The sequence below is a fragment of the uncultured Tateyamaria sp. genome, from assembly GCF_947503385.1.
Classification (GTDB): domain Bacteria; phylum Pseudomonadota; class Alphaproteobacteria; order Rhodobacterales; family Rhodobacteraceae; genus Tateyamaria.
This window is the reverse complement of sequence record NZ_CANNDO010000005.1, coordinates 223,689-279,702: the sequence shown is the minus strand read 5'-3', so window position 1 is coordinate 279,702 and position 56,014 is coordinate 223,689. Positions and strand designations below refer to the sequence as shown.

At 58.7% G+C, this 56,014-nt stretch carries 57 protein-coding genes and 1 pseudogene (2 of these 58 only partly in view); 27 read left to right on the top strand and 31 right to left on the bottom strand.

The annotated features are described in order from the left end of the window. Window positions 1-621, bottom strand: partial view of a hypothetical protein gene (locus tag Q1A85_RS17230; RefSeq protein ID WP_299692247.1) — the 5' portion only. It extends 318 nt beyond the left edge of the window; 621 of the gene's 939 nt are visible here — the first part of the coding sequence; it begins with the start codon at window positions 619-621; its stop codon lies off the left edge, out of view. Further along, entirely contained in the window at window positions 618-1,664 is a 1,047-nt protein-coding gene (locus tag Q1A85_RS17225) for a DUF4123 domain-containing protein (RefSeq protein WP_299692244.1), read from the bottom strand. The genes Q1A85_RS17230 and Q1A85_RS17225 overlap by 4 nt, the downstream gene beginning before the upstream one ends. A 460-nt stretch (window positions 1,665-2,124) precedes the next feature. Here Q1A85_RS17225 and Q1A85_RS17220 point away from each other — a divergent pair. The 5 genes and pseudogenes from Q1A85_RS17220 to Q1A85_RS17200 form a co-directional block, all read left to right on the top strand. Continuing rightward, a pseudogene (locus tag Q1A85_RS17220) lies at window positions 2,125-2,271 on the top strand (DDE-type integrase/transposase/recombinase); the annotation flags it as partial. 10 nt (window positions 2,272-2,281) lie between these two features. Further along, window positions 2,282-2,530, top strand: a complete 249-nt coding sequence (locus Q1A85_RS17215) for a DDE-type integrase/transposase/recombinase (protein ID WP_299692241.1) — start codon at window positions 2,282-2,284, stop codon at window positions 2,528-2,530. 186 nt (window positions 2,531-2,716) lie between these two features. Then, window positions 2,717-3,178, top strand: a complete 462-nt coding sequence (locus tag Q1A85_RS17210; protein ID WP_299692238.1) for a hypothetical protein — start codon at window positions 2,717-2,719, stop codon at window positions 3,176-3,178. A gap of 53 nt (window positions 3,179-3,231) precedes the next feature. Then, entirely contained in the window at window positions 3,232-3,525 is a 294-nt protein-coding gene (locus Q1A85_RS17205) for a PAAR domain-containing protein (protein ID WP_299692235.1), read from the top strand. A 20-nt stretch (window positions 3,526-3,545) separates the two neighbouring features. Beyond that, the gene (locus Q1A85_RS17200; protein WP_299692232.1) at window positions 3,546-4,088 is read left to right on the top strand and encodes a hypothetical protein; all 543 of its coding nucleotides are present in this window, start codon (window positions 3,546-3,548) and stop codon (window positions 4,086-4,088) included. Between the two features lie 1,134 nt (window positions 4,089-5,222). Here the strand turns inward: Q1A85_RS17200 and Q1A85_RS17195 are convergent. From Q1A85_RS17195 to Q1A85_RS17150, 10 genes are all read right to left on the bottom strand, one after another. Next, on the bottom strand, window positions 5,223-7,598 hold the full coding sequence (locus tag Q1A85_RS17195; protein ID WP_299692229.1) for a transketolase: 2,376 nt from the start codon (window positions 7,596-7,598) through the stop codon (window positions 5,223-5,225). Continuing rightward, window positions 7,595-7,996, bottom strand: a complete 402-nt coding sequence (locus Q1A85_RS17190; protein ID WP_299692226.1) for a hypothetical protein — start codon at window positions 7,994-7,996, stop codon at window positions 7,595-7,597. Before Q1A85_RS17190 ends, Q1A85_RS17195 begins: the two co-directional genes overlap by 4 nt. 14 nt (window positions 7,997-8,010) lie before the next feature. Beyond that, window positions 8,011-8,739, bottom strand: coding sequence for a TetR/AcrR family transcriptional regulator (locus Q1A85_RS17185; RefSeq protein ID WP_299692223.1), 729 nt, complete (start codon window positions 8,737-8,739; stop codon window positions 8,011-8,013). After that, window positions 8,736-9,662, bottom strand: coding sequence for a 3-keto-5-aminohexanoate cleavage protein (locus Q1A85_RS17180; RefSeq protein ID WP_299692220.1), 927 nt, complete (start codon window positions 9,660-9,662; stop codon window positions 8,736-8,738). The genes Q1A85_RS17185 and Q1A85_RS17180 overlap by 4 nt, the downstream gene beginning before the upstream one ends. Before the next feature lie 18 nt (window positions 9,663-9,680). Next, a complete protein-coding gene (locus Q1A85_RS17175; RefSeq protein ID WP_299692217.1) occupies window positions 9,681-12,161 on the bottom strand; it encodes a xanthine dehydrogenase family protein molybdopterin-binding subunit in 2,481 nt (826 codons plus the stop codon). 21 nt (window positions 12,162-12,182) lie between these two features. Beyond that, on the bottom strand, window positions 12,183-12,686 hold the full coding sequence (locus Q1A85_RS17170) for a (2Fe-2S)-binding protein (protein WP_299692214.1): 504 nt from the start codon (window positions 12,684-12,686) through the stop codon (window positions 12,183-12,185). Window positions 12,687-12,698: 12 nt separating this feature from the next. Beyond that, on the bottom strand, window positions 12,699-13,562 hold the full coding sequence (locus Q1A85_RS17165; protein WP_299692211.1) for a xanthine dehydrogenase family protein subunit M: 864 nt from the start codon (window positions 13,560-13,562) through the stop codon (window positions 12,699-12,701). 17 nt (window positions 13,563-13,579) lie between these two features. Next, window positions 13,580-14,500, bottom strand: a complete 921-nt coding sequence (locus Q1A85_RS17160; RefSeq protein WP_299692208.1) for an SMP-30/gluconolactonase/LRE family protein — start codon at window positions 14,498-14,500, stop codon at window positions 13,580-13,582. A gap of 634 nt (window positions 14,501-15,134) precedes the next feature. Then, the gene (locus tag Q1A85_RS17155) at window positions 15,135-15,503 is read right to left on the bottom strand and encodes a hypothetical protein (protein WP_299692206.1); all 369 of its coding nucleotides are present in this window, start codon (window positions 15,501-15,503) and stop codon (window positions 15,135-15,137) included. 109 nt (window positions 15,504-15,612) lie between these two features. Next, entirely contained in the window at window positions 15,613-16,569 is a 957-nt protein-coding gene (locus Q1A85_RS17150; RefSeq protein WP_299692203.1) for an AraC family transcriptional regulator, read from the bottom strand. Between the two features lie 137 nt (window positions 16,570-16,706). Here Q1A85_RS17150 and Q1A85_RS17145 point away from each other — a divergent pair, with 137 nt between their 5' ends. Both Q1A85_RS17145 and Q1A85_RS17140 read left to right on the top strand, forming a co-directional pair. Beyond that, window positions 16,707-17,231: a DUF4142 domain-containing protein gene (locus Q1A85_RS17145; RefSeq protein ID WP_299692200.1), complete on the top strand. Its 525-nt coding sequence runs from the start codon at window positions 16,707-16,709 to the stop codon at window positions 17,229-17,231. Next, entirely contained in the window at window positions 17,231-17,575 is a 345-nt protein-coding gene (locus Q1A85_RS17140) for a copper-binding protein (protein ID WP_299692197.1), read from the top strand. The genes Q1A85_RS17145 and Q1A85_RS17140 overlap by 1 nt, the downstream gene beginning before the upstream one ends. A 281-nt stretch (window positions 17,576-17,856) precedes the next feature. On the opposite strand, the gene Q1A85_RS17135 is transcribed toward Q1A85_RS17140, so the two are convergent. After that, on the bottom strand, window positions 17,857-19,119 hold the full coding sequence (locus tag Q1A85_RS17135; protein WP_299692194.1) for a glycosyltransferase: 1,263 nt from the start codon (window positions 19,117-19,119) through the stop codon (window positions 17,857-17,859). 446 nt (window positions 19,120-19,565) lie between these two features. Between Q1A85_RS17135 and Q1A85_RS17130 the strand changes: the two genes are divergently transcribed. Both Q1A85_RS17130 and Q1A85_RS17125 read left to right on the top strand, forming a co-directional pair. After that, window positions 19,566-20,768: an AraC family transcriptional regulator gene (locus tag Q1A85_RS17130; protein ID WP_299692191.1), complete on the top strand. Its 1,203-nt coding sequence runs from the start codon at window positions 19,566-19,568 to the stop codon at window positions 20,766-20,768. Window positions 20,769-21,466: 698 nt separating this feature from the next. Continuing rightward, window positions 21,467-22,153, top strand: coding sequence for a transglutaminase-like domain-containing protein (locus Q1A85_RS17125; protein WP_299692188.1), 687 nt, complete (start codon window positions 21,467-21,469; stop codon window positions 22,151-22,153). Between the two features lie 64 nt (window positions 22,154-22,217). Here Q1A85_RS17125 and Q1A85_RS17120 read toward each other — a convergent pair whose 3' ends face one another. Continuing rightward, window positions 22,218-23,213, bottom strand: a complete 996-nt coding sequence (locus Q1A85_RS17120; RefSeq protein WP_299692185.1) for a Tat pathway signal protein — start codon at window positions 23,211-23,213, stop codon at window positions 22,218-22,220. A gap of 344 nt (window positions 23,214-23,557) precedes the next feature. Here Q1A85_RS17120 and Q1A85_RS17115 point away from each other — a divergent pair, with 344 nt between their 5' ends. Further along, the gene (locus Q1A85_RS17115) at window positions 23,558-23,986 is read left to right on the top strand and encodes a c-type cytochrome (protein ID WP_299692182.1); all 429 of its coding nucleotides are present in this window, start codon (window positions 23,558-23,560) and stop codon (window positions 23,984-23,986) included. 152 nt (window positions 23,987-24,138) lie between these two features. Here Q1A85_RS17115 and Q1A85_RS17110 read toward each other — a convergent pair whose 3' ends face one another. The 5 genes from Q1A85_RS17110 to Q1A85_RS17090 form a co-directional block, all read right to left on the bottom strand. Beyond that, a complete protein-coding gene (locus Q1A85_RS17110) occupies window positions 24,139-24,462 on the bottom strand; it encodes a TraR/DksA family transcriptional regulator (RefSeq protein WP_299692179.1) in 324 nt (107 codons plus the stop codon). Window positions 24,463-24,661: 199 nt separating this feature from the next. Then, a complete protein-coding gene (locus tag Q1A85_RS17105) occupies window positions 24,662-25,099 on the bottom strand; it encodes a DUF6691 family protein (RefSeq protein WP_299692176.1) in 438 nt (145 codons plus the stop codon). A gap of 3 nt (window positions 25,100-25,102) precedes the next feature. Then, window positions 25,103-25,534, bottom strand: coding sequence for a YeeE/YedE thiosulfate transporter family protein (locus Q1A85_RS17100; RefSeq protein WP_299692173.1), 432 nt, complete (start codon window positions 25,532-25,534; stop codon window positions 25,103-25,105). 3 nt (window positions 25,535-25,537) lie between these two features. Beyond that, entirely contained in the window at window positions 25,538-25,750 is a 213-nt protein-coding gene (locus Q1A85_RS17095; RefSeq protein WP_299692170.1) for a DUF2892 domain-containing protein, read from the bottom strand. A gap of 86 nt (window positions 25,751-25,836) precedes the next feature. Continuing rightward, a complete protein-coding gene (locus tag Q1A85_RS17090; protein ID WP_299692167.1) occupies window positions 25,837-26,505 on the bottom strand; it encodes a Crp/Fnr family transcriptional regulator in 669 nt (222 codons plus the stop codon). A 266-nt stretch (window positions 26,506-26,771) separates the two neighbouring features. Between Q1A85_RS17090 and Q1A85_RS17085 the strand changes: the two genes are divergently transcribed. The 4 genes from Q1A85_RS17085 to Q1A85_RS17070 are packed head-to-tail and all read left to right on the top strand — an operon-like array spanning window position 26,772 to window position 32,707. Beyond that, window positions 26,772-27,479, top strand: coding sequence for an ABC transporter ATP-binding protein (locus Q1A85_RS17085; protein WP_299692164.1), 708 nt, complete (start codon window positions 26,772-26,774; stop codon window positions 27,477-27,479). Between the two features lie 5 nt (window positions 27,480-27,484). Continuing rightward, window positions 27,485-29,848: an FtsX-like permease family protein gene (locus Q1A85_RS17080; protein ID WP_299692302.1), complete on the top strand. Its 2,364-nt coding sequence runs from the start codon at window positions 27,485-27,487 to the stop codon at window positions 29,846-29,848. A gap of 4 nt (window positions 29,849-29,852) precedes the next feature. After that, window positions 29,853-31,064, top strand: a complete 1,212-nt coding sequence (locus tag Q1A85_RS17075) for an HlyD family efflux transporter periplasmic adaptor subunit (protein WP_299692161.1) — start codon at window positions 29,853-29,855, stop codon at window positions 31,062-31,064. Further along, complete coding sequence (locus Q1A85_RS17070; RefSeq protein WP_299692158.1) at window positions 31,061-32,707, top strand: alpha/beta fold hydrolase; 1,647 nt, start codon at window positions 31,061-31,063, stop codon at window positions 32,705-32,707. Before Q1A85_RS17075 ends, Q1A85_RS17070 begins: the two co-directional genes overlap by 4 nt. A 9-nt stretch (window positions 32,708-32,716) precedes the next feature. Here the strand turns inward: Q1A85_RS17070 and Q1A85_RS17065 are convergent, their stop codons facing one another. Further along, on the bottom strand, window positions 32,717-33,055 hold the full coding sequence (locus tag Q1A85_RS17065; protein WP_299692155.1) for a phasin family protein: 339 nt from the start codon (window positions 33,053-33,055) through the stop codon (window positions 32,717-32,719). 130 nt (window positions 33,056-33,185) lie between these two features. Between Q1A85_RS17065 and Q1A85_RS17060 the strand changes: the two genes are divergently transcribed. After that, the gene (locus Q1A85_RS17060; protein ID WP_299692152.1) at window positions 33,186-35,786 is read left to right on the top strand and encodes a cation-transporting P-type ATPase; all 2,601 of its coding nucleotides are present in this window, start codon (window positions 33,186-33,188) and stop codon (window positions 35,784-35,786) included. Here Q1A85_RS17060 and Q1A85_RS17055 read toward each other — a convergent pair. After that, a complete protein-coding gene (locus Q1A85_RS17055) occupies window positions 35,751-36,788 on the bottom strand; it encodes a hypothetical protein (RefSeq protein WP_299692149.1) in 1,038 nt (345 codons plus the stop codon). The two genes, Q1A85_RS17060 and Q1A85_RS17055, sit on opposite strands and share 36 nt — an antisense overlap. A gap of 80 nt (window positions 36,789-36,868) precedes the next feature. Here Q1A85_RS17055 and Q1A85_RS17050 point away from each other — a divergent pair, with 80 nt between their 5' ends. Further along, window positions 36,869-37,585, top strand: coding sequence for a VIT1/CCC1 transporter family protein (locus Q1A85_RS17050; RefSeq protein WP_299692146.1), 717 nt, complete (start codon window positions 36,869-36,871; stop codon window positions 37,583-37,585). An 88-nt stretch (window positions 37,586-37,673) separates the two neighbouring features. Here Q1A85_RS17050 and Q1A85_RS17045 read toward each other — a convergent pair whose 3' ends face one another. Next, complete coding sequence (locus Q1A85_RS17045; protein WP_299692143.1) at window positions 37,674-38,120, bottom strand: universal stress protein; 447 nt, start codon at window positions 38,118-38,120, stop codon at window positions 37,674-37,676. Between the two features lie 35 nt (window positions 38,121-38,155). Continuing rightward, complete coding sequence (locus Q1A85_RS17040) at window positions 38,156-38,593, bottom strand: host attachment protein (RefSeq protein WP_299692140.1); 438 nt, start codon at window positions 38,591-38,593, stop codon at window positions 38,156-38,158. A 127-nt stretch (window positions 38,594-38,720) separates the two neighbouring features. On the opposite strand from Q1A85_RS17040, the gene Q1A85_RS17035 reads away from it, so the two are divergent. Then, window positions 38,721-40,271 (top strand): PAS domain S-box protein, encoded by a 1,551-nt coding sequence (locus tag Q1A85_RS17035; RefSeq protein WP_299692137.1) that lies wholly within the window; start codon window positions 38,721-38,723, stop codon window positions 40,269-40,271. Here Q1A85_RS17035 and Q1A85_RS17030 read toward each other — a convergent pair. Beyond that, the gene (locus tag Q1A85_RS17030; protein WP_299692134.1) at window positions 40,238-40,993 is read right to left on the bottom strand and encodes a response regulator; all 756 of its coding nucleotides are present in this window, start codon (window positions 40,991-40,993) and stop codon (window positions 40,238-40,240) included. The two genes, Q1A85_RS17035 and Q1A85_RS17030, sit on opposite strands and share 34 nt — an antisense overlap. A gap of 169 nt (window positions 40,994-41,162) precedes the next feature. Between Q1A85_RS17030 and Q1A85_RS17025 the strand changes: the two genes are divergently transcribed. After that, on the top strand, window positions 41,163-41,837 hold the full coding sequence (locus Q1A85_RS17025; RefSeq protein WP_299692131.1) for a helix-turn-helix domain-containing protein: 675 nt from the start codon (window positions 41,163-41,165) through the stop codon (window positions 41,835-41,837). Between the two features lie 62 nt (window positions 41,838-41,899). On the opposite strand, the gene Q1A85_RS17020 is transcribed toward Q1A85_RS17025, so the two are convergent. After that, the gene (locus tag Q1A85_RS17020; RefSeq protein ID WP_299692128.1) at window positions 41,900-42,331 is read right to left on the bottom strand and encodes a DUF2267 domain-containing protein; all 432 of its coding nucleotides are present in this window, start codon (window positions 42,329-42,331) and stop codon (window positions 41,900-41,902) included. 21 nt (window positions 42,332-42,352) lie between these two features. Next, window positions 42,353-43,534 carry a hypothetical protein gene (locus tag Q1A85_RS17015; protein ID WP_299692125.1) on the bottom strand — a complete coding sequence of 394 codons (1,182 nt, stop codon included), beginning with the start codon at window positions 43,532-43,534 and terminating at the stop codon, window positions 42,353-42,355. A 223-nt stretch (window positions 43,535-43,757) separates the two neighbouring features. Here Q1A85_RS17015 and Q1A85_RS17010 point away from each other — a divergent pair, with 223 nt between their 5' ends. Both Q1A85_RS17010 and Q1A85_RS17005 read left to right on the top strand, forming a co-directional pair. Continuing rightward, on the top strand, window positions 43,758-44,168 hold the full coding sequence (locus Q1A85_RS17010) for an Hsp20/alpha crystallin family protein (RefSeq protein WP_299692122.1): 411 nt from the start codon (window positions 43,758-43,760) through the stop codon (window positions 44,166-44,168). A 58-nt stretch (window positions 44,169-44,226) separates the two neighbouring features. Continuing rightward, window positions 44,227-45,066 (top strand): universal stress protein, encoded by an 840-nt coding sequence (locus Q1A85_RS17005; RefSeq protein ID WP_299692119.1) that lies wholly within the window; start codon window positions 44,227-44,229, stop codon window positions 45,064-45,066. On the opposite strand, the gene Q1A85_RS17000 is transcribed toward Q1A85_RS17005, so the two are convergent. Beyond that, a complete protein-coding gene (locus tag Q1A85_RS17000; RefSeq protein WP_299692116.1) occupies window positions 45,056-45,724 on the bottom strand; it encodes an endonuclease/exonuclease/phosphatase family protein in 669 nt (222 codons plus the stop codon). The genes Q1A85_RS17005 and Q1A85_RS17000 overlap by 11 nt on opposite strands. Before the next feature lie 92 nt (window positions 45,725-45,816). On the opposite strand from Q1A85_RS17000, the gene Q1A85_RS16995 reads away from it, so the two are divergent. Genes Q1A85_RS16995 through Q1A85_RS16975 form a run of 5 tightly spaced genes read left to right on the top strand, consistent with a single transcriptional unit; the run spans window position 45,817 to window position 51,133 of the window. Then, window positions 45,817-46,470: a hypothetical protein gene (locus Q1A85_RS16995; protein ID WP_299692113.1), complete on the top strand. Its 654-nt coding sequence runs from the start codon at window positions 45,817-45,819 to the stop codon at window positions 46,468-46,470. 55 nt (window positions 46,471-46,525) lie between these two features. Beyond that, complete coding sequence (locus tag Q1A85_RS16990; protein WP_299692110.1) at window positions 46,526-48,010, top strand: YfcC family protein; 1,485 nt, start codon at window positions 46,526-46,528, stop codon at window positions 48,008-48,010. After that, on the top strand, window positions 48,007-49,230 hold the full coding sequence (gene arcA / locus Q1A85_RS16985) for an arginine deiminase (RefSeq protein ID WP_299692107.1): 1,224 nt from the start codon (window positions 48,007-48,009) through the stop codon (window positions 49,228-49,230). Before Q1A85_RS16990 ends, arcA begins: the two co-directional genes overlap by 4 nt. A 4-nt stretch (window positions 49,231-49,234) precedes the next feature. Next, window positions 49,235-50,236, top strand: coding sequence for an ornithine carbamoyltransferase (argF, locus tag Q1A85_RS16980; protein WP_299692105.1), 1,002 nt, complete (start codon window positions 49,235-49,237; stop codon window positions 50,234-50,236). Next, window positions 50,237-51,133: a carbamate kinase gene (locus tag Q1A85_RS16975; RefSeq protein WP_299692102.1), complete on the top strand. Its 897-nt coding sequence runs from the start codon at window positions 50,237-50,239 to the stop codon at window positions 51,131-51,133. A 5-nt stretch (window positions 51,134-51,138) separates the two neighbouring features. Here the strand turns inward: Q1A85_RS16975 and Q1A85_RS16970 are convergent, their stop codons facing one another. Then, entirely contained in the window at window positions 51,139-51,438 is a 300-nt protein-coding gene (locus tag Q1A85_RS16970) for a chaperone modulator CbpM (protein WP_299692099.1), read from the bottom strand. Window positions 51,439-51,441: 3 nt separating this feature from the next. Further along, window positions 51,442-52,368, bottom strand: a complete 927-nt coding sequence (locus Q1A85_RS16965; protein WP_299692096.1) for a DnaJ C-terminal domain-containing protein — start codon at window positions 52,366-52,368, stop codon at window positions 51,442-51,444. 155 nt (window positions 52,369-52,523) lie between these two features. Here Q1A85_RS16965 and Q1A85_RS16960 point away from each other — a divergent pair, with 155 nt between their 5' ends. Both Q1A85_RS16960 and Q1A85_RS16955 read left to right on the top strand, forming a co-directional pair. Next, window positions 52,524-53,369 carry a universal stress protein gene (locus tag Q1A85_RS16960; RefSeq protein ID WP_299692093.1) on the top strand — a complete coding sequence of 282 codons (846 nt, stop codon included), beginning with the start codon at window positions 52,524-52,526 and terminating at the stop codon, window positions 53,367-53,369. 10 nt (window positions 53,370-53,379) lie between these two features. After that, window positions 53,380-53,871, top strand: a complete 492-nt coding sequence (locus Q1A85_RS16955; protein ID WP_299692091.1) for a ClbS/DfsB family four-helix bundle protein — start codon at window positions 53,380-53,382, stop codon at window positions 53,869-53,871. Here the strand turns inward: Q1A85_RS16955 and sulP are convergent. Further along, window positions 53,827-55,602, bottom strand: coding sequence for a sulfate permease (gene sulP, locus Q1A85_RS16950; RefSeq protein WP_299692299.1), 1,776 nt, complete (start codon window positions 55,600-55,602; stop codon window positions 53,827-53,829). The genes Q1A85_RS16955 and sulP overlap by 45 nt on opposite strands. Window positions 55,603-55,604: 2 nt before the next feature. Further along, on the bottom strand, window positions 55,605-56,014 hold the end of the coding sequence (locus tag Q1A85_RS16945; protein WP_299692088.1) for a bifunctional protein tyrosine phosphatase family protein/NAD(P)/FAD-dependent oxidoreductase. The gene runs 1,264 nt beyond the window's last position; 410 of the gene's 1,674 nt are visible here — the last part of the coding sequence; its start codon lies off the right edge, out of view; the stop codon is at window positions 55,605-55,607.

Here is a 56,014-nt window from a genome sequence, read left to right as displayed (position 1 = left end):
GACCGGTGCCCCGTCCGCGTCCTTGGGCACAAAGGTCATGCCGTGCACCTCGGTGGTGGCGGGCACGGTGGCAAACGCTTCTGGCAAACAGCTGCCTGCGCTCTTGGGCACACCGGCGCGGCTGCGCGGAATCACCTTGCGCGCCAAATCAAGCATCTGCGCGCGGGGGGTCTCCTCTTCGTCGTCGGACAGAACCTGCACCACACGCATCATCGCACCGTCGCGCAGCACATAAGCCTCTTCGGTCCAGGTGTAGGAGGTGCCGGGCTCTTGCCCGAATTCCAGCTCATGGGCCAGCACCTGCAATTCGCTTTCACGGTAACGGCCACGTGCCACCAGCGGCACATCCTCATGGGTGGCCTGACCGGTAGCCAGCGCCTCGGCCCGTTGGGCCACCAGTTTGTCCAAGGTCTCCTGATCGCCGGGGCCAAGTGCCTCCACCTGCATGGCGTTGATGGTGCCGTAGTCTTCGAGCGGCTCAAAATCCGTGGGGATGTCGACACTGTGCCGCCCGATGCACCACGTCTGAAATGTCAGCTCTTGATCGGCCATAGCGGCTCCATGTGTTGAAAGCGCCAGCATAGCGGCCAGCAGCAATGTCGTGATGCGGTGGTGCCTCATGCGGCGGCCTCCACCGCGCGATTCAGATGCCACAACCTGATTTTCGGTCCCTGCTCCTTCCGGGTCAGAATGGACCAAGCGGCGTCCCGCTGATGTGCCAGCACCAGCGTCAGATAGCCCCGGATAGCCTCGATCCGGTGGTCGCGCAGCTTGAACTGCGCCCCGTGCAGCGCCTGCCACAGATCGGCCAGACCCGGTTCCGACCCATAGGCTGCGCGAACGGCGGGCGGCACGTCCCGCAGCGCCGTGTGGATTTCATCGCGCATCTGGGCGGCGGTGGTGCTGCGCGCCAGCGCGTCCACTGTGTCGCGGTGCAGCGGTGGCACAGCGACCCGGCCCACAGGCGGATCGCGCAGCGCCAGAACATCCGCCACATGGCCAATCGGGTCGATCATCACCCAGCGTTGCGGATGCCCGTCGACCGGCGCCATCAGCGCCTGCAACAGCGCGGCGGGTGCTTCGGCTTGCGCGCTGGCAAGGCCAAGCGGCACGTGCCGTTCCCAGAACCGAAAGTAAAACCAAGCGTCATCATCCGCCTGCCGCAAGCGGACAAAGCGCCGCAAATGCTGCCAGACCTGATCAAACGGGGCCGCACAGCGGAGCATCAGACCCAGATCCCGCGCCCACAGACCCGTCGGGCCTGCACAGTCAGTCATCAGTGCCCGCGTCAGCCGGTCCCCCTGCCCCAGCGCCACCAGCCAGGGCGACAGATCCCGCAACTCGGTCGCGGCGTCACCCTGAAACAAGCAGGCCCGTTGGGCCTCCGACGCCTCGATTATATCGGGCAACAAGGACAGCTTGGCCGCATCCAGAATGGCGTAGGTGTGCAGCGGCGCGCCATCCTCAGCAGGACCAAACAGCGGCCCCACCAGCGCATCCGGCACGCATTTCGGCGTGCGCACCCCCATCTGCGCGTCCAGCGGGGTCAGCCCCGCAATATCATGGTGCGCAAACACGTCCTGCCGGTGGGGCACCGGCGACTTGATCAGCCATGAAGAATGTTGCTTTGACGCCATCTGCGCGCTGCCTCGAACCTGGAACATGGCAAGGCACCGTACCGAACCGGGCCAATTGGCCGGGATGTTACCACCCTCGCCGCGTGTGTCACCAGTTTGTCTGCACGCACCCGCGCACCGCACCCGCAGTTTGCCGCAACGAGGGGCTTTTGCATCAATCGCACGGTTCGAGCAGCCTCCGAGTATGTCGCGTAGTTTTCCGTTCAAGCACCATCGTTTTCCACGTGACGTCATCCTTTGCGCAGTACGGTGGTATCTGCGATATCCACTATCTTGTTGGGATGTTGTGGAACTGATGGCCAAGCGTGGCATAAGTGTTGATCGTTCAACCGTGTACCGTTGGGTGATCAAGTTTGGGCCCGAGTTCACCAAAAGGACGAAAAAGTACCTGCGCCACGCCAGCGCCGATTGGCACGTCGACGAGACCTACATCCGGGTTGGCTGAAAATGGCGTTACCTTTGGCGTGCCATTGATGCGAACGGCCAGATGATGGACTTCCGCCTAATTGTCAAACGGGATGCGAAAGCGGCCAAAGCCTTTCTGAACAAGGCGATTGAACGTGTCGGGCCACATCCGCCGGTCACGATCGTGACGGACAAGGCGCACGGCTATCGACGCGTCATTCGTAAGATCAATTGCCATTATGATCCTCACTTTGACGGTATCAGACACATCGATCAAAAAATGGCGCATCAATCTGATCAAGAGCGATTATGCAGCTATGAAGCGGCTACTCGGCCATCGCCAGAACTTTCGCTCCCTGCGATCAGCCAAAGCAACCCTGAGCGGCCTCGAAACGATCAGAACAATCAAACGCGGCCACATCCACAGCAGAGATCCAGGCGTCAGCGGCGAGATCCAGTTCATCAACCAGCTCTTCGAACCCGCATAAACCAAAGCCCAACATCAACCATCATGCGCCCTAGGAAACTAACGCAACAGTCCCCAATCGAGACATCAAATCGCGTATCGCGCGCAGCTTTGGATTTGTATTGATCTTGTACCTGCCCGCGTCCTTTCTATTGTGAGTTGCAAAAAACGTGATGACCATAGGGCGCCCATTCAGAAGGGACCAAACATGAAGAAATTTTTATTGATGTGTGCTCTGGCCGTGTTGGCCGCACCGCAGATGGTATCGGCGCAGGACAACGGTTTTCAACTTGACCTCGACGCCCAGACCACCGGGGAAAGGGTAGGGCGGCCACTGCTGATAACGCTGGCCGTCGGGGCGACGGTTGTCGTCGATACATCCGCGTTTTGCCGAATGAATGGCGCCGTCATGGTTGTGGCCGGAACGCCCACCAACCCACAACGAAAACTGTTTCCCGTGGATCTGCTGCTGACGCGCGTCAGCGAGACCGAAGTGACGGCCGATTTTGCGCCGGATGTCCGCCCGGACTTCAAAGCGCCTGTCGCGATGGCGCTGGCGACATCGCCGGATTGCACAGAACTCAGCCAACGCACGGCGGCGCCCGGGTTACTGCTTGTTCTGCGGTCCCTTGCCGGGGCAACACGCCTTTCAGCGCTGATTGACCCGTAGCCCGTTGGCATCAAAGTGCTCAAAGGCAAAAGCTACAGAAAGAGGAGACCAAGATGCCCAAAGCCTCCCGCAAGGGTGACATTTGCAGCGGTCACGGGTGTTTTCCGCCGACGCCCGCGATCGTGGGCAGTGGAAATGTCTTTATTGAGTCCATTCCTGCCTTGCGGCAAGGGGATGCCGTCGCCCCGCACGGTTGCAGCAACTGCCCGCCCCATGGACGGTCGGTTTCCGGCGGCTCGCCCACGGTTTTCGTCAATGGAAAGTCCCTTGCCCGCATCGGCGACGGCATAGGCTGCGGTGGCAGCGTGGCAGCCGGCGCTGCGACCACATTCGCGGATGAGGGCTGAGCTTTTGGGCCTGACCGGTGATGACAAAAACACCTGACCCGATGACCGGCGCATTGCTGGTTCCTGAAAATCTGACCCTCGCGGATGTGTGGATGGGACTGCACGCCGATGCGGTCAGCTATGAAAGCATACCCGAGGGCCTGCGCGCGCAGCAGCGGCGAAATGCGATCGACGAGAACACACAGGCCGTGCTGCGATCTTTGGAAACGTGCCCGGTAACGCGTTGGCACGCGCTGATCGACGCTTTGGGCGTGACACAATACGGTGCCATTGCACTGTCCTGGTGCAAGGGGGCCGCGCTGCGCGACGTGGTCGCGGCCTACGAGACGCTGAGCCCTGACCCGGCCCAGTTGGACCGGCGCGCGCTGTCGCTTTTGGCGCCACAACTGCAATCCCGTGAGCGGCGCCTGTCGCAGCTGATCGCGGCGGCGGATGATGATGTCGGCACGCTGACCCTGCTTGCCCTTGGCGGAGCGCAAGCGCTGATCGTAGATGTCCCCGAGGAGTGGTTGGCCCAGTTGCCAAAGGCATTGAACGCCCTCATCGTTGAGCGGGCTGTCTGACGTCAGCGCCTGTGGTTCCAAATAGGGGCCAGTATAAGAATTTGCGGATACAATAAAGAATTGTTGAATCGCTCGAGATAATTCATACGACGTGAATCAATGTTCTGTGCTGCTCGATCCCCCATATTCCAATCATCTCTACTCATCATCGTGCTGCCGCGCACCAGTTGTAAGCATTAATTTGGAGTCTCACGGCTTCTCGCAAAAATGGCTAATATGCTTGCGATACGCTACCGCTGATAGAAGTATTCTCTGCCGGCATTGCCCAACTCCGTTCGGGGTTACCGTACAAAGCGAAAGCCTGTGGGCTGGATTTTGCACTCTTCGATTTGCAATAGCCCAATCGGTCAATCTGTACTAAATCGCGCTGTACGGATGCCTCAAAGATTGGGCATCTTCTTACGCTCGAGGAAAATACTGTCGTCAGAAATGGACAGAGCGCACGACAGACCGAACACGACGAAAACCCAGCAGGATGGGCCTCTACGAAAGCGTACTTCATTTAGACTCGCGCGCGAAATACCCCCTTGTCACTGTGCCTTTAATTCTCGGACGCTGATGTATTGACGAGAATTTGGATGAGTTTTGTGCTCTTAACTACTGGATATCCACTGGTTGTCGTTAGGCGGTTTTAAGTAAGCTCTCTGCATACCTGAGCAGTTCACCACGGTCCGCGGTTGCACCGAGTTGCGTGATCGCTTGCCGTGCCGCTGCGTGATACTCCGGCTGAGGTGAAGCGGATTTTAGTGTGGGCTGCCTGTTTGAGTGGTTTTGATGTTTTTCTCTGCTCTCGGCTACGAAAGATAGTAGTTCGCCAGCAAGGACCACCAAACGGTCCATCAGGTTCGGTTTGTAAGGAAAGGCAACACAAAGCCTTGCTTCAGCAGCGGGTTCGAAACAGACCTTAGCCACAAAACTTTGCAAAGTCGGCTTCCTGCGCATCAACACCCGGGCGTGGCAGACATTCCTCCGCCAGCGCAATCTGGAACCGAGCATAAGCCGGCGTGGTAACCACACACCGTCGTGCATTCACGTCGAAGAAAGTAAGTGAAGCTGCAACAGGCAGAAGCCTAAGAAACGCGTCGCATCTCAGTTATGGGCAATCAATCTAACGACCATTTTTCTATGAAGTGGTCACCCTGCCGCAAAGCGAAAAGAACGGCCTGCCGACAAACCGCCAGCGGTGACTGAAATCGAGTAGGCGTCGATTCCGTAATGCCGGTACAGATCTGCAATGCGACCGGTTTGGCCAAAGTGTTCAACCCCAAGACCTGCGGTTACGTGCCCGCCAACACCGCCCAGCCAGCTCAGCGTGGCGGGGTGGCCGTCTATCACCGTCACGATGGTGGCGTGGCGTGGGACGGTTTGCAAAAGCGTTTCGATATGCGCCTGTGCCGCCGCGCGCCCGCGCGCCCGGGCGCGCTGCGCGGCCTGCCACCCGGCGTTCAGACGATCTGCCGACGTGACAGCCAAAACGCCGATATCCCTGCGATCCGCCGCCAGCATTCCTGCCGCAGCGATGGCCTCGGTCGCGATGGCGCCTTGATAGGCGATCACCAGATCACAATTCGGTCCGGGTTTTCTAAGCCAATATGCGCCGTCGACGATCCCTTGGGTCACTTCTGCATCAAGCGTCCGGCCCGGTTGCTCAAGCGGACGGGTCGACAGACGCAGATACACTGCACCGCCCGTTTCGTCCCGCAACCATGTGCGTTCGTCCATGACGCCTTCGCCATCGCGCTGCATGTATTCAAAACTCCAGCCCATCAGCACGGCAAGTTCATCGGCGAATGCAGGTTCAAAACTGGCCAAACCATCCTGGCTCATACCGATCAAAGGTGTTGCGATCGACTGGTGTGCCCCGCCTTCCGAAGCAAGGCTGACGCCCGACGGGGTGCCAACAAGAAGAAAGCGCGCGTCCTGATAACAGGCGTAATTCAACGCATCGAGCGCGCGGCTGATAAACGGGTCATAGAGCGTACCAATCGGCAAGAGCCGGGTGCCAAACAGTGAATGGCTGATGCCCGCGGCCCCCAGCAGCAGACAGAGGTTCATCTCGGCAATCCCAAGTTCGATATGCTGCCCGGCGGCGGAGAACTGCCATTTCTGTGTGCTGGGGATCTGCGCTTTGCGGAATGTGTCGGCGATATCGGACGTGCCGAACAATCCACGGCGATTGACCCATGGTCCAAGGTTGGTGCTGACAGTGACATCCGGCGACATCGTCAGGATATGTCTGGCAAGCGAGCTGTCGCCCTTGGCCATCGCATCCAGAATTTTCCCAAACGCGGCCTGCGTCGAAATCGTCTTGTCGTCAGGCGCACCGGTTTCGGGCACCGGGATAGGGTGCGACTGATACCGTCTTGGACCGCGCGCGAAGAATGCGGCGGTCTCCAAAGCCGCGCGCACCTGTTCGGGTGGTTTCTCAAGCCCTTCGAACGGGTCCCATTCATGGCCTTCGCGCACGCCCATGTCGGACTGAAACGTCGCCATCTGAGACTTGGTCATCAGTCCGGCATGGTTGTCCTTGTGCCCAGCCAACGGCGTGCCCCACCCCTTGATTGTATAGGTGATAAACACTGTCGGCCGGTCATGGTCGATGTCGTTGAATGCCGACGTCAGCGTTTCCAGACAATGCCCTCCCAGATCGGTCATCAGCAACGCGAGTGCTGCATCGTCATATGTATCGAGCAGTGCCGAAACGTCGCCCTGATCACCGATATCCGCCATCAGGCGTGCCCGCCACGCGGACCCGCCCTGATAGGTCAAAGCCGAGAATTCGGCATTTGGACAGGCATCAATCCATTGGCGCAGCGCATCTCCGCCGGGTTGCGCAAATGCCGCCCTTTGGCGTTGGCCGTATTTCAGGGTTACCACGTCCCAGCCGAACGTCTCAAAGATACCCGCGATACGGTCCTTGAGACCCTCCTTGACGATTCCGTCCAGACTTTGCCGATTGTAGTCGATGATCCACCACGTGTTGCGCAGCCCGTGTTTCCAACCCTCCTGAAGGCATTCATAGATGTTGCCTTCGTCCAGTTCCGCATCCCCCATCAGCGAAATCATACGACCGGGTGTGTCGAGGTCGGACCAGTCTTTGGCCAGCAGATAATCCTGTACCATCGACGCAAAGGCAGTGATTGCGACGCCAAGTCCAACCGAACCGGTCGAAAAATCCACGTCGTCCACATCCTTGGTCCGGCTGGGGTAGCTTTGTGCGCCGCCGTAGCCTCGGAAATTCTGCAATTTTTCCTGTGATTGATTGCCCATAAGGTACTGAATCGCATGAAAAACCGGGGCGGCATGTGGCTTGACAGCCACCCGGTCTTCGGGTCGCAAGACTGAAAAATAAAGAGCTGTCATGATCGACACCATCGAAGCGGACGACGCCTGATGCCCACCGATCTTGATCTCATCAGGGTCGCGCAGATGGTTGGCGTTGTGCACGATCCAACAGGCCAGCCAAAGCACCTTTTGTTCCAAAGCGCCGAGCATCCGAAGATCGGTCATCCACGTGCTCCTGCTGTGGACATCAGTGTCGCGCGGTCAACGATGGCCCGTGCGATCCGGCCTTTGCCAATTTGTCCAGCCGCGTCTTGGGCAATCACATCAAACCAATAGAGCGCGCCAGCGTGTTCGGTGAATGTGGCCGTGGCCGACACCGCACTGCCAATAGGCGTAGGTGCTGTGTGCGAAACCTCAATACGTGCGCCGACCGAGACCTCGTTGCTGTTCAGCAGCGGGTCAAGGAGGGCAGCACAGGCACGTTCCATGTCCGCAATCATGAACGGCGTCGCGAAAACATCCGGCAAGGCTTCCCCTTGCGACGCCAAGGCCATCGCGGAGCGGCTTGGCTCGGCGACAGAAGTTAGGGTGTGGCACTGGCCAATCTGTAGGTCCTGTTTCATCGGTCGTCCTGACATTACGGAAGGGCGGCAAGCGCCAAGAATCCCGCCGTGTGAAAGCGCACAAGGGTTTCGGAACTGTCCTCTGGTGTCCGCGGAGCGGCACGCCCCGAAAGCCGTTGGGGACGGCCCGTGGCGGCGCATATCCCCAGCATCGCCGCAACCATCGCAGAGAACCCTTCCACAACGTCTTCGGGCTCCGCGCCCGCCAAGGACCGTTGGAGTTCGGTGATGTAGTCACGCGCCGTGTCATCATAGTATTTTGCGATGATTTCAGTGCCCAAGGGCGAATTTGCCAGCCGTCCCATCAGGGCTGCATAATTGCGCCATCCCGGATCGCCGTGACTGGCCGACTTGATGAACGGTCCGACATAGGACCGGATTAGTTCGCGCACGGGAATGGTCTGCGCGCCCGCCTTTTTACGCGACGCATCCAGCGCCTCGCGCCGCAAGCGCGTCATGATTTCAGCCCGGCGCCCCACGACTGCATCAAAAAGGGATTCCTTGGGCCCAAAGTGATATCCGATGGAATGAATCTGCAAACCACATCCGGACGCGACATCACGGATCGAAGTGCCATCATATCCACGATCCGCAAACAGCCTTTCAGCCGCGTCAAGAATGATCTCGCGCGTCTGGTCGGATCGCCCACCTTTGGGACGGCCCGGTTTGCGCGGGCCTGCATCGGCGCTTTGCTTGGTGTTTGTATCCAGTATCAGGCTGGCATGGGAAATGTCGTGGCTCATTTGCGGTCCTCTTGCGGGCGCAGCTTCAACAATGCCTGGGCTTCTTCGGGTGTGGCCGCACGCCCGCCAACCCTTTCAATAATTATTATGGCCGCACGTACTTGATCTGCATTGGACAGGGCAAGCTGACCCGGCCCGGACCAGAGTGAATCCTCCAGACCAACCCGCACATGCCCGCCAGTGGCCGCCACCATGGCCGCGACCCGCATCTGGTGGGCACCAGCGCCAAGCGCTGACCACACGAGATCATCCCCGAACAAGCGGAGCGCGGTGCGGCGCATATGAGATACGTCATCCGGATGCGCGCCTATCCCGCCCAACAAACCGAACACGGTCTGAACAAAAAAGGGCGGTTCGACCGCGCCCTGATCCGCAAAATAGGCAAGGTTGTAGAGGTGCGCACTGTCGTAACATTCGAATTCAAAACGTGTTTCGTTATCGCGGCACGTCTCCAGCACGTAGGCAATGTCTTTGTAGCTGTTGCGGAATACGAGATCGCGCGAGCCTTCCAGATGGTCACGTTCCCACCCGTCGATGTCCGTGTGGCGCCCCAGCATCGGGAACAGCCCCATATTCATCGACCCCATGTTAAGCGATGCCAGTCGTGGCGCAAAATGCGCCGCTGGTCTGACCCGCTCTTCGACGGTCATGTAGGGGCTACCGCCTGTGGTCAGATTCAGCACTGCGTTCGTCTTTTCCGAAATGGCGGGCACAATGCGGCCAAACCCTTCGACGCTCTGGTCCGGTTTGCCGGTGTCTTCGTCGCGGGCGTGCAGATGCAGGATTGCCGCGCCGGCCTCTGCCGCCTCGATTGCTGAGGCCACAATCGCCTCTGACGTCACCGGCAGATGGGGCGACATCGAAGGCGTGTGGATTGCGCCCGTAATCGCGCAGGTCACAATGACGGGCCGCCGCGTGGCCATGGGCTTGCTCCTGTCTTGCTATTCCGCTGCAATCTTTTCCGCGTCCCGGATCAACCCGCGCAAAACGGGTGGCGTGACGGGCAGCGCGGCAATCTTGACGCCATAGTCTTGCAACGCGTTCTCTATCGCGCTGGTCAATGCGGAGGGCGCCCCAAGACGTCCACCTTCCCCACCTCCCTTGATCCCGTATTCGGTATAGGGTGACGGTGTTTCAACATGACCCAGATTGAAGTTGCGCGGCATCTCGTTGGCTGTCGGCATCGCGAATTCCGCAAAGTTCGGATTTGTGAATTGGCCGTCTGCATTATAGTGGAACTGCTCGCTCAGCGTTGTGCCAATCCCGTTGGCCGTACCGCCCCAAACCTGCCCCGCCAGCGTCCGCGGGTTTACGATGGTGCCGTTGTCGTGCACAGCGGCGTAATCCAGCATCTCGACCTTGCCCGTCCCCGGGTCCACTTCGACCGCAACAATGTGACAGATGTGACCCACGATTGGGTAGAATATCCCAAGGTGTTTTCGATCCTCATCCGGGTCGGTCGACAGTGGGTGGTCATAGACTGCCGTGGTTTCCAGACCGCTGTCGAATTCTTCGCCATCTGGAAAGCTGAGGCGAAAAAAGCTCGACGTCAGTGCGATCTCGGCAAAGCTTTTCTCCTGATCTTTCAAGCCCCTTACCGCGACCATACCATTGCGCAGTTCCACGTCTTCGGGACGGCGTTGCAGCATGTGCGCACCAAACCGCTTGAGCCGCTCTTCCAACTTGATCGACGCGCTGACACACGCCCCCGCAATCATCGCGGTAAAGCGGCTGCCTTGCGGCCCCACACCATTAAAGCCGGTCTGGCTGTCGGAATAGTTGAACACGATGTCCTCCGGCGCCACAGTCAGACGCTCTGCAAGGATCTGTGTCACCACGGTCTCGGGTGAATTGCCAACCATCGGCGAATGCAACGTGATGAACAGCTTGCCCGATGGATCAATCCGCGCCGTGATCCCTTCGGGCGTCGACGTCAACGTAAAGCCCGGTGTCGCCTTATTGTTCAGTGACCACCACTCGGTCGGACCGTAAACGCTGCGTTCCATGCAGGTGGCAAGGCCTATGCCCACGCACCGACCCTCGGCGCGCATGGCCTTGGCCTTGGCGCGCCAGTCATCAAAATCGAACATCTGTTTGGCCTCTGCCAGCACCTTTTGGAAGTTGCCGCTGTCATAAATGTTCCCGGTCGGGATCATGTAGGGAAAGGCATCCGGTTGGATCATGTTCTGCTCACGCAATTCGACCGGGTCGCGGTCGAGTTCGTCGGCGGCGGCATCGACCATCCGCTCCATCACCCAGTTCGTGACTTCCGACCCGAACCCGCGATATGGCCCTTGCTGGCATTTGTTTGTGAGCACCGCCATCACACGCATCCCAAAACTGCCGATCGTATAGGGACCCGTCACCTGTGCCATCGCATTGCCGTGGGTGCCAACGCCGAATTGCAGATAAGCCCCGTAGTCATCCATCACGGTAAAGCGCATCGATCTGAACGTGCCGTCCTTGTCCACAGCCAGTTCCGCATCATACAGACGATCAGAGCCATGGCTGTCGGAGTTTGTAAAATGCTCCAACCGATCTTCGATGTATTTCACCGGCACACCGGCCAGACGCGACAGACCACCCGTCAAAATAATGATCTTGTGCGAGAACACCTTGGAGCCAAAGCTGCCCCCTGTGAGCACAGGTACAATCCGCAACTCACCGGGAGACACTCGCAGCGATCCCCCGATCACAAAGGGGATAAAATTGTAGAAGTTCGAATTGCAGTGGATCGTGTAGCCGCCCTTGTAAGCGTCGTAATGGGCGACAACGCCGCTGGTCTCGATGGCCTGAGCGGAAGAGCGGTGCCATCGCAAGCGGCGTTTGACGATCCGATCTGCGGCGGCAAAGTCATCGTCGACGGGGCCAAAGCTGAAACTTTCATCCAAAGCGACATTTGTTTCCCGGTCGTCCGGGTGAAGCAACGCATCACCCGTGGCCGCAGCAGAGGCTTCGATGTCAACATTCGCCGGCAGGACTTCCCACTCAACCTCGATCAACTCGGCGGCGTCTTCGGCGATATAGCGGTCATCGGCAACAACAGCCGCCACCACTTCGCCCACATGGCGCACTTTGCCCATGGCCATCGCGTGTTGTGGAACCGGCGGCGACGCAAAGCTGGGGCACGGGTCGACCACACCGGCCAGATCCTCGCCTGTATAAACCCCGATCACCCCCGGCAGCGCCTTGGCCTTTGACGTGTCGATACTGACAATGCGCGCGTGGGCGTGCGGGCTCGACACCATTGCGGCATGGGCCATACCCGGCATTTTAAGATCGTCGATGTAGCCGCCATTGCCCGTCAGGATGCGCGGATCCTCGACCCGTTTGATGCTTTGTCCGATCCACGTCAGGCCCGAACGCGGGGCCTCACGCTGGCGGCTGGGTGGAATGACGTTTGTATCAAGATGCGATGCCATGATGGTTTCCCCCTGCGGACTTCAGACCGGCTGAAGCGTGTTTTGGATGTCCGCCTCGCGCATCGCCTTACCGGCAGAGCGGATCGCGTTGATGATGAATTCATACCCCGTACACCGGCACAGATTGCCCGAGATCGCCTCGCGGATATCCTCGTCGCTGGGGTCCGGGTTTGCCGCCAAAAGCTCTTTGGCTGCGGCCAGCATTCCGGGCGTGCAAAACCCGCATTGCAGGCCATGTTCTTCCCAAAACGCCTGTTGGATGGGATGCAGCCCGGCATCCGTGCTGTAGCCTTCGACCGTGGTGATGTCCGACCCATCGGCCTGCACCGCGAACATTAGACAAGAGCGGACCGCCTTGCCATCCACGATCACATTGCAGGATCCGCAAACACCATGCTCGCAGCCGACATGGGTGCCGGGCAACTCCAACTCATGGCGGATGAAATCCGAAAGCAACATGCGGGGCGGCACAAACGCCTCGCGCGTGCGCCCGTTCACGGTAAAACTGATTGCCGTTTTCATCATTTTCCCCTCCATCTAGTGGCCCGCCCGGCCCACTGCGGCGCGCAGCACCCGTGGCAACAAAGTCCGCAAAAGATCGCGGCGGTAATCCGCGCTGATCTGCTCTGTATCGGGTGGATCGGCGGCCTCGGCAGCGGCATGGGCGACCGTCTGAAACACGTCCGCACCCGGCGCCGCACCGTCCAGCTCCGCTTCCTGCGCCTCAAGTCGGTACGCGTGGTCGGCCAATCCCGCGACCGCGATACGCGGGGCGGTGATGCGCCCCTCTGTGACGCGCAACGTCGCGGCGACGGTGCACCAGGCATAGTCACCTTTGCGCATTGCAACCTCTTGGAATGCCCAACCCGTGCCTGCCTCGGGAATGGGAATTCTGACTTCGGTCAGCATCTCGTCCGCCCCCACAACCGTCTCGTAGGTGCCAAGAAAAAATTCACTCGCCGGGACATGGCGTGATCCGGCGGATTTCGAAACCACCATCGTCGCCCCCAACACCTGCATCAGCGCTGGCATTTCCGAGGCCGGATCGGCATGGCAGAGATTGCCGCACAGCGTGCCTCGGTTGCGCACCGCCGCATGGGCTATCCATCCATACGCCTCTGCCATGATGGGCAGATGTGTAATGATCAGCGCCGAGGCCTTGATGTCACCATGACGGGCCAGAGCCCCGATCGCGATTTGGCCGTCTTCTTCGCGCACATAGTCAAGGCCATGCACGCGGTTGATGTCGATCAGGCGTTCAGGCGCGACCAGCCTGTAGTTCATCATCGGAACCAAGCTCTGTCCGCCTGCCAAAATCCGCGTGTCCGTCCCCTCCCCCAGAAATCCCAGAACGGCGTTCAGGTCTGTGGGACATTCGTATTCAAAGGCCGATGGTTTCATTGGTCTCCCCTCCTCGATTAACCGGCAAACCGCGGTTCAGGCACACCTTTGATCCCCAGTCCGCGAATGCGGAACAGGCTCCCTGCGCCGAATTGTGGTTTGGACTGTTTCGCAAAACCGTCATGGGCCGCGGGATGACTGACCCGCGCCATGGACGTGACGTAGATATCTGTGAGGTCCGGCCCGCCAAACATCACCGACGTGATGTTGCGCACCGGCATAGAAATTTTGCGATCTACACTGCCGTCCGGCGCATAGCGGATGAGATCCCCCGAGATGACCTGCGCGTTCCACAAAAACCCTTCATCATCGACGGTGGACCCATCGGCAAAGCCCGCATCTTTGGCGGTTGAGGCAAAGACGCGTTTATTGTCAGGCGTGCCTGTCGCAAGATCATAGTCGTAGGCCCAGATTTCGTTCTTGAATGTATCGGCGAAGTAAAAAGTACGATCATCCGGGCTCCAGCAGGGGCCGTTCGAACAGATGATGCCGTCTTCGATCTTGTGCAGGCTCAGGTCGGGGTCCAAACGCCATAGACCGCAAATGCCAAGCTCTTCCTTGTCATCCATCCCACCCGCGAAAAAGCGGCCCATCCGGTCACATTTGCCGTCATTAAGCCGCGCGCGCGTTGGATCATCATCGACACCAGCGATCAGGTCGACCGCACCTGTGTCAAAGTCAAAGGCATAAAACCCGTCCGACAGGGCCAAAACTGCGCCGCCCTTCTGCCGCAACGCCATTGCGCCCACATCCTTGGACAGCGGCCATGACGTCACTGCGCCCGATGCAGGATCAAAGCGCCAGATTGCGTCCTTGCCGACGCGCGGACCGGTGCTGTCGACCCAGTACAGCATTCCGGTTTCGCAATCCCAGACGGGCCCTTCGCCCAAGTGGTTTTCGCAAGTGATGAGACAGTCGATTGAGAACATCGGTGACATGTATCCGAAGCCTCCCAACCTCGTTTCGACTCGCCTTGTCTTAACGTTTACATTTTTTATACATACGTACAATTAATATTTTACAGTGAGCGTAACCATCCTTTGGAAAATGAGTTTGCGATGCGCGCGCCACTGAATGATGCACCCATTGCACACCTGATCCGGAAACGATGGAGGCTCGGCACGCAGCTTTGCTTTGCCTGGCAGATGCCTCGGCTCGCGCATCGTATGGCGTTGGCTTGCGGGCACTCCGGCGATCCACGTTGGCCGCGAAAGGCTCACGTCGTCACATGCGCCACTGTTGCTGGAGCGATTTAAGGGTCGTACCGCAGTTGAATGCCATCGGACTGCGGCACGAACGGCGCCTGATCGTCACGCCCGTACAGGCAGAAGGATCGAGCAGCTTGATGCGCGAGACTCATGGGCACGCCCCCACCACGCACGATTGTTTTTCACGGCTTGTGACCACCTTGCGACCAGTCGAACCACAAAACCGATCAAGACCCTCAATGGACGGCAGGTACACGTGACGAGTGTCCGGCATCTGCCAAAGCGGCAGATCACACGTGGGACACCTGCCTGGCCGTAGGCGGTGGGCGGCGTGTTTTTACCGCCCACTGCCCCTTGCGCCGATTCAGGCAGTCGCCTGCCGATCTTCGGGCTGGTGCAGGCCAACAACAGCCAGAACGGTAAAACCCAAGATCATGTAGTACCAGAAGTCGAGACCGACAAAGCCGAACACAACCGGAGCAGCCACAAACGCGACCCCCACAAGACCATCAACGGCCAGATGAAGCGCATACGGCAAAACACGAATGACGCCGAGGTGATGGTCCGTCAAAATGGTAAGCACAAAGGCCGCTCCGCCGGTCACAATAGAGAGCCAGAACGCGATCGCGTTGTCAGCGCCAAGGCCAAACAGAAACGGCATGGCAACAAGACCAAACGCGACAGGGTAGTCGAGATAGGCGTGAATTGTCTTGGTGATGAAACGGGGAAACATGGTGTTTTGTCCTTTCGATCCGAGGCTGTGTACAGCGGTGATAAGACAAAACTAATCGCCCAACTCCGGCTAGAACATGCGCGAACGTCCGCAGTTCCGTGCAGATCGTTCAGACTTGTGAACTTCCGGTTAGCTGCTGCTTTCGATACTCGGCCGGAGACATCGCCGTTTCCTTCTTGAACGTGCGGGCAAAGGCCGAGTCAGACGCATATCCCGCGCTTTCTGCGGCATCGGTCAAGGACGACCCAGGTGTCACGAGGATTTTTTTCGCAATCTCCATGCGCCACTTGGTGACGTAATCAATCGGTGTGATGCCCATCGCTTTCTGGAACTGAACGGCAAAACTGGTTCTGGACATGCCTGCAACTTGTGCAAGCGTTTCCACGGTCCAACTGTTTGCCGGGGCCTTGTGAAAGGCATCCAGAGCACGGCTGAGGTTCTTGTCGGCAAAGGCGCCAAGACCCCATGCCGACGCGTCGTTTCCTTCGATAAAGGTCCGAATGGCCTGCGCAAGAATTGTTTCAGACATTTTCAGAGCGATCAGATCGCCGCCCATCCGTTGCCCGCCTGCTTCCTCTCCGATCATCCGCAGCGTGGCCTCCATCCACCGGCCCGCGCTTTCGCCATAGTTCTTGAGATGAATGCAGGGCGGCAGACGCTCCATCAGGATGTGGCGCGCCTGTGGATCAAACGAGAAATGCCCACAGATCAGTTGGGTTTCGCTTTGCGTATCTTCGCCGCCATAAACCAGAACGCCCGATCCGTCGAAGCCAGACGTCTCCAGAACCGTATCCAGTGGCATGATTGTTCGTTCGGGATCATGCCCGCAGAACAGCGCGTGTGGCGCGCCATGAGGAATGATCACAAGATCACCCTGCGCCAGATCAATCGGTGTCTCAAGACCATCGACGCGCACGAGGCAATTGCCGCGATGCGCAAAGTGAAACCGCGCGACGTTTTCATAGCGCGGAACGGCAACACCCCACGGTTTCGTGAAGGACGTCCGAAAGTAGATCGTACCACGCATGGACAGGTTGGTCAGGATATCGCTGAGAAGATCAAGCATTGTCGGATCATACGGTCCCTTGCGACACTGTACAGAGGTCTGAACGATCTGCACGGGATTTGGAACGCACGCGCATTCAAACGCAACAAAATTCCGGGTTACTCAAACGAGGTCGAAACCCCAAAGGAGTTCCAAAGATGAAAAAGTTGCTTTCCACTGTTGCAGTTTTGGTCGCGATGACAGGCGTTCAGGCATCAGCGCAGGACGTCGCTGACATGAGCGATCTGGAATACGCTCACATCGCGTACACCGCTGACAACATTGACATTCGCTATGCCCATTTGGCGCTGGCCTTGTCGAACAATCCCGATATCCACGCGTTCGCCAACACCATGATCCGCGACCATACGGCGGTCAACGACGCGGCGCTGGCATTGCTTGCGAAACTCGGTGCATCAGCGCAGGACAATGCCGTGAGCCAGACCCTCAACGCAAATGCCGAAGAGATCGTTGAGTCCTTCGTCAAATTGCGCGGCACGGCGTTCGACGCGGCCTATGCCGCCAACGAACTTGCCTACCATCAGGCCGTGAACCAACTGGTCGAGGACACGATGATACCCAACATCGACAACGAAGAGGTCCGGGCATTGTTTATTGAGGGTCTCCAGATTTTCAAGGCGCACGAACACCACGCCGAGATGATGGTCAAGGCGCTCCAGTAATGGCCATTCGCCTCACGCGCCGACGCGTTTTGATGGGTGCGACCGCAACTGCGGTCGCTCCTATCCCACTGTCACTCGAGGCACGTACGCCAAAGACCCATGACATCGGGATCAGTTCCTTTTCTTTTGTGCCCGCGCTGGTGCACGCGCGCATCGGCGACGTCCTTCGGTGGACGAACACCGATCTTGCACCGCACACGGCAACCGCGGACATGTTAGGGTGGGACACCGGAACGCTGGAGCAGCACGAAGCCGGAGAGATACAAGTGACGGAAGGTATGGAATCCACGTATTTCTGCGTGTTTCATCCACATATGACGGGCAAAATCCGGATCGTCGGATAGTGGAGCAATGCGGTGGCAAGAGCGTATCGCGACCACCTTTTGCGTATCGCAACACCGCCCTATCCTCACCAGATGCGTGCCGGTGGCGGCCGCCTTTGCCCTGACATGCGGTACTTGACACCGGTGCTGCGCGCGCAAAACCGTAAGCATGTTTGCGAAAGGCAAGCGGACCTCCGGTTCTGTGGGATCAACGCCGGCACACACTGCGCAATGCCATGTGTCGCTGGGGTGGCTGATCCGTTTACCGCCTCCCTCTGGGTTGGATGGACCGGCAGCCTTGCTTAGCCATTGCGGATCAAGCCGTATATGATCTGTGCTGCGCGCGCGGCACCTGCCTCGCCCTTGATACGTGACCGCAGGAAAGCGGCGCGTGTCATCATTGGTTCAGACGACAGGATGCCCGACAGCACGGTTGCCGCGCTTGCGGGCGAATATACGTTTGAAGCCAAGATGCGCGCCACCCCGAGCCTTTCAAGGCGGGCGGCATTGTCGGGCTGATCACCAAAATGTGGCACAACCATCTGCGGTTTGCCTGCGATCAGTGCCTGTGCCGTCGTGCCGATGCCACCGTGATGCACAATGATGCGCGCGCGGGGAAACACCGCAGAATGCGGCACGTACCCGCGGACCAAAATGCCCTCTGACTTGGAAACAAGATGCGGCTCCTTGGTCAAGACAAGCGCCTTTAGGCCCAAACTCTGCACCGCTGCGACCGAATTTTCATAAAACTCGCCCGGATTTTCCGACAGGATGCTTCCGAGCGTAAAGACAATTGGTTCGCCTTCCATGAAAGCGTCCAATTCTGGATCGGACGTTCGGACAGGGTCGTCAATTATGGGAAAGCCGGTCAGGTCTACCGCTTCGGGGATATCCGGGGGGCGCGGCGCAAATTCAGCTGAGTACAGGCCCAGAATACGTGCAGGTTTCAGCTGAAAATCCAGCACCGGCGTGCGCGATAATTTTCCCAATCCATAGGCCTGTCGTGGCGGATTGAGGTATTTGGCAAACATGAGCTTCATGGCCTGCTTGGCACAATGAATGACCAGCCGGTTCCAGATGATGGCAGGCTTTGATGCTGGCGTTTGGATCAGTCCGGGGATGTCACGCAGGACTGGCGGATCAAAGGCGCTGAGCAATCCAAGGGGCCACAAGTGCGCTCCGACAAAAGGGATACCTTTTTTCTCGGCGACGGACTGCGCGTTGAAGGCCCAAGGCGGCCCGACAATTGCGGACGCGTTGCCGACAAGCGCTTCAACCTTGTCGAGGTTGCCGGAAAACGCGGGCATCACGATGCGCCAAAAGCGGCTAATGCTTTTCCGCGTCGCCTCAATGGCGGCTTCGCCCTTCAACCCTGCCCTTTCAAACAAAACAATCGCATCAGTGACCACACCATGCGCCTCGAAACCGGCGTTCTGTACAGCGTCCACATTGCTGTCGTTGGTAATAAAAACGCAGGTCACACCCTGTTTGCAGAGTTCTTGGGCAATGGCCAAAAACGGATAGACATCCCCAAGGGAGCCATAGGTTGAAAAAACGACACGCATGATGGAACGCCCCCTTCGGTCCAATCAATCCCGAAGATACATTTCAAGAAAACCATCGCAGATGAAGCCCAAAAACCTGATGGCGTGAAAGGTTCATCGCCCCATGTCGTGGACGTCTGTGCAATGCGCGGTCATTGACCTGGTTCACATGATGCAAACGTCCCATCTACCGGAGCCGGACCCTAATTGGCCGCAATCTGTCCAATCCTGCACGTCGGGGCGACGTCTCAGAGAAATTGTCGTTGTGTTTTCTTTGCCGGACACCTGGTGCTCCACTGGTTTCAGGGGAACGGACATGACGGATCGACGGGTTTTGAGCACCTTCGGGCTGGCCTCAGATTTGACGGTATTGCCCACCGGACGTGTCGGGCTGGATGTGTCAGTCTTTCAGGCCTCCGCAGGGAATGCGGACTGGCCTCTTGTGGATGTTTGAGAGAGTTTGCAGCATGGATGTCATCATCGTTGAAATGACCAGCACCGCCACCTTTGCAATCGCGGTATTTGGTGCTGTGTTCTGCCTGATGCAGACGAAGAATTCTTCGGTAAGCCTCAGTTTTTCCGCATTTCTTGCAGCCGTGGCTGTGAACAATGGCCCGGATGCGTTCAGGCGCCTGATCGAAGAGACGCCACCATCCTTTGGGTTGATGATCGACATAGGCACATGGCCAACCTCTTTCTTTCTGGCACCGCTGTTCTGGCTCTACGTCTTCACACTGACATCCGAAGAAGGACAACGCCCGGCGCGACCCGTCCGTCACTTTGTATTGCCCGGTCTCGCGGTGTGTGTTGCCGCAGTGGTTTTGGCATCGCCACCAGAGGTCAGGGAGGTTTTCACATCACCGGAAGGCGAAATGAATACGGCGTGGACGCAGGTCGTCGTGATCAGTTTCGGCCTGCTCCAGCTTGTCGTCTATCCTCAGATCGCTGTGTATCTGTACCTGATCTTGCGCCGGTTGTTGCGGTTTCGGCCCAAGCTGCGTGACGTATATGCCAGCACGCAAGAGCACGAATTGCGCTGGATCTATGTGATCGGCGGGCTGAGCGTGCTGTTCTGGCTGACCCAGACTGTCCTCCTTTTCGTTGCACTAGACGCTGGGCAAACCGGGATACCGCCAGCATTGGTGAATGTTGCGAGCGGTGTTGGTTTCGCACTTGTGGCCGCAACCGTGCTGTGGGGGTTGCGGCAACGCCCGCCATTGATGCCACAGACCGACGGCCCACTCCCACCCGGGCCGACCGCGGGACAGAAACCGGGCAAATATGAACGATCTGCTCTGAGTGCCGAGGCATCCCAACGGCTGGGCCGCAAACTTCGTGCTGCAATGGAAGTCGACCACCTGCACCGTGATCCCAACCTTTCGCTTTGGGCGCTGGCGCGGCACATCGGTGCGTCATCCAATTACATCTCTCAGACCCTGAACGAAGAGATTGGGGAAAGTTTCTTTGATTTTGTAAACGGCTACCGCGTGACCGAGGCAAAGACCCTGCTGGAAACGACCGACAAATCCGTGCTGACAATCACGTATGATGTCGGCTTTAACGCACGGTCGTCATTCTACAACGCGTTCAAACGCTTAACCGGCGAAACACCATCGAGCTTTCGAAAAATGGTGTCTCAACGTGCCGGTATGGACGACAGCGCAGCCTGAATCCGGCACGCCTGACCCGTTACGACTGATCAGGATAAGCCAACGACCTCAACACTCACGAACACGCAACCGAAACGGGGTGCGGCGCACCTCACTTGGCTTCTGCGCAAACGGAAACGGCGCAAAGCATCCAAAAAACAAAATAGGAATACCGATGAAAAGATACCTGATACTCGCTGCGCTCGCGCTCAGCGCCTGCGATTCACCCGCAGAGATTTCTGCCAGCAAACAGCTCGATGCGGCGTGTTTGGATGGCAACCTTCAGGCCTGCGCAGCGGTGCAGCAAAGAGTTGACGCACGCAATCAAAGCCTTGCAACCACAGCCGCAGGTTTGTGAGTGAACTGGCCGTCTCGGTGGACGCACTGTCCAAGTCGCAAAGACAGATAGCCGAAACCGGACGGCCATAACTGACCTGTCATTTACCGCCCGTTTTGGATGGCGTGACAGGTGGCGTTCTGACCCTTGTGCTACTTGGGCCAGAACGCAAACTTCCGGTTTCCCACGCATCGGGCCGGAGCATGGCCGCGATAGAACAGTGGGACAGGCAGGTTCAAAATGTCTTGCAAGCCCACAGAAGTGGCATGTGCCGCATGTGCAGGTGCGACAACATCCTGACGAGCAAACTGATCCGGCTCAATTCACGCCGCTGCGAAGGGTGCATTTTACGTGGCAAGATCACCAGCCGGACAGAATGAACATGCCAAAAGAACTTGCCGATACGGATCATCCCTTGGTCCAAGCGACAGCCAGCCGCTTAACACAGTCCGCCAAAACGGATCGGCAAAAGTTGAGGCGCCTGTTCCTCTTTGTCCGCGACGACATCGCGTTTGGTTTCCCGACAAAAGGTGATCTTGTTCCGGCATCCGAGACGATCAAAACCCGTGTCGGTCAATGCAACACCAAGGCCACGCTGTTGCTCGCGCTGTGCCGGGCAAGTGGCCTACGCGCGCGCATCCATTTCTCGCTCATCAGCAAGGACATTCAGCGCGGGTTCTTCACTGGGATACCCTATTGGCTCATCCCCAAGGAAATCTCTCATGCATGGATCGAGGTGGAGATTGACGGCACATGGCGGCGTATCGACAGTTTCATCAACGACACGCCACTGCACCAAGCGGCGGTGCGCGCGCTTGCGCGGCACGGTTGGAACGTCGGGTTCTCGCTGGCGCTTAACAACGGTCAAGCGTCCGCTGATCTGAATATCGACGCCGAAGCGTTCGAGCAGATGGCAGCGGTGACAGACAATCATGGTGTCTGGGACGAGCCAGCCGATTACTATGCGAGCGCGCTCTACAAGAACCGTCCGGGACTTCTCCGCCTGCTTGCATATCGACTGTTCATCGGCTCTGTGAACCGGCGGATTGAAGCATTGCGGGCAAGCTAGTGCGACCAGTTGCCTTGGGTTGGGTTTATGAGCAAGGCGTGTCCGCCGAACGGTCGCACTGCTCTCAGACTGTGACATCCGCGACCGGTCGGCGCAGTGACATCGGAAGCGCTGGCGCCCGCCCAAACCGGACAATCAAATCGGGCCGCGTGTCCGGCATCTTGAGCCAGCGCGCAAACTCGCCTCGCAGGCGCGGCACTTCGATAGGCTGATTGATATGCGCGTTTCGAATACCCAGAACCGTCGCCTGTAACGCAAATCTTTGAAAGCTTTGCCCAACCTTGATCCAGTGCTCCGGATCTTCGCGGTTGCCGACGAACACCGCGACCCCGGCAGACGACCGTATATGATTGCGATACTTGTCGTTCTCGGTCCTCTTTTTGAACATCAGCCCAAACATGCGCTCAGCGATCCAGCCCGGCACCACGGGATTGCCCGAGCAGGCGGCAAACAGGCCGTCACCGTTTTGCATTGCTTGATCCGGCGTGAACCTGATCCAATTGCGCAACTCCTGTACAAAGGCGGGATCATCCATCTGAGCGCTGTTGCCCTCGACCACGAACTCGAGAATGTCCTCGCGCGCATCTCGATCGGTGAAAAACAAAACAGACACACCCTCTTGCGACGCGGCGGATTTCAGCAGGGCAATGTCCGATGCGGATACCTGCTGACCGTCATATTCGGAGCGCGTCGACTGTCGCAGAGGGATCGCTTGCCGCAAGTCGCTTTTGGCCGCTTTGGCGCTGGCCAGCATCACATCAATCTGCGTGCCATTCGTGACGGCAGTCGCCTGCCAGCCAAGGGGCTGCGCCGCGATGATCAGGTTCTCCGCAGCGCAACCCAAACTGACAAACAGATGATGGTCATCGGGGTCAACAACCTCTGTACGACGGGTGAAATCAGGCAGGATGCTCACCTTGTCTTTGCCAAATCGGAACATCCACGGCTGCGTGTTGTGCCCATTGGCGGCCAAGGTCGCCATGCGCAAAAGATCACCGCGCGCAGAGTTGCCGGAGGTCAGCGCCCGCTGGCGGGCGGCTTCTTCGGTGTAGCTGCCCATCGTGGGCCAGGTTGCGTACCCAACTGCGCCAAGGGCCGCAGCGGAAAGGCCTAAAGTGATCAAAGTACGGCGCGACAACATCTATTTTTCCCAACAGATCAAACGAATTGGCCCCAGTTTAGGACCTTTGCCCAGCGTCCTGTTGCGATGTATCAATGCGGTCCGCATTTCAGCGCCAAACAACTGACTGACGCGCCCAAGCCGCTCCGCTTCCAGGCCAAGTCTGCCGGGCAGAACGCGCGTCCGTCTGCCTGTGGCCGCTGATGCACAGTTGATATTCATCAACGGAACCCCCAAGACTTCATGCAATGGACCAAGAAGGCCCGCACCATGGAGCAGCGACCATGAAAATCAGAACCTACGTCGCTATCGGCTTTGGTGTGGTCCTCCTCACCGCGTGCACAGAACCCGCGACGCTCGCCAGCGATAGGGCTGCCGAAGATGCAGTTGCGCGCGGGAAAGCCGTTTATGCAAAAGAATGCGCGCAGTGCCATGGCGCTGCTGGTGAAGGCGCGGGGCCTGCATCGTTGGGATTGGGCGTTGCGCCACCTGATCTGGTGGGGTTGAGCGCGCGCAACGGCGGAAGTTTTCCAAGGTCATTCGTGCGCCAATATGTCCTCGGACGGACAGAGGAAAACGACCTGGCCGGGCCGATGCCCGATTTCGCACGTGTCGGGCTGCGGCATGTGTACCCCGATGGGGGCGCTGATGGGGAAGTGCTCGAAGCGGACTTCGAAGGCTTGTTGGACTATCTTGCGGCGATCCAGGAATAGCCCCAACCTCTGACTTTGCATGGGGTCACGCGATAATTGATCCTCGCACCTTGGCCGCTTTGTGATCCGCTTCGCCAGCCCGTCGCCGCCCGGAGCGTTGCAACCCGAACGATCATGCAATTGCGGCGGGCTGGGGCGGTCCGGCGCTGCGCTTAGCTGGCTTGCGCACAGCGCTTGCACAGTGGCGCGTGTGGCACGGCTTCCAAACGCGCGTTCGAGATCGGTTCGCCGCAAGTTGCACAGATCCCGTAGGTGCCGTCGCTGATCCGCTTCAAGGCCAAGGTGAGCAGCGCAACCTCTTTTTGTGCCGCTGCTCCAAGGCTTTCCAGCACCTCATCATCTTCGATGTCGATGGCCTGTTCGTTCAGGTCCGCCGGTTTCGGTTCGCCCAACTCATGATCCACCTCATGAAGGCGTATATCCAACTCTTTCAGGCGGTCTGTGATCAGGCGCTCAAAGTGTTTCAGGTCCGGCATGGTATGTCCTCGGTCAAGTGTTTTGACACCTCTACCCCAAAGGCGGTCAGCCGCATTGATCAGGGTCAATCATGCCAGGTACATGTCTGGAAACGGCCCGCCCCTGTCGCGACATCCGCGACGCAATGCTGGATGGCACAATGGCACGGGCCCTTGCGCCAACTCCGTGACAAGCCCGCAGAGCAACGCAGCGTGTTGCCTACTCAGCCGGTTGCGTGCGGGGCGTGGCCCAATTCATCAACAGACGTGTGACGAACATACCGGCGATCAGCGCCGCCACGAAGACCATGACCCGGCTGTCCAACGTGCCCAGAGCGGGTAACGCACCGCCCGGACAAAAACCCGCAATGCCCCATCCAACGCCAAAAGTTGCAGCGCCGGTCAGAAGCTTTGCATCGAGCGTCCTGTTTGTCGGAATGTCAAATGTCGGCTCGAACACAGGTTTGGGCCGTCGCAGAACCAAACGATAACCGATGAACGTCACGATCACTGCGCCGCCCATCACAAATGCAAGGCTTGGGTCCCAACTGCCAGCAACGTCGAAAAAGTTGATCACTTTTGCGGGGTTGGCCATGCCTGACATGGCAATACCAGTGCCAAAGAGCGCGCCTGTCAGGACTGTCAGAAACGTGCGCATGGTTTACCCTCCCAGTACGTGTCGGATCACATAGACGGTCAGCCCAGTGGTCAGCATAAAGGTTGCCGTCGCGGCGAACGAGCGGGGCGAAAGCCGCGCCATGCCGCAAACACCATGTCCCGAGGTGCATCCGCTGCCCAAGGTAACACCAACGCCCACCAGAAGGCCGCCGAAGATCAGCAGCGGTGTTGCAGACGGAACCTCAATTTCAGGCAAGGCGCCTGTCAGTGCGAAGTATATCCAAGGGCCCGCGAACATCCCTGCCAACATAGCGGCGCGCCATGTCCAGTCATATCGGCTGGCAGGCCATATCGCGCCCGACAGAATACCGGTTGCCCCCATGATGCGGCCGCGCAAAAGCATCAAACAGACCGCAGCGCAGCCAATCAGAATGCCTCCACCCAAAGAGGCCAGAGGAGTGAACGAGGTCTCCATAGCTCAGAGCTTGCAGGTTGAGATGCCGGCAATCCGATAAAGCGGGCAAAACCGGAAAAGCGCGGTAAGAACAAGGATCACACCAACCGCCATGCTCCCAAAGGCCAAGGTGGCGCTGGACCAGATGGCGGGCATGTTCATCAGCGGCAGGAAGAAAAGAGCAAGCCCAATGACCACTCTTATCAGGCGGTCGGGATTTCCGAGATTGGCAGACATGTCTGTATCCTTTCTTGAGTTTCTGGTGTCCTTGTCTCAGCGGGTGACGGTTTGGTCTGTGATCAAGTCACACATCATCCAATCAATCACGGCGCTTGGGCCAGTCGTTCGATGGCCGGAACGTCGCGCAATTCGATCACGCCCCTGCTCAGTGTGAGCCACCCCCGCCGCTCAAACTCTTTCAGTTGCCTTGAAATGACCTCTCGCGCTGTGCCCAGTTCCACGGCCATCTGTTGATGCGTCAAATGCAGCGCATTCTGCGCATCCTGAAGTTCCAGCAGCTTTTCCGCGATGCGGATGTCCATGCGTTTGAAGGCAATTTCTTCTATCACCATAAAAAGATCGGTGATCCGTTTCGAATAGGCCTCAAAGACGAAAGCCCGGAACTCTTTCGACACCGCCATCAACTCGTCAAATGTGTCACGTGGGATCAGGATCGCTTCGACATTTGTTTCGGCAACGCCTTCTGCCGAATAGTCTTCGAACGCCAAGAGGCAGGCCGTTGTCAGCACGCAACTTTCACCTGCGTGCACACGGTACAGCACAATTTCACGGCCCGCTTCGGAAAGCTGTTGCACACGCACCGTGCCCGACACGAGCAACAACAGGTTTTCAGCCGGTTTGCCCGGCCCAAAGACCACCGCACCCTGTTTCAAAACCGCGGAAACCGCACGCTTGTCGAGCAGGTCAGAGACCGTCGGTGACAGTCCCGCAAGACCTGGGAACTTGTACCGCCATGTAAGATCTTTGAGCATTTCGTCGTCCTTGTTACGGCCGTTTTAGCGTTCAGGCTGTTGGATGTGATTGATCTTTGTCAAAGAGCTTTGCCACGTGATCTATGGGGCGGCTACGCCCATCCGTCCCGAAGTATTCTGTTGCCCCGTTCCGGGATGCCGCGCGCATTCATCAGCGAACAATTCTGACGGAACGGAAAGAACGCGGCGCAACACGCGCCCGGCATTGAGATTGATCAATCTCCACTGTGCGCCCTCATCTATGTGTGTCGCCACAGGAGAAACATGTGGCCGACATCATTTTCAGAACCGAAGGCATTACCAAAGTCTACGACACCGGTGAGGTGAAAGTCTTTGCTTTGGCGGGTGTCGATCTGGAACTGTACAAGGGCGAACTGACTGTCTTGCTCGGGCCGTCAGGCAGCGGAAAATCAACGCTGCTGAATATTCTTGGCGGTCTGGATCACGCGACAGAAGGACGGGTGTGGTTTGCAGACACGGAATTGACCAATCTGCCAGACCGGGGGCTGACACGATACCGCCGCGACCACGTGGGCTTTGTGTTCCAGTTTTACAATCTGGTGCCCAGCCTGACCGCGCGCGAGAATGTGCAACTGGTCACCGATGTTGCCCCCGATCCGATGCCCGCCGAAGAAGCGCTTGACCTTGTCGGGTTGACCAAGCGGATGGACCATTTCCCGTCCGAAATGTCTGGCGGCGAACAACAGCGCGTCGCCATTGCGCGCGCCATCGCAAAGCGTCCGCAAATCCTGCTTTGCGATGAGCCGACGGGCGCTTTGGACAGCACAACCGGCGTTCAGGTGCTGGAGGTCTTGCGCGATATCAACGAACGCTTTGGCACGACGACAGTGGTGATCACCCACAACGCGGAAATTCAGCGCATGGCACACCGCGTGATTTTTTTCCAAGACGGCAAAATCAGCGAAGTCCGGACAAATGAAAAACGTCTGGCCCCGTCCGAGATTGTGTGGTGAGCGGTATGCAAGCGATTGACCGGAAACTGCTGCGCGATTTCAAGCGGTTGTGGATTCAGGCCATTGCGATTGCGTTGGTGTTGGCGTGCGGGGTCGCGATCCTGCTGACGTCGGTGGGCATGTATGACGCGTTGTCAGAAACACGCGCGGCCTATTACGAACGCAACCGGTTTGCCGACGTTTTCGCCGTAACGAAACGTGCGCCACGGTCCTTGCTGTCGGAAATCGCACAGATCGACGGTGTGCTGAGCGTCGAAGCGCGAATCTCCGGCGATGCCATTCTTGATATTCCCGGACGCACGCGTACAGCGGTAGGCCACATCTTGTCCTATCCCGAAATCGCGGATCCCGTGCTGAATGTTCCGTTGCTTGTTTCCGGGCGCTTTCCCAATCCGCTCGGCACTGACGAAATTGTCGTGAACGCCCCCTTTGCAGAGGCCAACGGGTTTGTCGAAGGCGATCACTTCAGCGCCAATCTGCGCGGTCAGAAACGTGAACTTACGATTGTGGGCACGGTACTGTCGCCCGAGTTCATATACACGATCGGGCCGGGCGCGATGATGCCGGACAATGCCGCCTTCGGCATCGTCTGGATGCCCGAACGCGCCGCTGCGGCTGCTTATGACATGACCGGCGCTTTCAACGATGTGTCGCTTGCCCTGGCGGCAGGCGTGCAGACGGCCCCCGTTATTGACGCGCTCGACACCTTGCTGGAGCCCTATGGCGGGCTGGGGGCCTATGACCGCAGCACGCATCAATCAGACGCGTTTCTGGATGCCGAGATCAGCCAGCTCAGGGGCATGGCCGCGATCCTGCCGCCGATCTTCTTTGGCATATCGGCCTTTTTGGTCAGTATGGTCATGGGCCGGATTATTGCGCTGGAACGCAGCGAGATCGGGCTTTTGAAAGCCATCGGATACTCCAACACCGAGATTTGTTTGCACTATCTGATGCTGGCCGGTCTGATCGCCGTCGTGGGTGTTGGCATTGGCTGGATCGCGGGCACGTGGCTGGCGCGCGACACGGCGGCGCAATATGCGGAGTTCTTCAACTTTCCATACGTGATTTTCCGAGTGTCGCACTGGGTCTATGCGGCGGCGGGTCTGGCCGGGCTCTTGACCACCAGCCTTGGCGCCACGCAAGCCGCGCTCAAGGCTGCCAAGCTGGCCCCGGCCATCGCCATGCAGCCCCCTGCCCCACCTCGGTTCAAACGGTCCATCATAGACGAGGCAATGGCACGGATGCGGCTGACGCAGTCCACGGTGATGATATTGCGTTCGCTGTTGCGGTGGCCCCTGCGCAGCTTTCTGACGTCACTGGGCCTGGCCCTTGCCGTGGCATCCGTGATCGCGGCAACCTTTATCAACGATGCGTTGGATGAAATTGTCGATCTGGCGTTCTATCAGACAAACCGGCAGGACGCGATGCTGCTCTTTGCCACCGACGTGCCAGAGGCCGCTGTCGAAGACGTGCGCCATCTGCCCGGAGTGCTGCAAGCCGAGAGCCAGCAGTTCCACGCCGCCATCCTGCGCCACGGCCATCTGAGCAAACGCACCGCTGTCGAATCCCGCCGCCCCGGCAATGACCTGAGCCGCGTTTTGGATGCCGATCACCGCCTGCTGGATGTCCCGCCCGGTGGCCTCGTTCTGTCGGAACGGCTGGCCGGGCATCTGGGTGTAAAAGCAGGCCAAAGCATCGACGTCGAATTCCTGAGCGGCCGGCGCGAGACATTCAGCCTGCCGGTCACAGCGCTTGTCGAACTGCACTTTGGGCTGGGGGCATACATGGACTTTGAGACCATGAATGCGATGTTCCGTCAGGCCCCGCGCGTATCGACTGTGAATGTCACGCTGGACGAAAACCAGTCCGAGGCGCTGCACGCTGCGATCAAGGAAACGCCAGAGATCACCGGCATTGTCGAGATGAACGAGAACCGGCGGTCCTTTCAGGACACGATCGAACAGAACATTGTTGTGATGAACACGATCTACATCGGCATTGCCGTGCTGATCACAGTCGGCGTGACGTATAACGCGGCCCGCATTCAGTTGTCGGAACGTGCGCGCGAACTGGCCAGTCTACGCATCCTCGGTTTCGGGCGGGGCGAGATTTCTTACATTCTGTTGGGGGAAATGATGCTGATTGCGCTCATTGCGCAACCCTTTGGGTGGCTTATCGGCGCATGGATTGCACAGCTGATGACCAACGCGTTCACCAGCGACCTTTACGCTATTCCGCTGGTTTTGAAGCCCGCGACTTTCACCATGGCCAGTCTGGTTGTCCTGATCGCCGCTTTCGTCTCTGCGATGATTGTGCGGCGACGCTTGGATGGGCTTGATCTGGTTGCCGTCATGAAAACCAGGGAGTGATCCTATGTCCTATTCCCCTCGTACGCTTATCCTGATCGGAATTGGGGTCACCCTTGTGGCGGGGCTGTCTTATGTCAGCTTTCGCGAAAATCCTGTGCCAGTTGATCTGGCCACCGTCACCCGAGGCCCGCTGGAAGTGACGATCAATGCAGACGGCCAAAGTCAGGTGCGCGATCTCTTTGAAGTCGCGTCACCGATCTCGGGCACCGCCCTGCGTTCGCCGGTGACCGAAGGCGATGTGGTTCGCGCGGGCGAAACGGTGGTTGCCGTCGTGAGGCCTGCTTCGTCCGCGTTGCTGGACGCGCGGACGCAGCTACAGGCCGAAGCGGCGCTGCAAGAGGCCATGGCCGCGCAACACGTCGCCGAAGCAGATTTGAAACAGGCAGAGGAGACTGCGCGCTTTGCCCAATCGCAGTTTGACCGGACGCAGGCATTGGTGGCGCGTGGGGTTGCATCAATCACCCGCCTCGAAGACGACACGCAACGTCTTGCCGTCGCAAATGCCACGATTGAGGCGGCACAAGCCCGGATCGAAATGGCCGCCGGGGCAATCGAGCGCGCGCGCGCAACTCTGTTGCAACCCGAGAACGCAACCACAGCGGCCAACGGTTGCTGCATCGAGGTAAGGGCGCCCAGTGATGGCATTGTCCTCTCGGTTGAGGCGGTCAGCGAAAGGCCCGTCGCAATCGGTACGCCGCTGGTCAGCATTGGTGATCCAACCGCGCTGGAACTGGTGGCCGACATCCTGTCAAACGACGCCGTGCGGCTTAGCCCGGGAAAGCTGGCCTATGTCGAACGCTGGGGCGGCACTGACGTTTTGGAGGCCCGGCTGGACCGCATTGATCCAAAGGCGCGCACCAAAGTGTCGGCATTGGGGATCGAGGAACAGCGGGTCGATGCCTATTTCACGCTGACGACGCCCGCAGACACTTGGCCCAATCTGGGCGATGGGTTTTCCGTCTTTCTGCGGATCGTCGAATGGCGGGCCGAAGATGCGCTACAGGTACCATTGAGTGCTACCTTCCGGTCCGGAGATGATTGGGCCGTTTTCGTCGCTGTTGATGGGATCGCTGAAAAGCGGATCGTGACACTTGGGCGGCGCAACGACCGCATGGTTGAGGTGCTTGGTGGATTAGAGGTCGCAGAACAGGTGGTCACCCATCCAAGCGATGACATCTCTGCCGGTGTTTCCTTGGTGGAAAGGGCGGCATTATGAGTAAGGACACCAAAACCTCACGCGGTCTCGATGCCCAGTGGCACGCGGCCTTGGGGCAGTTGACAGGCGGTCTCTCCCCCGCCGCCCTCGCGACGGCTTACTTGGACTGGTGGCTCCATGTGATCGGTTCGCCGGAAAAACAGGCGGAACTGGCGAAACTCGCTTTGGACAGGACGGCTCAGCACAGTCAGACAGACCCGCGATTTGCCGACCCGGCATGGGACCAGTTTCCATACAATGTAGTGTCGCAGGGATTTCTTGCCGCGCAAAACTGGTGGGATGCGGCGACGACAGATGTGCACGGCGTTGACCCAAAACACGCCAAGATCGTCAATTTCGCAACCCGTCAGTGGCTTGATATGGTTTCCCCCGCCAACTTTGCAGCGACCAATCCGCTGGTGCACAAACGCACGTTGGAGGAAGGCGGCAAAAACCTTGTGCGCGGCGCGCGCTATTGGATGGAAGACTTTAACCGCCTGCTCGCCAAAGCGCCGCGCGGCTCGGGACACTACACTGTCGGCAAAGATCTGGCGACAACACCCGGCGACGTGGTGATGCGCAACGATCTGGTGGAGTTGATCCGCTACCGACCCACAACGGAGACGGTGCACCCGGAACCGATCCTGATCGTGCCAGCATGGATTATGAAGTTCTACATTCTCGACCTGACGGCGCAGCGGTCTCTTGTCGCCTACTTGCGGGACCAAGGCTTTGAAGTCTTCATTCTATCGTGGAAGAACCCCGACGAGGCTGACGCGGAACGGTCGATGCAGGACTATATCGACCTTGGCGTGCGTGCGGCGATCCAGCAGGTGCAGGACATGGGCCGCCCGCGTCTGCACGTCGCGGGCTATTGCCTCGGCGGCACGCTCTTGTCGATTGTTTCGGCTGCTATGGCGCGCGACGGGGATGACAGCATCGCCAGTGTGAGCCTGCTGGCGGCGCAGGTGGATTTTTCCGAACCGGGTGAGCTGGGGCTGTTTATCAACGAAAGCCAAGTCGCCTTTCTAGAAGACATCATGGCGACGCGCGGTTACCTGAAGGCGGACCAGATGGCGGGCGCTTTCCAGCTTTTGCGCTCGAACGACCTGATCTGGAGCCGCGTCATCCGGCACTACCTTTTGGGCGAACGGACGCCGGACAATCCGCTGATGGCTTGGAATGCCGATGCCACGCGGATGCCTGCGCGGATGCACTCGGAATACCTGCGCCAACTGTTTTTGCAGAACGATCTGGCAAAGGGTCGGTTCAAGGTGGATGGCCGCGCCGTGGCCCTCAGCGACATACGGGCGGACATTTTTTGCGTTGCGACCGAGACGGATCACGTTTCGCCGTGGACATCGGTGTACCGGCTCTCCTTGCTCACCGATACCGATGTCACCTTTGTTCTGACGAATGGTGGTCACAATGGCGGGATTTTGTCTGAGCCGGGGCATAAGGGGCGGCATTTCAGGGTCGGCCACAAGACAGAAGGCGACAGCCACATGACTGCGCCCAAATGGTACGAAACTTATGCGGCACAGGATGGGTCTTGGTGGCCACAATGGACCGCATGGTTGCAAAACCACAGCAGCCCCCAGAAGAGGATCAAGGCTCCCAAACGTGTTCTGGGAGCCGCACCCGGCACCTACGTCTTTGGCTAGTGCCGGGTGTTAGCTTTCCTTCGGTGCGAAAGCCTTGGTCCCCATCTCGACCAGTTTGCCGGTTTCGGCCTGATACTGATCCACTGCCGTTTGGATGAACTCTGCTTGGATGCTTTGCAGGTCCGCCACGTTCTTGCAGTGCAGGATCTCGTGCTGGGTCTTCACATCCTCTTTGATCCGTTCCGCGATGAAATGGGCCACTTCTGCGCTCATATCGCTCACAGCCTCAAGCCAGGCTGTGCCCATGCCGACCATGCTGCCCAATCCAGCCTCCTGAAGCTGTGTGATCGCGCTTAACGGTGCGTCGGGTGTTGATTTGGTGTCATCGGATGGTGATTTTCCGGCCATGGTCGTTCCTCCGCTATGTGATTTGATGACGTGATCTTACCGCACCGTTGTCTGCTGTCTTTGACATGGCTCAATCACCCTCCCCATGGCGCCGGATACTGCGGGACGAACCTCGCGCAAAGGATGCCTGATGGCTGATGACATTCTGCAAACCGGTCTGACGGAGGCTGACGTGCGCGCGGCACGCCGTGTGCATGGGTGGAACGAATTGCCCACCGTCAAACAAACCGGCCCCATCCGCGTTTTGCTTCGGCAATTTTCCAGCTTTCTGGTGTTGATCCTGATCGTGGCCGCCGCCGTCGCACTTGCATTGGGCGAACGGGTGGATGCGCTGACCATCGGTTTGGTTGTCGTGCTGAATGCGGGCCTTGGCTTTGTGCAGGAGTGGAAAGCTGAAACGGCATTGAGTGCGCTGCGCGACATGCTGTCGCCGCAGGCGATGGTTCTGCGTGAGGGCTGCGAGCAGGTCATTCCCGCACGCAATATTGTGCCCGGCGATGTTCTGATCCTGTCTCCCGGCACCAAGATCGCAGCGGATGCCAAGCTGCTTCGCGCAGCAGATCTGTCCGTGGATGAAAGCGTGCTGACAGGCGAATCCGTTCCCGTGGCCAAAGGGGCTGCGGACCAGAGCATTGATGTTTTTGCAGGCACTTCGGTCACTGCCGGTCGGGCAGAGGCGCAAGCCACGGCAACGGGGGCCGCAACCGAATTTGGCAAGATCGCACATCTGACAGGATCTGTCGGCACAAAGACCACAAATCTGCAGAACAAGCTCGGGCATCTGGCCCGCCAACTGGGTATTGCGGCCCTTCTGGTCGCCGCCGGGGTTGCTGGCCTTGGAATCTGGCTGGGACGTGACCTGACCGAGATGGTGATGACCGGCTTGTCTTTGTCGGTTGCCATGGTCCCCGAAGGCCTGCCAGCCGTGGTGACAATCACATTGGCCTTGGGGGCCACTGCGATGGTGCGACAGAACGCGTTGGCCCGACGGCTACAGGCCGTCGAAACACTTGGCGCCGCATCGGTGATTTGCACGGACAAGACCGGCACGCTGACCGAAAACAAAATGACAGCGACGCAGGTCTGGACGTCGGACCGATCCTATCATGTGACCGGCACCGGCTATGATCCGGCAGGACACATCGAATGGGACGGCGCGCGCATACGCGCGGCAGATGATCAGGTGTTGGGCGCAGTGTTGAAAACCGGACTGTATTGCAGCCACGCACATCTGGTCCGCGAAGGCGATGTCTGGCAGATGGTGGGCGCGCCAACCGAAGGCGCCTTGATCACACTGGGCTACAAGGGATGGTGCGATCTGCCCGAAGAACGCAACCTGCTGGCAGAACTGCCCTTCAGCAGCGCGCGCAAGCGGATGTCCGTCCTGTATCAGTCGGCGGCCACTGCCGAAATCTTGACCAAGGGCGCGCCAGAACGTGTTCTGGAGGTCTGCACCCATGTGATGACGCAAGCCGGTGCCCGCCCCATCACCGCAGAAGACCGGGCCGACATCGAAAGCGCCTATACGCAGCTTGCCGAAAAGGGGCTGCGCGTGATGGGCTTTGCGCAGCGCAGCGCGTCCGACCACCAGATCGTCGAAGAGGGCATGACCTTTCTCGGTCTTGTCGGCCTGATTGATCCACCGCGTGAGGAAGTCCGCGGTGCCATTGCGATGGCCCAATCCGCAGGCATTCGGGTGGTGATGATCACGGGCGACAGTCCAATCACGGCCAAGGCCATTTCGGGGCAACTGTCCTTGAACGTCGCGCAGCATCTGACCGGGGACGCGCTGGACGAACTTGACGACATCGCGCTGGACGAGGTCCTGCGCGGCGACGTCCTGTTTGCCCGCACCAAACCGGAACAGAAAATGCGCATCGTGTCCGCCCTGCAAGCGCAGGGGCAGATCGTCGCCATGACCGGCGACGGCGTAAACGACGCGCCCGCCCTGAAACAGGCTGACATTGGCGTTTCCATGGGGATCAGGGGAACGGATGTGGCGCGCGATGCGTCCGATTTGGTGCTGCTGGATGACAACTTTGCCACGATTGTCCGCGCCATTGGCGAGGGACGGCGGCAATTTGCGAATGTGCAGAAATTTGTCCGCTATCTGCTGTCCTCGAACGCGGGCGAGGTTATTGCGCTTGTCATCAACATCGCCATCGGCGGGCCGCTGGTGTTCCTAGCCACGCAAATTCTGTGGATGAACCTTGTGACCGACGGGGTCACGGCGGTCGCCTTGGGGCTGGAAAAGTCAGAACCCGACCAGATGCAAAAACGCCCGCGGCAGAAAGACACGCCCATTCTGGGCAAAAGCGGGATTGTCACGATTATTCTGCTTGGCACCTACACCGGGTTGTCGAGCCTTTGGATCTTTTTTCATCTGATGGATCTTGGCGTGGAACTGGCGCGCACCACAGCCTTTACCGCGATGGTCGTCTTTGAAAAGGTCAGCGTCTTTGCGTTTCGCTCGCTGCACCTGACGACAACGCGGATTGGGTGGTTTAGCAATCCATTCCTGCTCGCCGCACTTGCCGTGACACTGGGTGCGCAGGTGGTGGCGGTCTATTGGGCGCCGTTGCAGGTGCTGTTGCACACCGTTCCCATCGGACTTGATGAATGGCTGCTTATCAGTGCTTTCGCCCTGCCGATCATCATCGTGCCGGAGGTCCTCAAAGCACTGCGGCCGCTCACGCTACCGGGCAAAGTAGTAGGCCGCGAGGCTGCCTAGAAACGTCATCAACACCAGGATGGAGTCCATTCCAAATTCACCCCAGCGGGGTTTGCGGCGCACAATCAACCCGGTGAGGTAAATGGCGGTGACCACCAGCCCAAAGCCAAGTGCCAGACTGACCGTGCGCGACGTGTCCTGAAGGATCGGCCCCGCGCGAAACAGGATATCGGCAGGAAACACCAACACCAACATAATGAGATTGCTGCCAAATATGTTCGAGATTGCCATGGTGTACGCGCCGATGCGCACAGCGGCTATGCTGGTGGTCAATTCTGGCAAGGAGGTCGCGGCAGCCAGTAGCGTCACACCAATAAACCCGGTGCCCAGCCCTGTCTGGTCGGCGATGCGCTGCGCAAAAACGACCAGCAAAAGCCCAAAGACCAGAATCGCAAGACAAGCCGCAACCGCCTGCCAGATCAGCGCCGCGTTTCCAGCCGCGCTTAGCCCTGTCGGCGCAGGAAAGGCCAGCGGATCGGGGTCTGGCAGATCGACAGGCACCCAATCGCTGCTGTCATCATAACGCCTGAGCAACCAGATTGCGCCGCAGTAGATCACCGCAATCGCGACACTGCCCAAACCGACTCCTGCAATCACAAAGGTCTGGCCCAGACTGGTGACAACAAGGGCGACCGACAGCAACAACACAAGCAACGTGGCTTCTAACGCATGGTTGGCCTTGCGCGGGTAATTTGTGATCGGACCCCGTGCCCAGAAATCGGACATCGCAAGGATCGCTGTTTGCAGCGCAATGCCCCCAAAGAGGTTATTGAGCACCAGATCACGCGCCTGCTGCACTGCGGCACCCAAGGTTGTCGCGACTTCCGGCAGCGACGTTGCCAGTGACAGCAACAGCAATCCGACCAGTGACTTTGCCAGCTTGAACCGATCCGCCAACGCATCTGCGAGATACGCCAACCGCGCACCCGCGATCCAGACACAGGTCGCGCTGGCGGCAAAGACCAGCAGGCTTTGAAACAGGGTTGTGGCGGGGACAATCATGGCATTGGCGTAGTGAGAATTGCCATCACCTGATTGATCTTCCTCAATCTTGCGGCGGCACAGCCCCCTAGCATCCTGCAATGACGCTGGAACACGGACATAGCCCTCAGGACATCACCCGCCGGCTGTCCAACGCCCAGAATTACAGCCCGCTCAAGGACATGATCTATGGCGGGATAGACGGTGCGGTGACAACCTTTGCCATCGTAGCAGGGGTCGAAGGGGCCGGTTTGCCGCACAACATCATTGTCGCCCTTGGGCTGGCAAACATTCTGGCAGACGGGTTTTCCATGGCGGCGAGCAATTACTCCGGCACCAAAGCCGAACTTGATGACCGCAAACGCATCATCCAGATCGAGGAACGTCACATCGCCAATCATCCCGAAGGCGAACGCGAAGAGTTGCGGCAAATCCTTGCGCTGCGCGGGCTGTCGGGCAGCCTTTTGGATCAGGCCACCGACGCAATTGCACAAAGTAAGGACAAGTGGATTGGCCTGATGCTGACCGACGAATACGGGTTGACGCGTAATGACCCTCATCCCGTGCGCGCCGCATTGGCAACGTTTCTGGCCTTCCTGATGGCCGGAGCCGTGCCACTGATCCCCTTTGTCTTTGGGCTGCCCAATCCCTTTGTACTTTCGGTTTGCGCAACGCTTCTCACCTTCTTTTTGATCGGTGCGGGCAAAAGCCGGTGGTCGCTGTCGAAATGGTGGCGCTCGGGCGCGGAAACGCTGTGTATCGGCGGGATGGCGGCCCTTCTGGCCTATGGTGTTGGGGGATTGTTCCATCCGGGCTAGGCGCAAATGAGCCCGCGCAGTCAGCCAACGGAAGCAGTCAACTTTTTGTGCCTGCGGCCAGTTTTTTTGCCGCAAAGGGCGACGCCAATTACACGATGGAAAGGCAGGCGCATTTCGCCCGGTGACTGATACGTTGCGTTGTGCTGCCCAGCACCAAACCGGACAACCCGCCCAATCCACGGCGCCCAGTGACAATCAGATCAGCACCGATCTTATCTGCGTATCGCAATAGCTCGGTCGCGGCGTCACCGTGCGGCATATGCGTTCTGACATCCGCAAAGAACATATCAGCGGCGATGATCAGCGCTTTGTCCAAGACCTGCTGCCCGGCCCGTTCGATTTCGTCATAGGACGGTTTGGTTATGGCCGAGTGGTACCCGGACACAGCGCCAACGACATAGGCAGCGGTTTCGGCGTGAGGCACGTGCACCAATGTCACTGTACCGCCGTAGTGCTTGCCCAGATCGAATGCGACCCGTGCTGCTTTCTTGGCCTTTTCCGATCCGTCGATGCCGACAATGATGTGCTTGAACATTCCGTTCCTCCCTTCTGTCACCCCGCGCATCGGGTCTAGACGGCGAGCAACGCGCCAAGCTGGGATTCAATTTCACGCAGCGGTTGCGCAGACAGGTCTTTGGGGATTTCGCCGATCAAAACAGCCGACAGGGAACCATCAAGATGCGCACGCAGCAAACCCATCATATGCGGCCCAGAGATCAGGATGAGCCGGTCAAATGTCTTGCCGTGACGCGCCTTTGCCAGATCTTCGGCAATCCGCTTGGCAAATCGGGTGTCGGCCAGCTCTTGTGGGTCCGTCTGCGACACAGCCGACACCGCCGGCCCGGAAATGCTATGCCCGACACCCGCTTTGTCGCGGGGCATGGACACCTCCGGTGCCCGCCAATTTTGGTCGTTGACTGCCGCCAAGCCTTTGCCGGGCCCCAAATGCGCATACACCCGAGCCGCGCGCGTGTTCGCAACAACAACCCAAGTCACAATTGGTTTCATCGTTGTCTCCTTGCACCTGATCCTTTCAGATATGTCAGACCAGAACCAAAAGAGGTTGATGCATATCAATTCCGCCTTGCGCCTTGGGCGCAGCATTTGGCAGGTTCGGGCAAAGAGGAGACCGGCAGTGGTCGATACGGCAACGGACAGCGCCATTTTGCACGCCATCATGGAAGCGGCCGTGGATGCGATGGTCGTCTCGGATGAAAAAGGCAAAATACTACGCACGAACGCTGCCGCTGCGCGCCTGTTTCAGTTTGATGTGACCGAGATGGTGGGCCAAAGCGTCAATATGCTGATGCCGGAGGCGCTGGCCGCGCTGCATGACGGATTCATGTCGCATCATATCAAGACGGGTGAAAAGCGGATCATCGACATCGGACGCGATGTCGAGGGGCAGCGCAAAGATGGCTCGGTCTTTCCGCTGCACCTGTCGGTCGGCCACAGTCAGGTCGAGGGCAAGCGCATCTTTATCGGCATTCTCCACGACTTGACGCATCGCAAGGCGACCGAAGACGCGCTGGCGCGCTCTCAACGTCTTGACGCCATTGGGAAACTGACGGGCGGCATCGCCCATGATTTCAACAATCTGCTGACCGTTATCGTCGGCAATCTGGAATTGCTGGAGATGCGCGGCGCTGACGACCGTCAAATGCCACTGATCAAGGACGCGCTTGAATCCGCTGAAATGGGCGCGGACCTGACAACGCGATTGATGGTGTTTGCGCGGCGCAGCAACCTCAAACCGGTCAAGGCGGATTTGCGCGAGCTGTGCACAAATACACTGACACTGCTCAAGCGCACCATCGGCGCGACCTACCGGATCAAAACCGACTTTGCCGCCGAACTTGACCCGGTCATGATCGACACGGTCCAACTGCAATCCGCGCTGATGAACCTTGCGCTGAATGCCCGCGACGCGATGGGAGCGGGAGGCGAATTGCTGGTTTCCATTGCCAATGTCACGATTGATGACAGCTATATGGCCCAAGAGACGGATATCGAGCCGGGCGACTACGTGCGGCTGTCCGTGAGCGACGATGGCGCAGGTATGAGTATCGAGGCGCAGCGCCGCGCGTTTGAGCCGTTCTTTACGACCAAAGACGAGAGCGGCGGCACCGGGCTGGGTTTGGCGATGGTGTATGGATTTGTGCGGCAATCAGGCGGTCACGTAACACTCTATAGCGAACTGGGTCTGGGCACGAGTTTTGGCCTCTATTTCCCGGCTGTGCGGCAAAAGGCCGAAACGGCGGACGCGCATGTTGCAACTGACATGCGTCAGGACCCGCCGCGCGGCAACGGCGAGACAATCCTGATTGTCGAGGACAACGAACGTGTGCGGAAACTGTCGATCGAGCGTATTCGCGACCTTGGCTTTGCGACGCTGGACGCAGACAGCGGTGACCGCGCGTATGAGATGCTCAAGAACGGCGCAGAGGTTGATCTGGTGTTTTCGGATTTGGTGATGCCGGGGACGTTGAACGGCTATGACCTCGCCGCAAAGATCGCGGCAGAATTCCCAAAGCTCAAAGTCTTGCTGACGTCCGGCTATGCCAGCGACGTGATCACGAGTGAACTGGCGCACGACGTCCATTCGCACATTCTACACAAACCCTACCGTCAGTCAGAGTTGGCAGAGCGGCTTCAGGCGCTCTTGGCCGATACTGGTGGCGACTGAACAACTTTCACATCGCTTGCGAACGTGTAGCCGATGCCGCGAACCGTCTTGATGAGCTGCGGTTTTGACGGGTCACGCTCGATCTTTTTGCGCAACCGGGCGACCTGATTGTCGATGGTGCGGTCCAGCGGGCTCCACTCGATCCCGCCCGTCAGGTCCATCAGCTGATCGCGTGACAGTACGCGCTTGGGCCTGTTCAGAAACACGTTCAGCAGCTTAAAATCGCCGCTGGTCAGTTCGCACGGCGAACTGTCCCGGTCGATCAGTTCAAGCCGGTCGGGATATGCTGTCATGCCATCAAAACAGAAATGCGCGCTGCTTGGTGCAGCATCTGCATCCGGGGTGGGCGCGGGCGCACCTGTTCTGCGCAGCACGCTTCGGACGCGCGCAATGACCTCGCGGATATGGAACGGTTTGGTGATGTAGTCATCTGCCCCGACCTCAAGCCCGACGACACGGTCGATCACATCATCTTTGCCAGTCACCATGATGATGGGCACTTGTGAGACCGCGCGGATCTGCTGGGCGATGTCGACACCGTTGTCCGCACCCAGATGAAGATCCAGTGTAATCAAGTTAAGCGGCGTGTCTCCGATAACTTGCATCACCTCGGCGGCTGTCTCGGCTTCGATGACGCGCGCGCCCTCACCCTCAAGCACGTTGCGCAAGAGGTGTCTGATCTTCTGATCGTCCTCAACAACAAGGATCGTCTGATCTTTCATTTGATCTCGTTTCTCGAGATTGGGTGGCAGATCACTTTATGCGTTGCCCCATCCGGCTGCGCCACTGACCTGCGTGTTACAAAACGATACAAAAGTCAGCTCTTGGACAGTAATTCAAATCACACAAGCAGATCAAGGTGGCCTCAATTGATCACGGAGGTCTGCCCAAATGTATGTCACGTTTCCCAGCGAAATCGCCGTCAAAGCGTCCACCGCCCCCCTTGCCAGTGCGTCATCGAAAACCGCCGAAGCCCGCCTGAAACGCGGCGCATATCTATATTTTGAGGGCGATGAGGTCGAATGGCTGTATCAGGTCACCAGCGGCGTGCTGCGGCTGACCAAACTGCTGGCGGATGGCCGCCGACAGGTCATCGCCTTTGGCTATCCCGGCGACATTGTCGGTTTTCCGGCAAATGATTTGCACCACACTGATTGCGAAGCGCTGACAGAGGTGCGGTTGCAACCTTTCCGCCGGTCGCATCTGGAAAGCGGCGACGGCGATCCCGCCTTGCACTGCGCCCTGCTGAAGGCCGCATTGCGCGAAATCAGCGCAATGCAGGACCACTTCATGATGCTCGGGCGCAAGTCCGCAACAGAAAAGCTCGCCTCATTCCTGTGTGTCCTGTCTGAGCGCGTGGGCGAGGATCTGGGAGCCTACCGTCAGATCAACCTGCCCATGAGCCGCGCCGATATTGCCGACTTTCTGGGGCTGACCACAGAAACTGTCAGCCGCACATTCACGCAACTGCGCAAAAGCAAGATCATCGCAATCGACAACATTCACACGATCATCATTCAACGTCCGACCGCCCTGATGAGCCTTGCAGAGGATGGCACCGACTGAACAACCGCCTTGCCCACCACATTTTGCGAAAGCCACGCAAACCCTGCGTGGCTTTCGTCGTTTCAGGGCGCGGGCCACAGATCGCGCAGGTCTTGCGGCAGGCTCGCCCACACGTCCTCGACTTCACCCCGGCTGATCCGCGCGTTGAGCATATCGAACACGCATTTGATGTCATCGCGCCCGCGATACTCGGCGGTGTCGCTCATCTGATGGCTGATAAAGGCTACGAAATCCTGCCCGCGCCTTTCCTTGATCGGGGTGTCTTTGGGCACCCAACCCTCAAAGTAGAAGCCCCGGATCATCACTGGCAGTTGCGCCGAGAGCTGGGCCACCTCATCGACCAGCAGGTGATCGCGGATACGGTGCAATGTGACGCGCAGCAGCCGCAGGGCGGATCGTTTCGATGACCAATCCAGTCTCCCTGCCAGTTCGTTGATCCACTCATGGGTCAGATGCACGCTTTGATCGATGACTTCCAAACCTTGTGCGGTCATGGGTTCTCTCCTCTGAAAAGGTCAGTCTTCAATTGGCTTCATGTCGACATCGAGCACCACATCAGGGCTGCCAATGAGCGACTGGAACACGGCGCGCGTCATCGCTCCGACACCCAGCAGGACCAGCGTGTAATTGGCCACCCACCCAACAAAGGGAATGAAGTTCAGCAGCGCAATAAAGGTGATGGCAGCGGCGAGAATCGCGAGACGCGCAACATTGCTTGGGTCGTCCGCACCGCCCAGACCGGTCCAGAGACGCATGGCAACACTGTAAGCACCCAAAGCATACCCAAGGACCCAAGCGACCACGATGGCGAGCACTGCAATCGGGACAAAGGGCAATCCGACGATGGTAAGCGCCGTGACCAGCACCGCACCAAAGAGCATCGACAGACCAATGACACCCAGCATGAATGTCTGACCGGGCGCGGCCGCGATGCTGCGGCGCATTCGGGCCAAGCGCTTGGGCATGAAACCCAGCATAAGCGCACCGAGCGCCAGGAAAAACAGCAACGACACGATGAAGCCAAACAGCATCGACGCAAATGTCGGCAAGGTCGGTATGTCCTTGCTCAACTCTTGCCATTCTTCATAAATCTGCCCGCCCGAAACCCTTTCGAATGTCACGCGATCCTCGGATGCGACGCGGGTCGGGACCTTGATCTTTTCCTCTGTGCTGTATGTCAGGCTGCCCGAAACAACGGCGTCCGGTCCAAAAGACAGCGTTTGCGCCAGAATCCGCACGTCCCCTGTGATCTTGGCGTTTAGAATGACGTCGCGCCCCATGACGGACAATGCGCCCGCGACAGGTCCTTCGACCGTCACCGAATTGCCCATCAGGCGCGCATTGCCAGCCGTTTCCGAGCTGCTTTCGGTGCGCGCTGAAAACGCCATAACCGACAGGTCTTCTGCGATTGTTCCACGGACCACAACGGTCGCTCCCATCGCATAAAGGTCTTCGGCCACGTTGACGTCGACCGACACATCGAATCCTGAAACATGCATATCGCCCAAAGCGGCACCTTTCACACGCGCGGATCGGGCAGCAACAAACGTATCCCCCTTGGTGTCAATCGACTGGCTGATCAGCCCGCCGGAAAAGAATGTGTCATCGCCGTTGCGCGTCGACACGGTGTCGGCAAATGCCGCTTGTGTCAGTGCGGCAAAGGCAATCGCGGCGAGCGTCGTTGAGAATGCAGACATCTTTGGCCTCTCTTTGAGTGCTGTGTTGCCTCAATGAGCTACCCCAACCGCCGCTGCTCCGGTTGATCGGGATCAATCGGTTCTGTCTGCGCACTGATATTCAACACCAGACACATTCCGTGTCGGCTGCACTGAAAGGAGACCGAAAATGTCACGGCAAACGCTTCCTCAAACCAACCGACCAAACCGCGAAACGGCTCTGTTTCCATCGCTGCAACGGGAAATGAACCGTCTTCTGGACCAATTCAAAGTTGGCTTTCCGATGCAAAACGAAGACGGGGCATCCTCTTTTGCCGGTCCGTCCTTTCCCGCGATCGACGTGGTCGAGACGGACGACACGGTGAAAGTCACCGCAGAGGTGCCCGGCGTCAAAGAAGACGATCTGGATGTCACCGTGTCGGGTGAAACGCTGATTCTGAAGGGCGAAAAAAGCGCGGATCACGAAGAAAAAGAGGGCGGCTATCATCTGATCGAGCGGCGTTACGGCAGTTTTCGCCGTCAAATCCCGCTTGGCTTTGCGCCCGAAGAAGGTGCCGTAACAGCCGATTTCGCAGACGGGGTACTGACGCTCAGCATCGCAAAACCTGAAACGGTCCAAGCCGCCGTGCAGAAAATCGACATTAAGAAAGCGTAACGACAGCCCGGGCGCGGCCACGCGCCCCGGCACTGCCAAAGTTCAAAGGAACAAAGCCATGTCCCCCAAGACAATTCTGGTCTGCCTCACCACTCCTGATCATGCGCACACACTTCTGAAAGTGGCGGTGCCGCTGGCACGCAAACACGGCGCGCATCTGATTGGCCTACACACGATTGAAGCGTTGGTCGTCTATCCGGGCATCGCCATGCATATTCCTGACACGGCCTTTGCATCGTTCAATGAAAGCCAAAAGGAAGAAGCCGAGGCGATCAAAGGCATTTTCGAAAAGCACACAGGTCCCGAAGCGTTCGTCAGCGAATTCCGTCTGGTCCGGGCTGAGGCGCAATCCGCCAGCGAGCGCATGATAGAAAGCGCGCGGGCCGCCGACTTGGTCATCATGGCGCACGAGGACAAAAACAGCGACCGCTATGATCAACGGCACGCGCAAACCCAAGTCATTCGCGAAAGCGGGCGGCCCGTGATCGTGGTGCCGCTGGATTACACCGGACCCGAAATCGGCGCGAACATCCTGCTGGGTTGGAGTGACACCCGCGAAGCCGCGCGCGCGGCGCACGATATGCTTGGTCTTGCCGATGACGGCGCAACACTGACGGTTCTGCGCGTCGGAAACGGGCCGCAGGACGCGTTCAAGGATTCTGACGCCATCGATATGGCGGAAATGTACGCGCGGCACGGTCTTAAACCAACGCTGGAACATCGTGATCCGATGGGCGACAGCATCGCGGATGTGTTGCAAACGGCCGCATTTGAAAAAGGCGCGGACCTGATTGTCACGGGCGCTTTTGGCCATTCCCGCGCCTATGACTTTGTCTTGGGTGCCACAACCTACGCGTTGCTGCGGGATCAGAAACTGCCGGTTTTGTTCAGCAAGTAGCGGCAGGGATTGTTATGTCGGACCAGATCGGCAGATGGTCCGACGCAACACGCGCCAGCGGGCTTTGATCAACGCCCGCATCGCGCAGCGTGACGCCCGTGGTCAGGGCAAAACGGTCAAGCCCGGCGATGGGGCGGCGCGCATGGAACGACCGTCCAGGACTGTATGTATCAAACCGCGCCGCCAAGGGTTCGAACCCTTTGGTTGTGGACCATTCGTTGAAATCGCCCGCGATCACGCAATGTGTGTCTTGGGACGTGTCCTTGTTCAGCTTGGCGAGTTGCGCGCGCCGGTCGCGCCTGCGCAGACCCAGATGCGCCGCAACGACGGTCAGCCCGGCGCCCACATCAAGCTGAACCCGGACAGCTCCACGCGGCTCCAGCCCCGGCAAATCCAGTCTGTCCACATTGCACACATCAAGACCCTTGCGCGCCAATACGGCGTTGCCATGCCACCCAATGCTCACGTCATTGAGGGACACATCCACCAATGCAAAATCTGTGTCGGCTTCGATCATCTGCGGCGGCAGAGCCGACGGGCGCGCACCCAGTCGTTTGTCCGCCTCTTGCAGCACCACGATATCTGCCTTCAGGCCGTTGATCACCTGAATGATGCGCTCAGGCTTGCGCATCTGGTCAAGGCCGCGGGCCTTGCGCATGTTATAGCTTACAACGCGTATCTGAGTTTCCTGCATAAACAGCATATAGGAATTTCCATGCCCGATTCTAACACTGCCACAGAAAACCGCCTGTGAAACTGATCAGGGACAGCGGGGCCATCATGTTGGTCATCTGGGCGCTGCTCTTGAGCACGGCTGTGATTTCCCTTGGGCTGTCACGCTGGTCCTTGGCCTTCGTCAGCTTTGCCACGCTCGCCTTATCCCTCGTTCCACCACTTCTTGCGGCGCGCTGGTCCCTGACCCTGCCATTGCCGTTTTTGATGTTCACAACCCTGTTCTTCTTTGCGTCCATCTTTCTGGGTGAAGCGTTCGATTTTTACGAACGCCTCTGGTGGTGGGACATCGCCCTGCATGGCCTTTCGGCGATAGGCTTTGGCCTGACAGGGTTCCTGTTCGTCTTTATGCTGTTTGAAGGCGACCGCCTCGCGGCACCGCCGTCCGCCATCGCGTTCATCAGCTTTTGTGTCGCCATGACGGTCGGCGCAATCTGGGAGATTTTCGAGTTCACCATGGACCTCTCCTTTGGGCTGAACATGCAGAAATCCGGTCTGAACGACACGATGGGTGATCTGATTGTTGATGCTTTTGGCGGGCTCATCGCCAGCCTGACAGGCTACTATTACTTGCGCAGCAACGCCGCCGGGCTGCTTGGGCGTGGACTGGGGCAGTTTATCGAGATGAACCAACGGCTCTATCGGAAGTACAAACACCGAATGAAAAAGTAGTGCCAGCCGAGGCAGGTGATTGAGCAATCTCAATCCGTCTTGCCAAATCTTCCCCATGATCACGGAAACTGCGTCCATCAGGGAGGCACTTCAAATGGTCATGCCACCACATGACGGCCCCAATCCAAAGCCTGTCACACCCAGCCGTTTTCCGACTGCCTACACCATTCTCTTTTCACTGGTCGTTGCCATGGCGGCGCTGACTTGGATCGTTCCCGCAGGCGAATATGAACGCGCCGCGAACACAACATTGGCCAAGGACGTGCCCGTGCCGGGCACCTATGCCCCCGTCGAGGCGGCACCGCAGGGTTTCTTTGACGTGCTGCTTGCTCCGATTGCGGGGTTTTACGATCCTGCCTCTTACGAAGCCAACGCCATCGACGTGTCCCTGTTTGTTTTGATCGTCGGCGGTTTCTTGGGCGTCGTGACCGCGACGGGCGCCATCAATACCGGCGTGGCCCAAGCCATGCGCAAGATGGAAGGCCGCGAAAAATGGATGATCCCGATCATGATGGGTTTGTTCGCGGCAGGAGGCACAACATACGGCATGGCCGAGGAAACGCTTGCCTTTTACGTCCTGCTGATCCCGATCATGATCGCGGCGGGCTATGATGCACTGACCGGCGTGGCGATCATCATGCTGGGCGCTGGCGTGGGTGTGATCGGCTCCACGATCAACCCGTTCTCCACCGCAATCGCGTCCAACGCCGCGGGTATCGCGTTTACCGAAGGGATGGCCTTGCGCCTCGTCATCCTGGGCCTGTCATGGATTGCCGCAGTTGTCTTTGTGATGCGCTACGCCGCGCGGGTGCGGGCTGATCCAACGCGCTCACTTGTCGCGCAAATGAAAGCCGAAAACGAAGCGCATTTTTTGCAGAAACACGCAGCCTTTGACGGTGAAACGCTCTCGGGACTGCAAAGTGTGATCCTGATCCTGTTTGCGGCAACCTTTGTTGTCATGGTCTGGGGCGTGTCCTCGCAAGGCTGGTGGATGGCGGAAATGTCCGCACTGTTTCTTGCCGCATCCATTCTTATCGGCACGCTGGGCTGGCTGGGTGAAAAGGCGTTTGTCCAAGCGTTTGTTGAGGGCGCACGGGACCTTCTGGGTGTGGCACTGGTCATCGGGCTGGCGCGCGACATCGTGATCATCATGGACCAAGGGCGCATTACGGACACCTTCCTGCATACATTCGAGGGGTGGATCAGTGGCATGTCCGACGTCGCGTTCATCAATGCGCTGTTTGGGATCGAAGCGTTGATGAGTTTCCTCGTCCCCTCCACCTCGGGTCTTGCCGTATTGTCGATGCCGATCATGGCACCGTTGTCGGACTTTGCCGGTGTGAGCCGTGATCTGGCGGTGACGGCGTTTCAAACCGCCATCGGCATCACCAATCTGGTCGCGCCGACCTATGCCGTGGTAGTCGGCGGTCTGGCCATCGGGCGCGTTCCCTACCACACGTGGCTCAGATTTGTGTGGCCACTGCTTGTGATCCTTTCGTTGATCTCTGTGGCGCTCTTGAGTGCGGCGGTGATGATATGAGCGCACCGCTGGGCGTATATTCAGAGGTCGGTAAACTGCGCACCGTCATGGTGTCACGGCCCGGCCTTGCGCACGAAAGGCTGACCCCAAGCAACTGCGACGCGTTACTCTTTGATGATGTGTTTTGGGTGGACGAGGCCCGCAAGGATCATTTCGCTTTTTGCGACAAGATGCGTGACCGCGGTGTCGAGGTGCTGGAACAGCACGACCTGTTGACCGAGATACTGGACGATCCTCGCGCGCGGCAATGGCTCTTGGATCGTAAGATCACCGAAGATCATATCGGTGTCGGTATGATGACCGAACTGCGCGCGTGGTTGGACGCGCTGCCAAGCCCCGAACTCACGCGCTACCTGACGGGTGGCATCACCACCAACGATCTGCCCTTTGCGCCGCACAGCATGTTTGGCCGTTTTCTTGGCCCCGACGGCTTTGTCCTGCCGCCGCTGCCCAACCTCATTTTCACGCGGGATACATCCTGCTGGATCTATGGCGGTGTCACACTGAACCCGATGCATTGGCCTGCGCGCCAGCAGGAGACGTTGATTGCCGCTGCCATTTACCGGTTTCACACGCGCTTTGCAGGCAAGGCAAGGGTTCTGTGGGGAAACCCCGATCAGGACTTTGGCCCCGCCACGCTTGAGGGTGGCGACGTGATGCCCATCGGCAATGGTTGCGTTCTGGTTGGCATGGGCGAACGCAGCACGCCACAGGCCGTGGGGCAACTGGCAGTCACATTGTTTGATCAGAACGTGGCAGAGCGTGTGATTGCCTGCCAGATGCCCGCCTCACGCTCTGCCATGCATCTCGACACTGTGTTTTCGTTCTGCGACCGCGATATCGTCACCAGTTTTACGCACGTGGCGGACCAGATCAGATGCTTCTCGCTCTACCCTGATGACAAACACGCGCTGAAGGTGGTCGAAGACCCCGGCCATATCTTTGATGTCGTCCAAGAAGCCCTGGGTATCGACAGGCTGCACATCATCGGCACTGGCGGCGACAGTTTCGAACAAGCACGCGAGCAATGGGACGATGGCAACAATGTCGTTGCGCTGGAGCCCGGCGTCGTCGTTGCCTACGACCGCAACGTCCACACCAACACGCTGTTGCGCAAGGCCGGGATCGAAGTGATCACCATCCGCGGGGCCGAGCTGGGCCGCGGACGCGGCGGTGGGCATTGCATGACCTGTCCCATGTCACGCGATCCGGTGGAGTGACCCAATGGCCTTCAATCTCAAAAACCGTTCCTTCCTTTCGCTGCGGGATTTCACCCCGCAAGAGATCAAATTTCTCCTAAAGCTCGCGGCGGATCTGAAGGCCGCAAAATACGCGGGCACGGAACAGCAGACACTCAAGGGTCGCGAAATCGCGTTGATTTTCGAAAAGAATTCGACCCGCACGCGGGTCGGATTCGAAGTCGCCGCCCACGATCAGGGCGCGCATGTCACCTATCTCGGGCCGTCGGGCAGCCATATTGGCAAGAAAGAAAGCATCAAGGACACCGCGCGCGTGCTGGGCAGGGTCTATGACGCGATTGAGTACCGCGGCTTTGGTCAGGACATCGTGGAGACGCTGGCAAAGTGGTCCGGCGTGCCGGTTTACAACGGACTGACGGACGCGTTTCATCCCACGCAGATCCTCGCTGATGTGCTGACCATGACAGAGCATGTGGACAAACCTCTGAGCCAGATCGCGTTCTGTTTTCTGGGCGACGCGGGCAACAATATGGGCGACAGTCTCCTGATTGGGGCCGCCAAGCTGGGGATGGATGTGCGTCTGTGTGGCCCCGAGGCGCTGTGGCCCGATCAGACAATCGTGGACGAAGCCCGAACCGAGGCCCGGCGCACCGGCGCGCGCATTCTTTTGACCGAAGATGTGCAGGCGGGCGTGCGTGCCTGCGACATTGTCTACACCGATGTCTGGGTCTCCATGGGAGAGCCGGAACAGGTTTGGGCCGAGCGGATCAAGCTGCTGACGCCGTATCAGGTGAACGCGGATATCATGGCGATGACCGGCAATCCACACGCCAAATTCATGCACTGCCTGCCAGCGTTCCATAATACCGAAACCGAGGTGGGTCGGCATATTCACGATACCTTTGGGCTGGATGCGATGGAGGTTACAGAGGACGTGTTCGAAGGCCCGGCCTCCATCGTCTTTGACCAAGCAGAAAACCGAATGCACACCATCAAGGCCGTATTGGTCGCAACATTGGGGTCCTGAATGCGAATTGTCGTTGCTCTGGGCGGGAACGCCCTGCTGAGACGTGATGAAACACTCACTGCCGAGGGCCAGCGCGCCAGTATACGGATTGCGGCGCAGTCACTGTCTGAATTGCTGGATGCTGGCCACGAGGTTGTCATCACCCACGGCAATGGCCCGCAGGTTGGCTATCTGGCCTTGCAGGGCGGGTCGTTTCCTTTGGACGTGTTGGGGGCAGAGACCGAAGGGATGATCGGCTATGTCCTGCAACAGGAATTGGACAACGCGCATTTGCCCGACGCGACCTACGCGACACTTCTGACCCAGATCGAAGTCGATCCCGCCGATCCTGCGTTTCAAACCCCGACAAAATTCATCGGACCGGTTTATGAAGAACGCATGGCCGCAAAACTAAGCGCCGAACGCGGTTGGACCATCGGCAGGGACGGTGCGTATCTGAGGCGCACTGTGCCATCCCCGCGGCCCAAACGGATTTTGGAACTGGATGTGATCAACTTGCTGCTTGAGCAGAAGGTCATTGTCATTTGCGCAGGCGGCGGCGGCATTCCCGTTGTTCAGAAACCAGACGGCACGATGGTCGGTGTAGAAGCCGTTATCGACAAGGATCATGCAAGTGGGCTTCTTGCGCGTCAGGTAAACGCGGATGCGTTCCTCATGCTGACGGACGTGGCTGGCGTGTTTACCGATTGGGGAGGCCCGAATGCGGCGATCCTTCGCACGGCCACGCCTTCGGAACTGGCCGCAATGTCCTTTCCTGCGGGATCCATGGGGCCAAAGGTCGATGCCGCATGTGACTTTGCCACGGCGACAGGCGGCTTTGCCGCGATTGGCCAATTGTCAGATTGCAGGGCGTTGGTGAACGGCACCAAAGGCACCCGGATCAGCCTCAGACCCTGAACGGCTCAAGGTGTCTCATAGAGCGCCAGCCGCCGCATCACCGCATCGCGTTCTTCCAGCAGGTCCAGAACCAAAGCGACGCCTGCGGTATTCACGCCCAAGTCCCTGTTGAGGCGCCGCGCCTTTTTGGCGCGCCGGATGCTTTCGCCGACGAAACGCCAGTTGCTGCTGGTTCCGCCAACAGGATCAAGAACGCCGTGTTCGACCAACTCGATCACCCATGCTTCGTCCGCATGGCAAAACCGGCAGAGGTCCTGCAGGGACAGCGTATCTACAACTTCGCTGCGCAAGGTTGTCTTTTTCATGAACTAACCTCCTAGATGGGCGCGCGGATCGAACGGCATCTGCTGTGCCATATTCTCAAAAAACGCGCGCGCCTCGGCTGTGTCAGCCTTTGGGTTGACGATTTTCAACGTGGCGTAGATGTCGCCCTTTGGATGCCCCGGTAGCCCCTTGCCCTTGAGCCGCATTTTCTGTCCGGCACGCGCATTCTTGGGGATACGTAGATCAACCTTTCCGTCAGGTGTGGGCATGGTCACGTGGCTGCCAAGCGCTGCCTCCCACGGTGCGATGGGCAGATCGAGGTACAGATCCTTTCCGTCAGGGCGATAGATCGGGTGCGGGGCAAAGGCCACTTCGAAAAACAGATCGCCAGCACCGCCTGTACCGGGCGCACCCTGCCCCGCAAGCCTGATGTGTTGGCCTTCGGCCACGCCCCTGGGCACGTTCACTGAAACGGTGCGGTCCTGCAACGATACGGTGCCGTCTGGCCCAATAACCGGCGATCTGAGGCTCAGCGTCCGCTTGGCACCTTCAAAGGCTTCCTCAATCGTGATTTCAATCCGGCCATGGCTGTCGGGACCGCGCGCCGCCCCCGCACCGGACGTCGGACCAGCGCCACGCCGAAACAGGGTCTCGAAAAAATCGCTGAACGCCTCGCCCTCGTGGGGTCCGCTTTGAGAGAACGAAAAGCCGCCGTTCCAATCCGGGGGCGGCTGATATTGCCCTTGGCCGCGTAGCGGTTCCTGTCCAAGTTGATCGTAGGCCGCGCGGCGCTCTGGGTCTTTCAGGACTTCATAGGCTTCGTTCACGTCCTTGAACTTTGCCTCGGCCTCCGGGCCCGCGTTGATATCCGGGTGATACTTGCGGGCAGCCTTGCGAAAGGCCTTCTTGATCTCTTCGGCGTCCGCGTTTCGGGCGACGCCCAACGTCTTGTAGTAATCCCTGAATTCCATTGGTCCGCCGTCCGGATGCTTTCGTCTGGCGATATCATGTCATCCGGAACGTCCCGTGGGTTTGATCTTTGTCAGTTGGACGACGGCACGATGCGGCAGGGTGCGTGCAATTGATCCGGCGCAGCTGCCGGATACCATGCCAAAGGAAGTTTGCCATGCAGCGCCGCACAATCCTCTTTATCCTCGATACCGAAACGCCCGACGCCAACATAACCGAAACAGCAGAAGCGGCCGCGCAGGACGGCACACATCTGATCTGCCTGTTGCTTGGACCGGCCCCTGCCCTGCCGATGTATGCCTATGGCGTGCCCCCATATGGCGGCATGAACATCCCCGACAATTGGAACGAGACAGTGGAGGCGGCACAACAAGCGCAAGCGGACCGCGTTGACGCCCTCGAAGCGCTGCTCGCCAAAAGCAACGCCTCTGGCACCGTCCATTCTGCCCTCTGTGTGACGACGGACGTAAAACACCACGTTTCGCGACTTGCCCGTGTCAGCGATGAGGCATTTGTCGCGCCCAATCTGCGCGACACACCCGAGGTGATGCGCGAAGCAGTGGCCGGTGTGTTGTTCCACGCCCCTATCGGGTTGCGCCTGAACGGGTCCGTTGGTCAATCAGCGGAACGCGTTTTCGTTGCGTGGAACAGCAGCAAGGCAGCGTCGGCGGCCGTGCATACGGCGCTGCCATATCTCACACAGGCAAGCGAGGTCGCTGTTGCCTGCTTTGATCCGGTGATGACAGAGACGCAGGACGGTCAGGACCCCGGTGTGGATGTTGCCAAATGGCTCAGCCATCACGGGTGCACCGTGACTGTGTCTCAATTCCCAAGTGGCGGCGGCGAGATCGGCAAGGCCATTCAGGACCGGGCCGCAGAGTTCGGCGCAGACCTGATTGTCATGGGAGCCTACGGTCACGCGCGGATGATCCAGACCGTTTTCGGTGGCACCACCCGCACGATGATTGAACAGACCGAATTGCCCATTTTGTTGGCCCATTGAGGGCCGCGGAATGGCTTGCGGCAGCAAAGCTGAACTGATCGCCCTGACGGAAAAGGAATACGCAAAGCTCCAGAACCTGATAGCACCACTGAGTCAGGCACAGGCGGCACTGGGCCAGGACGATGTATCGATCAAACATGTGATCGGCCATCGTGCCCATTGGATTGATCTGTTCCTTGGCTGGTACAGGGATGGGGCGGCAGGCAAAAAGGTGTATTTTCCCGCAGAAGGTTACAAATGGAACGACCTGAAGCGTTACAACGCCGATCTGCGCGACAAACAATCCCATCTTGATTGGGCAGCGGTTTGCACGTTGCTGCAAAGCCGTCACAACAAGCTCATTCAGTTTCTGTCAGATCATTCAGAAACGGACCTTTATGCCGGCCCGATGCTGGGGGCCAACAACAACTGGACACCCGGCAGATGGGCCGAAGCGGCAGGGCCAAGCCACTATCGCTCAGCGGCAAAATACATTCGCGCAATCCTGCGCAGCCAGGGCTGACACCGTGTCCGGTTGAGAGGTGACCGACCGAAAGGCGGCAAATTGCGACAGATACACGTGACCTGTCAGGTGATCCAAAAATGAACCCCGCCGCAGGCGGTCCATCACGGGGCCTTTGACCTCGGACAAAGACAGGACAATCCCCAACTCCTTGAGCCGGATGTTTATGAGTTCCAGCGTTTCCAGCGCGCTCAGATCAATCTCGTTGACCGCTGAACACATCAGAATGACGTGCTTGAGGTCGTTGTCATCAATGATCCGGTCATAGATGTAGTTTTCGAGGAACCGTGCATTCGCAAAATAGAGGCTTTGATCAATGCGCAGGCTCAGGACGGTTGGATCGGTCACAACCTCATGGCGCAGGATATTGCGGAAATGCTCCGTGCCCCGGACAAGGCCGACCTCGGCAACATGGGGCCGCGAGGTGTCGTACAAAAAAAGTAACAGTGACAGCAGCACGCCCGCCGTTACACCCAGTTCGACCCCAAGTCCCAGCGTAAGCAACACAGTCACTGCGACCGCCCCGAAGTCCCGTTTGGAATAGGTCCAGCTATGGCGCAGGGTCTTGATATCCACCAATGACAGGACTGCCACGATAATCGTGGCCGCAAGCGTGGCCTTGGGCAGAAAAAAGATGAGGGGCGTCAGGAACAGCGCAGCCACGGCCAGACCAATGGCGGTATAGGCACCGGCAGCCGGGGTTTGCGCCCCCGCGTCAAAGTTCACGACAGAGCGTGAAAACCCACCCGTCACAGGAAAACCGCCAGTCAGGGATGCGCCAAGGTTCGCCGCACCCAGACCAATCAGTTCCTGATCAGGGTCGATCCGCTGGCGTTTCTTTGTGGCAAGGGTCTGCGCGACGGAAATGGATTCAACAAATCCGATGATGGAGATCAACGCCGCTGGCACAAAGAGCGCCGCCAGCAGTTCGAACGACACGTCCGGCAGCGTAAAGGGCGGCAGGCTTTGCGGGACAGCCCCCACGATCTGGACCCCGGCGTGGTCAAGGTCGAACCCCCAAACGCACAGCGTCGTCGTGACAACGGCCAACACCGGTCCGGCCTTGGCAATGAAATCGGCGGCACCGGGCCGCAGCCCCAAGCGAATCAAGGTGGGCCGCAACCCCGTCCGCACCCAGAACAGAAACACGATGGCCCCTGCCCCGATAGCAAGCGTGAGCAGGTTCGTCTGCGTCACATGCGCAAAAATCGCCCCCGCGATGTCCGGCAAGGTATGACCATGCGCCTCAACGCCCAGCACGTGCTTGAGCTGACTGACGGCAATCAGGATGCCAGACGCGGTGATAAATCCGGATATCACCGGGTGTGACAGGAAGTTCGCAACAAACCCCAACCGCAACAAACCCATGGTCAGCAGGATCGCACCCGACATCCCCGCCAAACTGAGTGCGGCAGTCGCATAGCCAACATCTATGGCCTGCGTGACCTCCGCCAATGTCGCAGCGGTCATGAGAGAGACAACAGCAACTGGCCCCACGGCCAGGGATCGGCTGGTGCCGAACAGGCTGTAAAGAAGAATTGGCACAATCGACGCATATAGCCCGGCCTCGGGCGGCAGGCCCGCGAGCATGGCGTAGGCCAGTGACTGCGGTATCAACATGATCGTCACGATGACAGCCGCCGTCAGGTCATTCAGCGCGGCCGCGCCAGAATAGGTGGAGCCCCATTCCAGTATCGGGAAGAAACGCGACCATGTGACCTTGTGCGACATGATCAGCGCGCCGTCAGCTTCTCGGGTGTGGCCAGCCATTCACGGCCTTTCAGCATCGCTTTCCAATAGACCGGCGGCAGGATCTTTTCCTTCAGCAACCACGCCAGGCGGCTGGGCTTGGTGCCGTCAATCAACCAGCGCGGAAAGCTGGGCTGCAATGTTCCGCCATAGCCGAACTCGGCCAGTACAATTTTGCCCCGCTCCACAGTCAGTGGACACGAACCGTACCCGTCATATTGCGACACCGGAGCACGGCCTTGGATATCGGCGATGATGTTGTCGGCAACAACAGGCGCCTGTTTGCGCGCGGCGGCCGCGGTTTTCGCATTAGGGGCGTTCATCACATCACCAAGTGACCAAACATTCTCAAATATCTTGTGGCGCAGCGTTGCCTGATCCACTTCGACCCACC

Coding starts and splice junctions, on each gene's coding strand:
- Q1A85_RS17225 (WP_299692244.1), bottom strand. CDS start 1,664: ATGTTCCAGGTTCGAGGCAGCGCGCAGATGGCGTCAAAGCAACATTCT.
- Q1A85_RS17215 (WP_299692241.1), top strand. CDS start 2,282: ATGATCCTCACTTTGACGGTATCAGACACATCGATCAAAAAATGGCGC.
- Q1A85_RS17210 (WP_299692238.1), top strand. CDS start 2,717: ATGAAGAAATTTTTATTGATGTGTGCTCTGGCCGTGTTGGCCGCACCG.
- Q1A85_RS17205 (WP_299692235.1), top strand. CDS start 3,232: ATGCCCAAAGCCTCCCGCAAGGGTGACATTTGCAGCGGTCACGGGTGT.
- Q1A85_RS17200 (WP_299692232.1), top strand. CDS start 3,546: ATGACAAAAACACCTGACCCGATGACCGGCGCATTGCTGGTTCCTGAA.
- Q1A85_RS17195 (WP_299692229.1), bottom strand. CDS start 7,598: ATGACCGATCTTCGGATGCTCGGCGCTTTGGAACAAAAGGTGCTTTGG.
- Q1A85_RS17190 (WP_299692226.1), bottom strand. CDS start 7,996: ATGAAACAGGACCTACAGATTGGCCAGTGCCACACCCTAACTTCTGTC.
- Q1A85_RS17185 (WP_299692223.1), bottom strand. CDS start 8,739: ATGAGCCACGACATTTCCCATGCCAGCCTGATACTGGATACAAACACC.
- Q1A85_RS17180 (WP_299692220.1), bottom strand. CDS start 9,662: ATGGCCACGCGGCGGCCCGTCATTGTGACCTGCGCGATTACGGGCGCA.
- Q1A85_RS17175 (WP_299692217.1), bottom strand. CDS start 12,161: ATGGCATCGCATCTTGATACAAACGTCATTCCACCCAGCCGCCAGCGT.
- Q1A85_RS17170 (WP_299692214.1), bottom strand. CDS start 12,686: ATGATGAAAACGGCAATCAGTTTTACCGTGAACGGGCGCACGCGCGAG.
- Q1A85_RS17165 (WP_299692211.1), bottom strand. CDS start 13,562: ATGAAACCATCGGCCTTTGAATACGAATGTCCCACAGACCTGAACGCC.
- Q1A85_RS17160 (WP_299692208.1), bottom strand. CDS start 14,500: ATGTCACCGATGTTCTCAATCGACTGTCTCATCACTTGCGAAAACCAC.
- Q1A85_RS17155 (WP_299692206.1), bottom strand. CDS start 15,503: ATGTTTCCCCGTTTCATCACCAAGACAATTCACGCCTATCTCGACTAC.
- Q1A85_RS17150 (WP_299692203.1), bottom strand. CDS start 16,569: ATGCTTGATCTTCTCAGCGATATCCTGACCAACCTGTCCATGCGTGGT.
- Q1A85_RS17145 (WP_299692200.1), top strand. CDS start 16,707: ATGAAAAAGTTGCTTTCCACTGTTGCAGTTTTGGTCGCGATGACAGGC.
- Q1A85_RS17140 (WP_299692197.1), top strand. CDS start 17,231: ATGGCCATTCGCCTCACGCGCCGACGCGTTTTGATGGGTGCGACCGCA.
- Q1A85_RS17135 (WP_299692194.1), bottom strand. CDS start 19,119: ATGCGTGTCGTTTTTTCAACCTATGGCTCCCTTGGGGATGTCTATCCG.
- Q1A85_RS17130 (WP_299692191.1), top strand. CDS start 19,566: ATGGATGTCATCATCGTTGAAATGACCAGCACCGCCACCTTTGCAATC.
- Q1A85_RS17125 (WP_299692188.1), top strand. CDS start 21,467: ATGCCAAAAGAACTTGCCGATACGGATCATCCCTTGGTCCAAGCGACA.
- Q1A85_RS17120 (WP_299692185.1), bottom strand. CDS start 23,213: ATGGGCAGCTACACCGAAGAAGCCGCCCGCCAGCGGGCGCTGACCTCC.
- Q1A85_RS17115 (WP_299692182.1), top strand. CDS start 23,558: ATGAAAATCAGAACCTACGTCGCTATCGGCTTTGGTGTGGTCCTCCTC.
- Q1A85_RS17110 (WP_299692179.1), bottom strand. CDS start 24,462: ATGCCGGACCTGAAACACTTTGAGCGCCTGATCACAGACCGCCTGAAA.
- Q1A85_RS17105 (WP_299692176.1), bottom strand. CDS start 25,099: ATGCGCACGTTTCTGACAGTCCTGACAGGCGCGCTCTTTGGCACTGGT.
- Q1A85_RS17100 (WP_299692173.1), bottom strand. CDS start 25,534: ATGGAGACCTCGTTCACTCCTCTGGCCTCTTTGGGTGGAGGCATTCTG.
- Q1A85_RS17095 (WP_299692170.1), bottom strand. CDS start 25,750: ATGTCTGCCAATCTCGGAAATCCCGACCGCCTGATAAGAGTGGTCATT.
- Q1A85_RS17090 (WP_299692167.1), bottom strand. CDS start 26,505: ATGCTCAAAGATCTTACATGGCGGTACAAGTTCCCAGGTCTTGCGGGA.
- Q1A85_RS17080 (WP_299692302.1), top strand. CDS start 27,485: ATGCAAGCGATTGACCGGAAACTGCTGCGCGATTTCAAGCGGTTGTGG.
- Q1A85_RS17075 (WP_299692161.1), top strand. CDS start 29,853: ATGTCCTATTCCCCTCGTACGCTTATCCTGATCGGAATTGGGGTCACC.
- Q1A85_RS17070 (WP_299692158.1), top strand. CDS start 31,061: ATGAGTAAGGACACCAAAACCTCACGCGGTCTCGATGCCCAGTGGCAC.
- Q1A85_RS17065 (WP_299692155.1), bottom strand. CDS start 33,055: ATGGCCGGAAAATCACCATCCGATGACACCAAATCAACACCCGACGCA.
- Q1A85_RS17060 (WP_299692152.1), top strand. CDS start 33,186: ATGGCTGATGACATTCTGCAAACCGGTCTGACGGAGGCTGACGTGCGC.
- Q1A85_RS17055 (WP_299692149.1), bottom strand. CDS start 36,788: ATGATTGTCCCCGCCACAACCCTGTTTCAAAGCCTGCTGGTCTTTGCC.
- Q1A85_RS17050 (WP_299692146.1), top strand. CDS start 36,869: ATGACGCTGGAACACGGACATAGCCCTCAGGACATCACCCGCCGGCTG.
- Q1A85_RS17045 (WP_299692143.1), bottom strand. CDS start 38,120: ATGTTCAAGCACATCATTGTCGGCATCGACGGATCGGAAAAGGCCAAG.
- Q1A85_RS17040 (WP_299692140.1), bottom strand. CDS start 38,593: ATGAAACCAATTGTGACTTGGGTTGTTGTTGCGAACACGCGCGCGGCT.
- Q1A85_RS17030 (WP_299692134.1), bottom strand. CDS start 40,993: ATGAAAGATCAGACGATCCTTGTTGTTGAGGACGATCAGAAGATCAGA.
- Q1A85_RS17025 (WP_299692131.1), top strand. CDS start 41,163: ATGTATGTCACGTTTCCCAGCGAAATCGCCGTCAAAGCGTCCACCGCC.
- Q1A85_RS17020 (WP_299692128.1), bottom strand. CDS start 42,331: ATGACCGCACAAGGTTTGGAAGTCATCGATCAAAGCGTGCATCTGACC.
- Q1A85_RS17015 (WP_299692125.1), bottom strand. CDS start 43,534: ATGTCTGCATTCTCAACGACGCTCGCCGCGATTGCCTTTGCCGCACTG.
- Q1A85_RS17010 (WP_299692122.1), top strand. CDS start 43,758: ATGAACCGTCTTCTGGACCAATTCAAAGTTGGCTTTCCGATGCAAAAC.
- Q1A85_RS17005 (WP_299692119.1), top strand. CDS start 44,227: ATGTCCCCCAAGACAATTCTGGTCTGCCTCACCACTCCTGATCATGCG.
- Q1A85_RS17000 (WP_299692116.1), bottom strand. CDS start 45,724: ATGCGCAAGGCCCGCGGCCTTGACCAGATGCGCAAGCCTGAGCGCATC.
- Q1A85_RS16990 (WP_299692110.1), top strand. CDS start 46,526: ATGATCACGGAAACTGCGTCCATCAGGGAGGCACTTCAAATGGTCATG.
- arcA (WP_299692107.1), top strand. CDS start 48,007: ATGAGCGCACCGCTGGGCGTATATTCAGAGGTCGGTAAACTGCGCACC.
- argF (WP_299692105.1), top strand. CDS start 49,235: ATGGCCTTCAATCTCAAAAACCGTTCCTTCCTTTCGCTGCGGGATTTC.
- Q1A85_RS16975 (WP_299692102.1), top strand. CDS start 50,237: ATGCGAATTGTCGTTGCTCTGGGCGGGAACGCCCTGCTGAGACGTGAT.
- Q1A85_RS16970 (WP_299692099.1), bottom strand. CDS start 51,438: ATGAAAAAGACAACCTTGCGCAGCGAAGTTGTAGATACGCTGTCCCTG.
- Q1A85_RS16965 (WP_299692096.1), bottom strand. CDS start 52,368: ATGGAATTCAGGGATTACTACAAGACGTTGGGCGTCGCCCGAAACGCG.
- Q1A85_RS16960 (WP_299692093.1), top strand. CDS start 52,524: ATGCAGCGCCGCACAATCCTCTTTATCCTCGATACCGAAACGCCCGAC.
- Q1A85_RS16955 (WP_299692091.1), top strand. CDS start 53,380: ATGGCTTGCGGCAGCAAAGCTGAACTGATCGCCCTGACGGAAAAGGAA.
- sulP (WP_299692299.1), bottom strand. CDS start 55,602: ATGTCGCACAAGGTCACATGGTCGCGTTTCTTCCCGATACTGGAATGG.